The 44,513-nt window shown below is 33.7% G+C and carries 32 protein-coding genes and 2 pseudogenes; 21 read left to right on the plus strand and 13 right to left on the minus strand.

The annotated features are described in order from the left end of the window. Positions 1-596 precede the first annotated feature (596 nt). Positions 597-2,060, minus strand: coding sequence for a polynucleotide adenylyltransferase PcnB (gene pcnB, locus BW942_RS17985; protein ID WP_000670773.1), 1,464 nt, complete (start codon positions 2,058-2,060; stop codon positions 597-599). A 53-nt stretch (positions 2,061-2,113) separates the two neighbouring features. On the opposite strand from pcnB, the gene BW942_RS17990 reads away from it, so the two are divergent. Together BW942_RS17990 and BW942_RS17995 are read left to right on the plus strand one after the other, a co-directional pair. After that, positions 2,114-3,130 (plus strand): M23 family metallopeptidase, encoded by a 1,017-nt coding sequence (locus tag BW942_RS17990; RefSeq protein ID WP_000625244.1) that lies wholly within the window; start codon positions 2,114-2,116, stop codon positions 3,128-3,130. A 398-nt stretch (positions 3,131-3,528) separates the two neighbouring features. Beyond that, complete coding sequence (locus tag BW942_RS17995; RefSeq protein WP_000567061.1) at positions 3,529-4,485, plus strand: prolipoprotein diacylglyceryl transferase; 957 nt, start codon at positions 3,529-3,531, stop codon at positions 4,483-4,485. Positions 4,486-5,150: 665 nt separating this feature from the next. On the opposite strand, the gene BW942_RS18000 is transcribed toward BW942_RS17995, so the two are convergent. Further along, a complete protein-coding gene (locus BW942_RS18000; protein ID WP_001283365.1) occupies positions 5,151-5,774 on the minus strand; it encodes a class I SAM-dependent methyltransferase in 624 nt (207 codons plus the stop codon). A gap of 1,618 nt (positions 5,775-7,392) precedes the next feature. Beyond that, positions 7,393-10,239, minus strand: coding sequence for an FtsK/SpoIIIE family DNA translocase (locus BW942_RS18010; RefSeq protein WP_000444199.1), 2,847 nt, complete (start codon positions 10,237-10,239; stop codon positions 7,393-7,395). A 235-nt stretch (positions 10,240-10,474) separates the two neighbouring features. On the opposite strand from BW942_RS18010, the gene BW942_RS18015 reads away from it, so the two are divergent. From BW942_RS18015 to BW942_RS18050, 7 genes are all read left to right on the plus strand, one after another. Further along, positions 10,475-11,845, plus strand: a complete 1,371-nt coding sequence (locus BW942_RS18015; RefSeq protein ID WP_001170205.1) for a DUF389 domain-containing protein — start codon at positions 10,475-10,477, stop codon at positions 11,843-11,845. Between the two features lie 876 nt (positions 11,846-12,721). Further along, positions 12,722-12,859: a hypothetical protein gene (locus BW942_RS18025; RefSeq protein ID WP_001193516.1), complete on the plus strand. Its 138-nt coding sequence runs from the start codon at positions 12,722-12,724 to the stop codon at positions 12,857-12,859. A gap of 23 nt (positions 12,860-12,882) precedes the next feature. Beyond that, positions 12,883-13,155 carry a DUF736 family protein gene (locus BW942_RS18030; protein ID WP_000852854.1) on the plus strand — a complete coding sequence of 91 codons (273 nt, stop codon included), beginning with the start codon at positions 12,883-12,885 and terminating at the stop codon, positions 13,153-13,155. A gap of 66 nt (positions 13,156-13,221) precedes the next feature. Continuing rightward, entirely contained in the window at positions 13,222-13,818 is a 597-nt protein-coding gene (locus BW942_RS18035) for a LemA family protein (RefSeq protein WP_000850110.1), read from the plus strand. A gap of 162 nt (positions 13,819-13,980) precedes the next feature. Further along, positions 13,981-15,351, plus strand: a complete 1,371-nt coding sequence (locus BW942_RS18040) for a TPM domain-containing protein (protein WP_001050495.1) — start codon at positions 13,981-13,983, stop codon at positions 15,349-15,351. A 15-nt stretch (positions 15,352-15,366) separates the two neighbouring features. Then, positions 15,367-15,930 carry a TPM domain-containing protein gene (locus BW942_RS18045; protein ID WP_000610215.1) on the plus strand — a complete coding sequence of 188 codons (564 nt, stop codon included), beginning with the start codon at positions 15,367-15,369 and terminating at the stop codon, positions 15,928-15,930. A gap of 58 nt (positions 15,931-15,988) precedes the next feature. Continuing rightward, on the plus strand, positions 15,989-16,783 hold the full coding sequence (locus BW942_RS18050) for a DUF3592 domain-containing protein (protein ID WP_000959866.1): 795 nt from the start codon (positions 15,989-15,991) through the stop codon (positions 16,781-16,783). Positions 16,784-16,900: 117 nt separating this feature from the next. Here BW942_RS18050 and BW942_RS18055 read toward each other — a convergent pair whose 3' ends face one another. Further along, a complete protein-coding gene (locus tag BW942_RS18055) occupies positions 16,901-17,299 on the minus strand; it encodes a SufE family protein (RefSeq protein WP_001084286.1) in 399 nt (132 codons plus the stop codon). 1,039 nt (positions 17,300-18,338) lie between these two features. Between BW942_RS18055 and BW942_RS18060 the strand changes: the two genes are divergently transcribed. Further along, complete coding sequence (locus BW942_RS18060; RefSeq protein WP_000286748.1) at positions 18,339-19,001, plus strand: hypothetical protein; 663 nt, start codon at positions 18,339-18,341, stop codon at positions 18,999-19,001. Positions 19,002-19,687: 686 nt separating this feature from the next. On the opposite strand, the gene BW942_RS18065 is transcribed toward BW942_RS18060, so the two are convergent. Continuing rightward, positions 19,688-20,785 carry a hypothetical protein gene (locus BW942_RS18065; protein WP_000657732.1) on the minus strand — a complete coding sequence of 366 codons (1,098 nt, stop codon included), beginning with the start codon at positions 20,783-20,785 and terminating at the stop codon, positions 19,688-19,690. 949 nt (positions 20,786-21,734) lie between these two features. Here BW942_RS18065 and BW942_RS18070 point away from each other — a divergent pair. After that, positions 21,735-23,792 carry an LIC_11051 family fibronectin-binding protein gene (locus tag BW942_RS18070; RefSeq protein WP_000683647.1) on the plus strand — a complete coding sequence of 686 codons (2,058 nt, stop codon included), beginning with the start codon at positions 21,735-21,737 and terminating at the stop codon, positions 23,790-23,792. A 179-nt stretch (positions 23,793-23,971) separates the two neighbouring features. Here the strand turns inward: BW942_RS18070 and BW942_RS18075 are convergent, their stop codons facing one another. Beyond that, positions 23,972-25,321, minus strand: a complete 1,350-nt coding sequence (locus tag BW942_RS18075; RefSeq protein WP_000379031.1) for an ankyrin repeat domain-containing protein — start codon at positions 25,319-25,321, stop codon at positions 23,972-23,974. A gap of 678 nt (positions 25,322-25,999) precedes the next feature. Here BW942_RS18075 and BW942_RS18080 point away from each other — a divergent pair. Together BW942_RS18080 and BW942_RS18085 are read left to right on the plus strand one after the other, a co-directional pair. Continuing rightward, positions 26,000-26,956: a hypothetical protein gene (locus tag BW942_RS18080; protein ID WP_000393975.1), complete on the plus strand. Its 957-nt coding sequence runs from the start codon at positions 26,000-26,002 to the stop codon at positions 26,954-26,956. 207 nt (positions 26,957-27,163) lie between these two features. Then, positions 27,164-27,994 (plus strand): WGR domain-containing protein, encoded by an 831-nt coding sequence (locus BW942_RS18085; protein WP_000683633.1) that lies wholly within the window; start codon positions 27,164-27,166, stop codon positions 27,992-27,994. Positions 27,995-28,507: 513 nt separating this feature from the next. On the opposite strand, the gene BW942_RS21590 is transcribed toward BW942_RS18085, so the two are convergent. The 3 genes from BW942_RS21590 to BW942_RS18100 all read right to left on the minus strand — a co-directional run bounded on the left by BW942_RS21590 (position 28,508) and on the right by BW942_RS18100 (position 30,726). Continuing rightward, positions 28,508-29,077: a hypothetical protein gene (locus BW942_RS21590; protein WP_000259100.1), complete on the minus strand. Its 570-nt coding sequence runs from the start codon at positions 29,075-29,077 to the stop codon at positions 28,508-28,510. 209 nt (positions 29,078-29,286) lie between these two features. Further along, a complete protein-coding gene (locus BW942_RS18095; protein ID WP_017861730.1) occupies positions 29,287-30,489 on the minus strand; it encodes an SH3 domain-containing protein in 1,203 nt (400 codons plus the stop codon). Beyond that, positions 30,490-30,726, minus strand: coding sequence for a hypothetical protein (locus BW942_RS18100; protein WP_001037953.1), 237 nt, complete (start codon positions 30,724-30,726; stop codon positions 30,490-30,492). Positions 30,727-31,250: 524 nt separating this feature from the next. Here BW942_RS18100 and BW942_RS18105 point away from each other — a divergent pair. The 5 genes and pseudogenes from BW942_RS18105 to BW942_RS18135 all read left to right on the plus strand — a co-directional run bounded on the left by BW942_RS18105 (position 31,251) and on the right by BW942_RS18135 (position 36,729). Then, complete coding sequence (locus BW942_RS18105) at positions 31,251-32,507, plus strand: adenylate/guanylate cyclase domain-containing protein (protein WP_000449386.1); 1,257 nt, start codon at positions 31,251-31,253, stop codon at positions 32,505-32,507. A 215-nt stretch (positions 32,508-32,722) separates the two neighbouring features. Continuing rightward, entirely contained in the window at positions 32,723-33,238 is a 516-nt protein-coding gene (locus BW942_RS18110; protein ID WP_000007737.1) for a hypothetical protein, read from the plus strand. A 355-nt stretch (positions 33,239-33,593) separates the two neighbouring features. Then, a pseudogene (locus BW942_RS22170) lies at positions 33,594-34,766 on the plus strand (ankyrin repeat domain-containing protein). A 659-nt stretch (positions 34,767-35,425) separates the two neighbouring features. Beyond that, on the plus strand, positions 35,426-35,605 hold the full coding sequence (locus BW942_RS18130) for a hypothetical protein (RefSeq protein ID WP_001072712.1): 180 nt from the start codon (positions 35,426-35,428) through the stop codon (positions 35,603-35,605). A 701-nt stretch (positions 35,606-36,306) separates the two neighbouring features. Continuing rightward, positions 36,307-36,729, plus strand: coding sequence for a hypothetical protein (locus BW942_RS18135; protein WP_000911058.1), 423 nt, complete (start codon positions 36,307-36,309; stop codon positions 36,727-36,729). 102 nt (positions 36,730-36,831) lie between these two features. Here the strand turns inward: BW942_RS18135 and sph are convergent, their stop codons facing one another. The 4 genes from sph to BW942_RS18155 form a co-directional block, all read right to left on the minus strand. After that, entirely contained in the window at positions 36,832-37,551 is a 720-nt protein-coding gene (gene sph / locus BW942_RS18140; protein ID WP_000782164.1) for a sphingomyelinase, read from the minus strand. A gap of 342 nt (positions 37,552-37,893) precedes the next feature. After that, positions 37,894-38,664 carry a glutamate racemase gene (gene murI / locus BW942_RS18145; protein ID WP_000662657.1) on the minus strand — a complete coding sequence of 257 codons (771 nt, stop codon included), beginning with the start codon at positions 38,662-38,664 and terminating at the stop codon, positions 37,894-37,896. 32 nt (positions 38,665-38,696) lie between these two features. Continuing rightward, positions 38,697-40,001: a pyridoxal phosphate-dependent aminotransferase gene (locus BW942_RS18150; RefSeq protein ID WP_001253859.1), complete on the minus strand. Its 1,305-nt coding sequence runs from the start codon at positions 39,999-40,001 to the stop codon at positions 38,697-38,699. A 40-nt stretch (positions 40,002-40,041) separates the two neighbouring features. Then, positions 40,042-41,139, minus strand: a complete 1,098-nt coding sequence (locus tag BW942_RS18155; RefSeq protein ID WP_001976240.1) for a S1C family serine protease — start codon at positions 41,137-41,139, stop codon at positions 40,042-40,044. Here BW942_RS18155 and BW942_RS18160 point away from each other — a divergent pair. The 3 genes and pseudogenes from BW942_RS18160 to BW942_RS18170 form a co-directional block, all read left to right on the plus strand. Next, positions 41,138-42,244: an aminopeptidase gene (locus BW942_RS18160; protein ID WP_000892858.1), complete on the plus strand. Its 1,107-nt coding sequence runs from the start codon at positions 41,138-41,140 to the stop codon at positions 42,242-42,244. The two genes, BW942_RS18155 and BW942_RS18160, sit on opposite strands and share 2 nt — an antisense overlap. A 26-nt stretch (positions 42,245-42,270) precedes the next feature. Beyond that, on the plus strand, positions 42,271-42,648 hold the full coding sequence (locus BW942_RS18165) for a DUF4087 domain-containing protein (RefSeq protein WP_000932549.1): 378 nt from the start codon (positions 42,271-42,273) through the stop codon (positions 42,646-42,648). A gap of 27 nt (positions 42,649-42,675) precedes the next feature. Beyond that, positions 42,676-43,572 (plus strand): annotated as a pseudogene (locus BW942_RS18170) (glycoside hydrolase family protein); the annotation flags it as partial. Positions 43,573-44,513 lie beyond the last annotated feature (941 nt).

A 44,513-nucleotide genomic window follows, 5' to 3' on the forward strand; every position in this document is an offset into this window, starting at 1 on the left:
GATTTGCGGGAGTTCCCACAGTTTCAAAGTTAGTTTGTTAAACTCAGATTTGCGGGAGTTCCCACAATTTAGGAATCGAGATCACAACCTTTTTAGAAAAATGAGCCATGAATTCGTTACGCCAAACTCGCGCTAACTAACGAAAAGAATTTCTATAAAATCCCCAAAACGCCATCCAATCAAATCTTGTATAAACTGCCGTTTTACGACCATTGCAAAAATGAAAAAACTATTTGATTTGAATCTATACCAAAAACTTAAAATGAATCATTTTTGAATCTTCAATCAAATGCGGGAGTTCCCACAAGAACCATTGTATTGCATGATCTATAGTTTTCTAAGATTCTTTTGTTATTATAATTTCTATTAGAGTTCCCACAGTTTTTGGAAACAAAACATCCTGCTTTTTAAACTCAATAAAACGATTCCTGAATACGGATTCTTAGAGAGGTATTCGTTGAGTTTTCCGGATTGCGTTTTAGATCGCTCGAAAAAACTCAACGTCTCGCTTCACTTGTATGGTGAAACGTCTCCTCAATGCATCGCTTCTATGGTCGCTCTGCAGGATTTGGGTGGACTGATTTTATAGAAGTTAACTAAAATTCATTTCCTGAATCTTCAGAAGAAAAATCTTCTTGAGAATTTTCCTTCTGATTTTTGCGATTCTGTTTTTCCGATTCAGAAGAACTTTGAGTTTCTTCCCTTCGATTGGAACGATCTTCTTCCCGATTTTTCTGAAAATTTCGATTTCTACTTTTATTAGGGCGAGCCCCGTTGAATTTTTTTACGGGAGTTGGTCTTTTTCTCACAGAAATTTCCCAGAAAAACGCGCTCTGAATCGCCTTTTCATCGTTTTCCGCGATCGCTCCAATTTTAAATACCATAAAGGCATCGTAAAAATAATCCTTCATCCGAAAGAAATTATTTTGAGAAGACTTTTCGTCTTCTGTACTTAAAAATCTCTGTTGACTTGCAAAAATCTTAATTAAACGATCTTTATCTTTTTTAGGAGTTTCCAGTCGTCTAAAAATCAGTTCCAAACTATTTTTGATCGCTGGAACCAAATGCATATTCTCTTTTTGTAATGCTTCCGAAGCGAGATCTGAAAAAATTAAAGAATAAAATATATGAGGAGTCATCTCCTCCCTTTCAGTCAGTAACTTATCCGCAATCGCGAGTCGTTTTCCGATATTGGTTTCTAAAAATTTCTCACCAAAATTGGAATTCTTTTTTCTTTCCTTATCAAAGGCTTCTTTAAAAAGAACTTCTAAAATTCCGTGTTCCGCCATTCCTTGAAAAATCAAGGAAGTTTTCCAAGTGCGAAAGATCTTATTGTATTCTTCTAACATTCTGGAACTAGAAGCTTTTTCTAATTCTGTCTTATGTTTACGAATCGCCTTGGCGGTTGTCTTTTCAATATTGAGTCCTAAAATTTCTGCAAACTTTACAGCCCGTAACATCCTCACAGGATCTTCTCGAAAAGAAATATCCGGATCTCCGATCACTCTTAATACTTTATTTCGAATATCCTCAAAGCCGCCTACATAGTCTATTATGGAGTCGTTTCTTACGTCATAATATAAAGAATTGATTGTAAAGTCTCTGCGAGCCGCGTCTTCCTGAGGTGTGCCAAATTTATTATCTCTCTTGATTAGATAATCTTGATCCTCTACAGCTTTTCCCAATCTATAATCAGGCAAGGAACGAAAGGTACTGACTTCGATTACTTTCCCACGGAAAAGTATATGCACAATTTTGAATCTTCTTCCGATGATTCTACAATTATTGAAGATCTTTTTGATCTGATTCGGGGTCGCGTTAGTGACAACATCGAAATCCTTCGGTTTTCTTCCGAGAAGAAGATCTCGAACCCCCCCCCCTACGATATAAGCCTTAAAACCAAATTTATTCAGCCTATGGATGATTTTGACCGCGTCCTCATCTATCATGTTTTTACGGATCAGATGAGCATCCCGATAATAACGTTTACCGTCCGGGTGCGAGAGAATATCCTCAACTGATCCTATTTTTTTCTTGAACAGATTGGACAGGAATTTCATATAAAGAATGGGTCTATAATCCCTTCGATCCCCCTACCTGCAAGTAAAAATCTATGATAAGTCCGGCAAAGTATGATCTCAAATTGACCCATTCCGAACGTCTGCAAGTCAAAATTCTCAAATTCAAAAACAGATTTCGGAAATTCAAAGAGTCTGGTTCTAAGAAGATCTCTTTTTTACTCGTTCCTCACAGTCATGAAAACGTGATCACCATCGAACTTAACGTTTTTATGGCTTGGTTTCTCGGAATTCTTTCGGGACTGATTCTGATCTTAGCGTTCCTCTTTCTCTCTTATTTGAATTTTTTCTACCGTCCCGATCAAGACTTGTTTCAAAAAAGCGACGAGAACGTCAGTCAATATCTTTACTACGATATGCTCCTTCAAGACGCTAAAAAGGAAATTCGTGGTTTAGAAAGAAAAACCGAACAGCTCAATCTAGTCGCTTGGGACGAGGTTCCTTGGAAACGGATTCTGACATATGAAGTTATCCCAGAATTTCATCTCAAAAAGGAAATTCCGGATTCTGAAACCAATCTAGAACTTTATAAAAATACGGTAGAAGGTTTTGCGGTTCAGAACATTGAACTATTTCGGATTCGCCAAGCGTTTGAAAACGCATTCGATTATCTCGAAGAAAGAGAATCTATTTTATACGCTCTTCCTAGAGGTCGTCCACTCAAACCGGGAGTAGGTTTCGTATCTTCTACGTTTGGTGGTAGAGTGGATCCTTTTGGTTTGGTCATATTAGGAGAACATCACTCCGGAGTTGATTTTGCTTCTGCAGAAGGAACTCCTATTTATGCGACCGCTCCCGGAGTGGTTGTAGAGTCTGGCCAATCTTCAGGTGGTTTAGGTAGGAATATTAAGATCAATCACTTAAATGGTATTTTTACGGTTTACGGACACTGTTCTCAGATTCTAGTAGAAAAAAATCAGATCGTCAAACGTGGAGATCTGATCGGTCTAGTTGGCTCGACAGGCAAAGCCACAGGTCCACACGTTCATTACGAGGTTCATATCGGTCAAGATCCTCCTTTAGATCCGGCCGAATTTATCAATATAGAATAGAATCTAGCAACAATCTTTTCAAAGAACTATGTCGTGAGCTCCCACAATTTCAAAATTAGTTTGTAAAATCTCAGTTTGTGAGAGTTCCCACAATTTCAAAATTAGTTTATAAAATCTCAGTTTGTGAGAGCTTCTACAGTTACAAAGTTAGTCCGTAAAATCTCAATTCGTAAGAGTTCCTACAGTTACAGAAAGATTAGAATAAATTTTATCTGAAACTTGATTCTACCAGTAAAACGAATCTGGGTTCTTTTCGTTCCGCAAAAGTAAAATCTGGGAACTCATACCTTGAAACCAAACAAACCACTTAAATTTTCTGATTTGAATTGATCATCTATGGTATTCAAAAAAGGATTATGGATTGATCCATTCCAGCAATCGAGAGTATTGGTTACACTATGATTGACAGAATCCCAGTACCGTTTCTCAACCCTTTATTCAAATTCTTATTCAATAGGGAATGGGACGGACCGTCCACATTTAGCATCCTAATGATGATCGGTTTTTTAACCGCATCTTATCTTCTTCCTAAAGAGTTAAAACGTAGGAAGTTAGAACCAGAACATTCTGATTGGTTACTTCTTTTAGGAATCTTAGGCACCTTAGTAGGAGCTAAAATCTTTTTCGTCTTTGAAATTTGGGATCAGATCTTTGTAGAGACACCCGGCTTTGATGGGAAGTATATTTATCCACTCACTCATTGGTATGGTTTTCCTGGAAGAATGTCTCTTTGGGACAATTTGTTTTCAGGAAGTGGACTCGTATTTTACGGAGGATTTTTATTCGGAATTCTCTTTATCACTCTTTATATGAAATACTTTCAACTAGACATTGCATCCTACTTAGACGCTGCGGTTCCAAGTATGGCGATCGGTTACGCAATTGGAAGATTGGGTTGTTGGGTTTCTGGTGACGGATGTTACGGTTTTGCAACCAATGTTGAAATTCCACTTTTAGTTTTTAATTATCATGGAGCTCATCCCTCCGGTGTACCCGTTTGGAATACTCCATTGATCGAATCGATCATTTCATTTTTGTTCTTTTTTTATTTTCAGTTTTGGGCGAGAAATCAAAACTTTAAAAAGTTTTCCATTGGAGCCCAATATTTGGTCTTACACGGTTTTGCAAGATTGCTTGTGGAATTTTTAAGAGTTAATAAAGCAGTATTTCCTTTGATGGACCCACCTGCATTCGTAAACATTCCGAACGCAGAACAAAATCCTGAATTTTTAACTCAGTATTACTGGCATGGTTTTTCCCAATCCCAATTAGTTTCTATTATAATCATTTTAGTAGGTGCATTTTTTATACTAAAATGGAAACTCTGGAAAAAAGAAAATACATCCAACATTTAAAATTTGGATTTAAAACATTAGAAATTTAGAATATTTTAAATCCAAATTGTCAAATTCAAGATTATTCTTTAATATTTTTAAAATTTGTCTCAAAACCCGAAGATGTAGGAATTCATACGAAAATTTGATAACGGAGAACTACTGGGAAATTTACAAACTAAACCGCCAGTTGGAAACCTAATCTGCAGAATTCCTACGTTTATTTTATTAGAAATTTTTAAAGGAGTATAATTTAAGTCGAGTTCGACTTAAAAGGAATCAGAATTTTTTTTAAGTAAGAATTCCTACATTCATTTATAAAAATAATTGATCCTAATTTTTTAGTTTCTAAATACTAAAAACATTGGAGTTCCCACATTTTAAAGTTTTAACGTAAAATATAGATTTGTGAGAGTTCCCACAAATCAAGTTCCATTATAAATTTTTAAACATTCATTTTTGTGATTAGAGTTCAGGGAATTCCAACATTTATTTTTACGAAAAAATCAGGTTTTTATAAAACGAATCTCTTACATCAAGTTCTCGTTCATTTACGTCTTAAAAATTTTAAGACAAGTTCTAAGTTTAAAATGAATTTCTATTTTGAATCGGACTAGTGTGTTTAAATTTTAAAGACGTATTTTTGAAATATAATCCCAAGTTGAACTCGCGTCAAAAATTAGATTTTATCTCTTTCGTCCTACAAATCTGATTACAGAACCATTTCCGTTATGAAACAAACCTTCCTTCAATTCTATTTCCTTTTCCTCTAACTCTATAATTTCATAATTCTCAAAGTCGGATTTTATTTCATCTATTGAAAACAACATTTCTAACTCTCTCGGTCCGCCCACTTTTTCGTTCTTCAAAACGTAATGGATGTGTTTTTTACTAAACGCTTCCAAGATCACCAATCCGTCTTTTCGTAAATATTGGCTCAAAGTCTTATGATAGTATGACTTAATTTCTGCCGGGAAATGCGCATAAATCAATGCGATTGCGTCAAATTGTTCAGAGCGATAATCCAATGTTTGTAACTCACCAACTTGATAATCTATTTTCACTTGATTAGCTTCTGCAAGTCGAAATGCTTTCTTTTTTCCTTCTATACTGATGTCAAACGCAGAAACGTTCCAACCAAGTTTAGCCGCAAAAACTGCGTTACGCCCTTCTCCCTCTGCTGGAAAAAGTATTGTTCCTATTTTTAGTTTTTCTAATTGTTCTTTTAAATATTCATTTGGCTGTTCGCCAAAAGCAAACTCTTCTTTATTATATCTTTCATTCCATCTGTCTGTCCAAGGATCGCTCATAGTCTTGTTCTACTTATAATATAAATTGAATTTTTAATTAGACAATCTTTTCCAAACAACGATTTAGATTGGACAATTTTTTTTAGACTTTATAAAATTTTACTGAGCCTATTTTAACGTAGGTTTGATATAACTACTCATCTTTATCAAATTGAGTACCTAAATGTTTATCCCAAAGTGCCATTTCACGTAAATTTGATAGAATCCAATGCAAAAGCGATTGAAGCGCAGGGGAACTCAGCAAAACGCTTTCTCAAACTCAGTGTCTCGTTTCTATTGGTCGCTCAAAAAACTCAGCGTCTCACTCTCTAAATGATCCTTAAAAGAGACATTCTCTGAGTTTTCTAGGTCGTTCGACAAATCGCGTTCTAAATTGAAACTAAAGATATTATATTAAGTTTCTTTCATACAATTCATTGACTATACGCGGCCCGGCAACGTTAGATTCGATCAGATTTTCTTACTCTGAATATTAGAGTTATTGAAAAATTGAATAGTCGATCTGAACGAATCTGCTTCAATTGCCCACTTCAATGAAACCGAAATAAATGAAAATAGAGTTGTTGAAAAATTTTATAGTGGAGTTTAACAAAACTACTTCAATCTACAGTTTCCATACAACGGAAACCGATGGTGAATTAATTTTTCAACAACTCTATCGGATTAAAGTGTAAACTATTGAATTGAGTGCTTTATTATATACTTCCGAGTAATATAAAAACAATGATTATGTTAACGTGAGTACGGCGTAAAAAATCCGTTTTATCCTAGGTCAATTTTTTCGTAAAAAAAATAGATGCGGGAACTCTCACAAATCGTGAATTTACAGTTAAACTTTGAAAATTGTGGGAACTACTAGGAAATATAAAAAAAATCATCATCCAATCAGATTTTTGCCGTTTTGCGATCATCATCAAAATTGAAATTCTATTTTAACGTGAATTCGGCTTAAGAAAAAAATTTTCTAAAAGTAGTAGTTCCTACAATTTTAGAATTTGTTTGTAAAATCGTGATTTGTATGAGTTCCCACATCATTTTACAGACAAACCTAAGTTTTGTATGAGTTCCCACACTTGAATACTACAGATTCAATTGTTATAAACTTCTATTTTATAAATTGTAGGAACTCCCACAAATTACGTCGCTTAGAAACCGTTTATCTTTTTTAGAATTTGATTTTTGTAATAGTTCTAAGATTGTTTTGGATAATCTATGTAATTTCTCAAACTTAGGCCAGCGAGAATTGTCTAAATTCTAAATGAAAATGAGTGGTAGTTCCCACATTAAAAGAATCGATCTGTAAAGTCCAGATTCCAACTTTTTTCAGAACATGGACCTGCAGAGCGACCATAGAAGCGATGCATTGAGTTTAGGAGGTGTTTGCTTAAGTTTCACAAAATGTGGGAACTCACACAAAAATTTAACAATATTAGAATTACTTGAAAGTTCGCAAATGTGACGGTTTTTGTAGGAACTCACGTTGTTTTATTAAGAATTTCTAAAAAACTACCACACAAATTCTTTGAGGTTTTGGAGCAGGCTCTTAAGTTCAAGCGGCTTTAGGATCATAAAATTCGCATACGATTTGATTGATCCATAGATTCTTTAGAATATCAAGTTATTTTAATATTTCTCTTCCTTTAGATCCAATCTGAGGACTGACGTAACCTCTTTCTTCCATCAACTCCATCAAACGAGCCGCTTTATTATAACCAATTCGCATTCTTCTTTGTAAATAACTCGCAGAAGCCTTTCGATCGGTTCTAACGATTTCCCAAGCCTGCTCAAAAAGTTCCTCGTCTCCTTCGTCTACTACAGAACTTTCGGTTTCTTCATCTAAATTGAAATCTACGTAAGAAGGTTTGCCAAATTTACGCGCTTCTTCTACAATTTTTTCGATCTCTTCTTCTGATACATAAGGAGATTGAATTCGAATTAGATCCGCTGCAGTCGGAGACTTATAAAGAAAATCACCTTTTCCTAATAGAGATTCCGCCCCGTTTTGATCTAATATAATTTTAGAATCCGTTTTCTGAGCCACGTGAAACGCCATACGAGCAGGACAATTCGCCTTGATCAAACCTGTAATCACATCCACAGAAGGACGTTGTGTTGCCATAATCAAATGAATTCCAACCGCTCTTGACTTTTGAGTAATCCGAGTGATCGCGTCCTCTAAATCCTTACCAGAAACCATCATCAGATCTGCAAGCTCGTCTATAAAAATGACTATATAAGGCATCTTTTTATATCCGTCTCTGTGAGCACCCTGCTCCACCTTTTCGTTATACGTTTTAAAATCTCTACACTTGAGTTTGGAAACAGAATGATACCTTGCTTCCATTTCTTGAATGGCCCAAGCTAATGCGCGAGTCGCCTTTTTAGGATCGGTGATCACGGGCATTAACAAATGAGGAATGTCTTCGTATAACGTGAGTTCCACCATTTTAGGATCGATCATGATAAAACGAACTTCTTCGGGAGAAAGATGTACCACCAAAGAAGAAATCATAGAATTTAAACAAACCGATTTACCTGAACCAGTAGTTCCCGCGACAAGCAAATGAGGGAGTTTATTCAAATCGATTCCGACTAACTTACCGGATATATCTTTTCCGATTAAAATGGATAAATCTTTTTTAGGACGAAGACTTAGGTTTTGATGAAGAATATCTCCTAAGAATACGTCTTCTCTGATACTGTTGGGAACTTCAATTCCAATCGTAGACTTACCCGGAATTGGCGCTACGATTCGAATATTTTTTACCGCTAGATATAAACGAAGTTCATCCGAAAGAGAAGTAATCCTTCCCAATTTGACTCCTAAAGGTGGAGTGAGCTCGTAACGAGTAATGATCGGTCCTCTTTCCATAGAAACGACTTGAGATTCATAACCATATTGACGAATGATCTCTTCTATCTTACGAGCTACTTTGTCTGCTTCAATTTTAAACAAAGGATCTTGAATTTTTGTTGTAGTCGTTTTTAAACTTTTAAGAGGAACGTGATAGATAGAACGTTTTGATTTTACCTCTGGAACCAATGTAGTTGGAGGAAAAGGTAAACCCAATTCTAACTTCTCTTCGGATTTTTCTAAAGAGTGTATAGAAGAATTAGAAGTATGGTTTGGAGAAACTTCTTTAGAATTTGAAATTGTAGAAGTTTTAAAATTTTCAGAAATATCTTTTTCAGTAGAAGTTTCAGAACTTAAAGTTTCTTCTTCCGAGAGGTTCTCTTCAGAATCCACACTTTCTTCCTCATAACATTCGTTTTCGAGTCCAGAATCTGTTTGCTCGACCTTTTCTTTTTCTTCGAACAAAAACTTATCCGGTATTTCTTCTGATTGTAATATAGGATTAGTCTGATTCCATTCTTTTTTTATTTCCGATTCAGAAGGAACGACTAACGTAACTGAAGGCTCTTTTTCAGAAATAATATTAGAAAAACTAGAAGTTCTAAAATCTAGAATCTCCCAACGAGAAGGCGTTTTTTGAAAATTTTTTTCTTCTCTAATTTTTTCAGAAAGGGAAGAAGAAACCGATTCAAAACGAAATACCTTTCCTTGTTCCTCAAAGTTTCCGGAAAAAGCACCGTGATTTTGAAAACGAATCCGAGAGTTTTTAGAAGTTACCGTCGGACCGGTGTCCACTTTAGACAAAAAGTCCGAAAGTTTTCCTTCCTTTCCAAAAGTAGAATGGAGAGTGTTTTGTAACTCAGAAGGTTGTTTGTTTCCAAGGTTTCGTTCGTAAGAATGTGTGTGTGGATTGGACAAACTGTAGGATTGATTTAAAGAATTTTTTTCATTTGTGTTCGTGGAAATCCAAGGTGGAACGGATTCTTTTTTTTGAAATTTTTCCACTGCAGATTGAAAAAGTGAACCTAAGCTTTCTCCCCGTTTTCCAAATCCAGATTTAAATCCTTCTTTATATTTTGCACCAGCGGTTCCAAGAATCCTTCCGATAAAATGAAGCGGAGATTCGTTTAACAATAATATTAAACCGTAAAAATAAAATACTAGATGAATTAAAATTTTTCCGGTGGAGCCGAATACAAATTCTAAACCAGAAGATAATAATTGTCCTACAAAACCTCCTTGAGAAGCAAAGGGAATAGTTGAAACGTGTCCCGTTACTTGAAGGGTTACCGTATAACATAATAAAAAAACAGGAATAGAAAATAGTCTGTTCGTAAGTTCAAATTCTTCTTTAACAAGTCGAAGAGATCCTAAACCAATTGTAAAAAGTCCAGGCAAGAACGACGCTGCTCCGAACATAAAAAACATTCCATAAGAAATATAATATCCAAGTCTTCCGAAAAAATTATATTCTACGCCGCGTTCTCCAGCGTCGAAAGAACCCAAAGAAAGAGTTAATATGATTCCCGCAAAAAGAAGTACATAAGGGAGAATCATCTTTCCGTTTTGCAAATTCCAGGTTGGTTTAAATTCTTTGGGTTTAGATTCCATGTTCTTACTATCGGAACACGGTTAAAAAAAGAAAAGAGACTTAATTTTTGAGTTTGATCAGTGTAATTTTCTTATAAAAAAATTGGATGTAAAACTATTACAAATCTAGGATTTTACAGACTAAAACATTTTAGACTTTGTAGATCCGATTCCATTCTAAAAAATCTTGTGTGAAATCAAAATAAGATCTAACATCTGTCAAATGTCTTCGTCAGTTTTATAGGAGAAAAATTTTATGCAAAAAAAATCTTCTCATAATCCAGAGCCTAACTTTTGGGATTTATTGGCTCCCTTGTTTGAATTTATAAATCCTTTGCTTCATATCAGAAACGATACGGACGAAACAGGAACTATAGAATCGATTAAACGAGGAGTCAATTTTTCTGGCTCTGCTTTATGGACTTTGATTTTTGCGATTTTTATCGCTTCTATCGGTCTCAATATTAATTCCACCGCAGTTATCATTGGTGCGATGCTTATTTCTCCTTTGATGGGTCCGATTATGGGCGCAGGACTTGCTTTAGGAATTTATGATTTTGAACTTTTGAAAAAATCACTTCGCAATCTTGCGGTAATGACATTCTTAAGTCTTTTTACATCTGCTCTTTACTTTTTGATTTCACCTCTTTCTGACGCTCAATCAGAGCTTCTGGCCAGAACTTCTCCTACCATCTACGACGTGTTAATTGCTTTTATAGGTGGGGCCACCGGAATTGTAGCCGGTTCCAGAAAAGACAAAATCTCAAACGCAATTCCAGGAGTGGCGATCGCGACCGCTTTGATGCCACCTCTTTGTACTGCTGGTTATGGATTGGCCAATTGGAATTTTAAATTTTTCTTAGGTGCTTTTTATCTCTATTTGATCAACAGCGTTTTTATAGGTATCAGTACTTTGATTTTCGTACGTTATCTGAAATTTCAGCGTACCGTTTATACGGACCCGGCCGTTGATAAAAAGATTTATCGTTATGTGTATTTATTGTCCGTTTGTTTAATTCTTCCTAGCATTTACTTTGCCTACGACATCGTAGTCGATTCTGCTTTTAAACGAAACGCCAAAAGTTATCTCGAAAATCAATTCACATTCGAAAAAAGTAAAATTCTATCTGCTAATATTGTTAGGAAAGGTGGTGAAAAAAAGATAGAAGTTACTATGATCGGAGAAACCTTGTCCGAAGACGTTCTTTCCCAGTTAAAAACGATTCTTCCTAAATACGGCCTGGAAGATACGGAATTAAAAGTCATTCAATCCTATAGAGACAGCTCTCAATTAAATCAACAGTCAGGTTTTTCTTTTCAAAACGAAGCCGGTTCTAAAATTCAGGAAGAAAAAATTCATCTTTTAGAAAACGAACTTAGAATTTTAAAAGATAAGGATCATCTGGCTCAATCCGTTGCCAAGGAAATCAACGTTTTGTTTCCTTCTGTTGATTCGTTTTCCTTGGGAGATTTTTTAGTCCAAAACGTTCAAGATTTTTCTTCTTCGAAAGAAGTAACAGTACTAGTCAAATGGAAACATCAGGTTGGAAGTGTTGAAAGAAAACGATTGGAACTTTTTTTAAAACTCAGATTGGGTTTAGAAAATTTACAAGTCCTGGATCTTTAATTCAAAAAAACTAAATGTATCTGCGAGAATTCCCAAGTTTAGACTAGATTTTTTCGAACTCGAAAAAGTAGTAGTTCCCACAGTTTCAAAGTTAATCTGTTAAACCCAGATTTGTGGGAGTTCCCACATTTAAAGTTTTTCTGCATAAAGGATACAACTATAATTCAAATTGAACACAATGACCTATAGAACAACGCTCCTTGAGTAATTAGCAATCATTACTATTGGTCCGGTCTTACGACCTAATTTTAAAATTTCGAAAAATTTCCGAATCCTATATAGAATTCAGGTTTTATCTTAAAATCTTAGAATGTGGGAACTCATACAAGAGTGTTTCAGAAGTAAAAATTCATAAACTGATAAGAATTTAATTAAACGGCAATTTTTTTAAAATTTTTAAAACTTGTCCCAAAACCTTAAAGAATTTACATGATAGTTCTTTAGAAATTTTTAATAAAACACAATAGTTCCTACAAAAACCGTCACATTTGCTAATTTGCGAACTTTCAAGTAATTCTAATATTGTTAAATTTTTGTGTGAGTCCCACATCTTGAAGTTTTGGGACAAGTTCTTAATAAAATACAGTAGTTCCTACACAAACGTCGTATTTGGTAATTTACGAGTTTACAAGCAGTTTCTAATATCGTTAAATTTTCGTAGTAGTAGTTCCCACAGTTTCAAAGTTAGTCTGTAAAACCCAGACTTGTGGGAGTTCCCACATTTAAAAAATCGATCTATAAAGTTCAGATTCCAATTTTTTTTCAGAATCATGAATTCTTTACGCCCAACTCACGTTATTAAAAAAAAATACTCTCACTTATGTTTTTTGTCCGGGGTAAGCAGTATTCTCAAACTCAGATTGAGAGGTAAATAACATGCAAACCATAACTACAGAATGGATGAACGAAAGAATCGAAATACTAGCGGAGATACTCGCTGATCAACTGATCGAAGAAATCCGCAAAAGAGCCTTAGAAAAAGAAAAACTTCCAAACCAAACAGAAGCGGCCTAAACAAACAATAGGAGGATAAAAAAATGGCAGAATACACACTCAAAGAAAAAAAAGGAAGTCTCTTTAGCAACGCAGCTAAAGAAAAAGAAACTCAACCAGATTACACCGGTAAGGTGCTTCTCGAAGGCAAAACGTATCGACTTGCCGGATGGATTCGCAAGTCAGCAACTGGAAAGAATTATCTTTCTCTAAGTCTTTCTGAACCAAATCTTGAAAAAAAATCAGAAGGAAGTTCAGTCATAACAGTAACAGACGGAAACGATTTTACGGATATAGAAGAAGATTTTCCGTTTTAAAAAATTTGATTTACGTCTTAGTATAAAAATAAAAAAAATCCATCCTGATTAGGAGAAAGAAATTTTTTGAAAACTAAAATTGATTTCAAATTGTTTTTGATAACGACTCTGACTCTTTTGGTTTTCTCCAATTGCGGTTATAATACAATTCAAGAAGAAGATGAGGCGATCAACGCATCTTGGGCGGAAATACTCAATCAATACCAGAGGAGATCGGATCTAATTCCAAATCTGGTTAACACAGTAAAAGGTTATGCAACCCAAGAAGAAAAAGTATTGATCGCAGTAACAAAAGCCAGAGCGGGAGTAGGTTCCATTCAAGCAGATGAAAAAACTTTAAATAATCCCGAACTTTTTAAAAAATATTCACAAGCGCAAGCACAGATGACTTCCGCACTTTCTAAACTACTTGTAATTGCAGAAAATTATCCCGAATTAAAATCCAACGAAAACTTTAGAGATCTACAAGCTCAACTAGAAGGAACCGAAAACAGAATTACCGTAGCCAGAAACAGATATATTCAAGCGGTACAAAAATACAACGTTACAATTCGAAAATTTCCAAATAATTTAACTGCAAAGTTTTTCGGATTCGAAACCAAACCTTCTTTTAGTGTAGAAAACGAAAAAGAAATTTCTAAACCGCCTGAAGTTAAATTTTAAAAAAATTGAATATTCTTAAGCACTTACCTACTTTCACTTTCTACTTTTTTAAAACACAAGAAAATTTAAATTCTATTTTATCTCAAATAGAATGTTTAATAAAACCTATCATCAAAATTGAATCTAGATGATTCATCTCAATCAAATATAACAGCATAAAAAATGAATCTTTTAAAAGCTCGAATGATCCAATCGGTAACTATAAAAATTTTATTCTCTGTATGTCTTTTAGTATGTACAGCAGGAATTCATTTAAAAATTGGAAATTCACATTCCACTTTTATCATAGAAGAATGGAAAGCAGAAGATCAAATCATTCCCCTACTACACTCTCCGGTTACGGATGCGACTTTCACTCTAACAAAAGAACAAAAGGTTCAACTCACAAACAGATTAATTTCATTTGAAACAAAAAAAGGAAGTCAAATCGCAGTATTGATCGTAGGTTCTACGGGTGAATGGAGCATAGAAGAATACGCACTCAAAGTATTCGAAAAAACTAAATTAGGTCGTAAAGGAATCGACGATGGAATACTAATCGTAGTAGCAATCCAAGACCATAAAACGAAAATAGAAGTTGGTTACGGACTGGAAGGAACTATACCCGACGCAATTGCAAAAAGAATCATAGAAGAATTTATGATTCCTCATTTTAAAAACGGAGATTACTTCCAAGGAGTTTCAGACGGAATCGACACGCTCATTTTGAAAATCGACGGAGAGGAATTACCGGAAACAAATAAAATTCCAAAATTTTTTGAAGTAATCAATAAATATTCAATGTATATCTTTCCCTCTCTTATATTGGTCATTCTTATAATCACCATCTTTATTACATCTGGAATCTTTGGTACAATTGTATTGATAGGTGGCGGATTTTTTTTAATACTAATGTTAGAATCCATAATATTGTTAGTTATCATTTTCTTTCCATTGATCTTTTTCTTTTTAATGGCATCGCATTTAAGAAAGAAAATACGAATACGACGAAAATCTTTTATAACGCCCACAAATTGGGATTATATTATAATCGCCGTTTTTATTATATTAGGAATCGTTAGTACAATTGGATTGATAGGATTCGGAATTTTTAGAGGACTCATATCAGAATCTACAATATTAGGAATTAGTATTTTAATTTTATTGATCTTTTTCTTTTTAATGACAGGGTATCTAAGAAAAAAAATACAACGGAAATCTTTTTGGGATTATATTATAATCGCCGTCTTTATTATATTGGGAATCGTTAGCACAATTGGATTAGTAGGATTCGGAATTTTTAGAGGACTTATATCAGAATCTATGATATTAGGAATCCCATTAATTCTTTTCTTTTTAATCATGGGATATCTAAGAGATAAAATACGACGGAAATCTTTTTGGGATTACATTCTATTCGGCACCGGAACTTCATCCTCCGGTTCTTCTTCCCGTTCCTCTTGGGGAAGTAGCGGTTCAAGTTCAAGCGGAGGAAGTTCCTGGAGTGGTGGTGGAGGTAGTTCGGGGGGCGGAGGGGCTTCGGGAAGTTGGTAAAGAATATTTAATATTATGATAAATCAATATACAAACAAAAAAGCCACCATTCTAAGAATTTGGAATCATACCTTAGAATCCGTTCTGTCCTTTTTCTATTTTTCACAAAGTAAACCCAAGTCCTATCGTTTTAAAAAATATTTTAGCACAGAAGATTTAGAAAAAATAGAATCTGCGGTTTCCAAATCGGAAATTCTCCATAAAGGTGAAATCAAAGTCATTTTAGAAAGTGGTCTTTCGATTTTCAGAATAATCGAAGGACTTACTACAAAACAAAGAGCCGAAGAATTATTTTCACAAAAAAGAATTTGGGACACGGAAGAAAATACAGGAATTTTAATATATATTCAATTGATAGACCGTAAGATCGAACTACTAGCGGATCGAGGAATTTATAAAAAAATAGGTCAAGGAAAGTTAGACGAAATTTGTCAACGAATGGAAGCCGGATTCAGAGAGGGGCATTACCTAGAAAGTATTCTTTTTGCAATTGAGGAATTTACACTTCTCCTTCAAAAATATTTTCCTTCTGTAGAACAAAATCCAAACGAATTATCAGACAAACCAGAAGTAATTTAAACTTTTAAGCTGATAATTTTTTGATTTGATTCTAAAAAATTCGGAGGAACTATAACATATGCTCGTTTTTATATGTCTATTCGTTTTGTTTGGAATTCTCACAGGTTTGATCGTGGGCAAGTTTAAAGGTTTAGAATGGGGAATGGGAATCGGTGGTTTCATCCTCAGTATCGGCGGATTGATTCTAACGATCCAGATCGGAATAAATCGATACAACGAACTAAAAGATGCCGTCACAGCGAAAGGAATTCTGATCGATTATACAGAAGAAAGAGAAGTAAAGTCCCACCGAATAAACTATTCTCCATTAGTTCGATTTTCTACTCCCGATGGAAAAAAATATACCATTCGAGGTTTAGGCAGCAATAGAAAAAAATGGCAAATCCATGATGCCATCGACGTCACCTACAAACCATCGGATCCGAATCAAGGATTTATAACAGATTTTCAGAATACATGGGGCCTAACGTGGGCGCTTTCGCTGATTACTCTTTTCCTGCTTTCTATCGGAATCTTTTTTATCGGCGGTAAAATCCGGGGAACAAAAGATGATACGATAAAAATTCAAACGATTCTTGCTTCTTATACGCGTATAACGATGGAGCGACATTTTACTAAGAGCGGCAATATCGTTATGCTCTCTTCGTTCGTATTATTTTTTATCTTCTTTTTTATATCCGGAACGATCGTAAAACCGATCGGCACTGTGTTTATTGGAATCGGACTGGGAAGTTTTATTCTAGGCATTGGACAATGGCTATCGCCGGTGAACGATTGGGAACTCAGAACGATTCCCTTTGTGATTGGCGTATTCTTCTTTATGATAGGACTGGGAGCAGTTCTTTTAGGTTGAACTTAAACATCAATCTTCGGACTTAGACGGTCCGAAATTTGTTAAGCGAATACAGAAACTTGCAACACCTCGACGATCGCGAAAGTTTTAAATTGTTAAGCAAAGTTCTTCTTCTGTTCAACTATTCCTCAAAATATTTACCATAGAATAAAGACCGTTTCTCCTGGACATAGATAGATGTTTGTCTAAACCAATCTCTTTTAAAAACTCAAGAGAAGCGTTTTTAATTTCATCTCGTGTGCGTCCTGAAAATACTCGAATCAGAAGAGCAATCATCCCACGTGTAATTGCAGAATCACTATCTGCTTGAAAATTTATCTTACCGTTCTTTTCTTCGGATACGATCCAAACTCTAGACTGACAACCTGGAACTAAACGTTCTATAGTTTTTTCAGAATCGGAAATCGATCCAAGTTGATCCCCCATTTCAATTAGGAGCTGATACCTTTCTTGCCAATCTGTACATTCCGAAAATTCGGATATAATTTCTTTCTGAACTTCCGCAATGCTGTTCATACCTCTTTCCAACTTTTATTCAATTCTTAGACAAGCAATCAGAAAAACCTCAAAGTAAACCACGCTATAATCATAACTTTACTCATTCCAACAAAATTGAATACCTAAATGTTTATCACAAAGTGGCGTTTGATACTTTATTAGATAGCTCTGAATAAAAGACACAAACCTCGAGGATGAAATTTAAAAAATTATCCTGAAATTTTAAAATCCGAAATAAACTCTCAAAAACCCACTCTTACCCAAAACGAAAGCATCTAAAACAAATCCATCTTTTACAAAGTTCTTGAAATTAAAAGATTGATGTTTCCAAAATTTTAATTTTATCCAAAATGAAAGTCCGATAAAACAGAAAACCTCAAATGATTATTTTTTCATTCAAGTTATTAAAAAATTAATTTTCTCCCGTTTCTTTTTCATTAAAAAAACAGATAATTCTGTTTTCCTACTCATAACTATATAATAAAGTACCTAATATTTTGCATGGAATCAGTGTTTTGTGATAAAATTAACGGTACTCCATTTTATAGAGATCAGCAATAGTAGATAAGGAATTTCTCAATAACTCTATTGTATCAATTTCAATCTGTTTTTTCTTTTTTTGAAATAGGATTTTATTATTCAAACTATATAATTAAGTACTCAAATATTTGTGTTGAAATAGAACTTTACAATAAAAATTTACATTGTTTAATTTTATAGAAATCAAAAAATAAAAAATCTATCCGGTAATACGAATATAAAAAATGAATCCCTTAAAAACAACAGATCGTTCCAATACAATATACGTTATCCGTAATTAAAAACGAAACAATCAATCAAAACAAATTACACCAAGTAGGAATCGGTCATTCTAAGTTAGAAAATAATAGATTTGTTGAAAACTCTATAATAGATATTAGCAAAACTGTTTCAATGATCCATTTCAATGCAACGGACACAAATGGAGAATTAATTTTTCAACAACTCTATTATATTAACTCCGAAGTTTCTACTATATTCTCCTTAAAACAATCAGTTAAATAATTTATAATATTAGATGTATTCTGAGAAATTATACCGCTTTACAGAACCGTTTAATGATCTTTATGCGAAAGCAAGCAGAATTAACTATGAATACCCGGAACCACAAGATTCTAAACGAATTAAACCTCTTGTCTTTATTTGGCAGCCTGGCTCCGATTTGATTGGGGATTTTACTTGGCCGGGGTTCGACGATAATATTATCATCACCGAAAGAGTCTGTGATTTTTTTTATTCGGAAAAAATCCTAGGTTTTGGACCGGCACCCGTGGAGATTTTGGAAAACAACTTAAAACGCAAAAGGATCAAATATGTCAATATGCCCTACCGAGGACCTAGATTGTTCGATCTTTGGGTTACTACTTGGGTTCATTTTAACATACAATATTCTACGGTAGATCAGATTCAAGATGAAGATGGGTTTTATTATAAAGTCAATGGAATAGAAAAAAATGAATCATTACGGGATTCACAAACAATAGAATTAAAAAAAGTTAAAATTTCACGAATTCCAAGAAAAGGAATTTTCGTACATAAGAATGATCTACATGGATCAAACATCTTCGGAATTTTAGAATTTCCCGGGTGGATATTTTGTACGGAAAAAATGAAACGACTCATCGAACTCAATTCATTTACAAATGTTTCTTTCCTAGAAATGGGAAATTTACTAGATTAACGTGAATTCGATATAACAAATGCGAAAGCGATTATTATGCTGCGATCCATAGAAAGCCCGTTCTGTTGAGTTCATTTTGATTCTAAAATCCTATTCAACTTGTGGGGTTGGTGATGATAGAGAGCAACATTGAGTTTGAGAAATTCCGAAGGAATTTTCGCGAAAAGCGCAGTCGCGAGCCATTTTAGCTATGAAATCTGCGAGCGATTGCCCAAATTTTCTTACGCCGAACTCACGTTAGATTAACAAATTTTTCTTAAAATCGAACGAAAGAATAATCTTACAGATTATGCTTAGAGAAAAATATACGATGAGACTTCATGCGTAATCTATAAAATTTTGCAGCCAAACTGGAAAGTATAAGGCTGATTCGTATCGAACTTTATTATAAAATGGCTATAATTTTATTGAGCATTTAAGAAAACAATAATTTACGTTTAAAGACAATCAACCGGATCCATTTTGGCAAATAGTAGTTTCACCCCGACAGCCCAAGCTATTACCATCCTATTTTAAAAACACTAAAAATTAGCGAAGGACACTCAACTGCCGTTTGTTTTCTTTAGTACTTAAAATTTTTAGAATATATTTATTTTCTAATTTACGAGTGAAGATTTATTTCCGCCGGGCTGTAACCAGCCCGACGAAGAGGATATTTCAAATTCAATTTTTCAAAGGGTTAAATATCAATCAGAATGACTTTTACAATAACCTTCTGGAATCGTAAGTTCTAATGGTTTTCTAGTATATGCGTTGTTTTGCACATTCGATTCTGGCAGCCAATTTCCACGATTTAATCTCAGGTCAAATGTATGTTTCTTTTCAACCAAAGAAGTATCCACTTCGAGAGATTCGTTAATTGGAAAATAAATTGGAAATGTAACCGTGACGGTTTCTCCAGGTTGGATTACAGATTCGTATCCAATTCCATTTCCACGAATTCCATCCGGTTCTAATGCGTTGATGATACCTACATTTGACATCACCGGGCTTGGACCTTGTCCTATATTCTTGATTTCAGCAGTGATAAACATCATCGGTTTATGAGCTCTACATTTCATTCCACTAGGATAAACAGAAGCGCGTGGGATAATTAAATCAGGAAGAGCCTCTTCCATTTGAATCGAAATTGGAAAACAATTTGTATTATTACTTTCATTCGATTCTGCAATTTTAGATCCTATATCGACTCTCGCACAAAGATAATAATCTCCAGTTGGTATGTTTTTAGGAAGAATATTAGATCCTTCGCTTACATATTTGAGAGCACCTGAAACCAGGTCCGGAGTATTACTAATTCTTCCACCGCCTAACAAAACGTCTTCTTGAAAATCGGAAGAATAAGAAGCATAACCTTCGGGCACCTCTTTATCTTTAGAAAGAATCAAATCTACCATATAACCTTCCTGATCGGGACGATTTCCAGCCACCAAACTTCCACCAAAATTAGCAACTTGAAGGCTTAGTTTGCGAGAGATGTCTTCTCCCGGTTTCATTTGTCTTGAGCCAGGGAAATAAACATAAACCATAAGATCGGGTTCCGAAGAATTACTGTAACCGACTACTTCTTCAGATCCAGGATTGAGTTCTGGTTGATTTTGATTTACACCTATATTTTGGCCTGAAGTCATAGAATAAGTCTCAGTCTGCAAAGACTGCTCAGGTCCCAAAAGCATTAACAAAGAGGAAGAATCATTTTGTTTTTCTCCTCCACAATTCCAAATCACATACATTATCAGGAGAACGCTCGCCCCTCTCTTCGTCTTTTGTAAGAATTCTTTCATTTGAATCTCCTCAAAAATACCTCAGGCATTTTTGTTATCTAAATAAACGAATCCTGATCACAAACTGGGACAACCAAAACAATTCAAGTTATAATATAAAACAAAAACGAATCAAAAAACTAATTTTAAAGAGAAGTATCGAACTTTTGGGGCTAAAAAACGTGAACAAGACGTAAGAATCCGTTTTATCCTAGGTCAATTTTTTCATAAAAAATAGATGTGGGAACTCTCACAAATCGTGGATTTATCAGTTAAACGTTGAAAATTGTGGGAACTATTATAAATACAAAAAGAATCATCGCCCAATCAAATTTTTACACAAAACCGCCGTTTTGCGACCATCATCAAAATTCAAATCCCGTTTTGACTTGAGTTCGTGCGGGTAAAAATTTCCTAAAGGTATGAGTTCCTACAATTTTAAAATTTGTTCGTAAAATCGTGATTTGTGAGAGTTCCCACATTTAAATCAATCTGTAAAGTTCAGATTCCAACTTTTTTCAGAATCATGGGTTCTTTACTTAGAACTCACGTAAAATTAAATTCTAAAAAGTACAAAATGAAGGGTGAATATTTGGTTACCTTATAAAAAACGACTGAAATATGAAAACCAGTCAAAAATGTGGGAACTACCACGAAATTTAATGAGATTAAGAACTACTCAAAAGTTCGCAAATTGCCAAATACAACCTAACTTGTAGGAACGAGTGCGTTTGATTAAAAACTTTTAAAGAATGATCGCGTAAAATTTTTTGAGGTTTTGAAATAAGCTCAAATACGAACAATAAGTTGATCTAAGAAGCTTAATCCTATTAAAAAAATTTATTCTAAAAATGTCCCAATTATATTGCATTCTATATATAACAATAATCTGAAAAATATTTTATTTACTAAAGTCGTTTTAAAATACTGAATCATTTTTGAGATAATCTCCTACCCAACCAGGAAAAATATGAAACACTACCTAACCTTCCAAGACGATAAGTCAGATAAATTCTGGCAAATAGAAGTTTCCGAAAATTCATTTACAGTAACCTACGGAAAAACTGGCACTTCTGGACAAACACAGATTAAAACCTTTGACGATAAGGAAATCTGTCTTAAAGAAGCAAAAAAACTTCTCTCTGAAAAATTAAAAAAAGGTTATGTAGAAACAGATCCACCTATTTCTTCTACAAGTTCCGATTCTTCTAAGAAAAAAAACTCAACTTCCACAGAAACTTCTGTTTCTCAAACAAAATCAAAAATAGACAAACCAGCCTCTTTGACTTCGGAAACATTTCATCAATTTTTAAAAGTTAGAATCCAAGATATTTCTTCTTCAAAATATTCTAAAATACTTAAAAATACAGATTGGGAAAATCTAGCGGGAGACATTTTCGATTCCGTTTATAAATATTGGGAAGAACTAAATCAAAAAGAAAAATCTCCAATAGGAATTTTTGATATAAGATGGGACGACGCAAGTACGGATTATTGTATAGAATTTGACTATGATTTAGAAAGTAACGATCCTAAAAATTCTATGGAAGAAGGTGCAATTCGAAACGTCCCTGTAGTCGATTTTTCTAATTTTATTAAAAATCAACTCAAACAGAAACCAGAAAAAATCCGGGAAGTATTGGAAGACGAAGACTTTTCTCTGATAAAAGACATACTGTGTAAACTAACGCAGGAAGTAATTATACAAACTTTAAAAGCAGAAGTTTTTAAACAAATCCCAAAACAACAACCGTATTTTCTAATGTTCTCCTATTACCACGATGAAGACGCTTCTGTATTTTTCGATTCGAACGCAAAGGAACAAAAAAATTTATACTCCATACTCAAAATCTCAAAATCTTCTCTATTTAAATATTTTTTAAGCGGGGAGCAATCTTTAATCATTTCTAATGTTTCAGAAATAGATCTTACCGATATAAATCTTTTTGAAAATTTAAAAAATTTCAATATTTCCAATTGCGAAAATATAATTTCTCTCCAAAGTTTAAGTGAATTAAAAAATATCCAAAGTATTTCCATAAAAGGTGCAAAATTATCCGAGTTCCCCGATTTTTTACTAAATCTTCCGTCTCTTAAATCTTTGTATCTCACAAATAGCAACCTATCTATAGAAAATAAAATTAGTATATTCAATTCTTCGCAATTAGAACTACTTTGCCTAAACGCTAACTCCTTAACCACAATTCCAGAATTCGTATTCCAACTTCCGCAATTAAAAAAGCTACTCTTTATGGACAACCAATTGACAGAGTTACCAGATCGATTAGCAGATCTAAAATTTCTTCGAAATTTAAATTTATCCGGCAACAAAATCACTCAAATTTCCAATTTAACTAAGGAATTCAGCGAAATCATAGAACTTGGTCTTTTTGATAATCGACTCACTTCTTTGGATGGAATTTGTCGTTTTCCTAAATTGAATGAACTTTTAATTTGGGGCAACGAATTAGAAACAATTTCACCGGAAATTTTTAATTTAAAAAATCTAACTCGGATAGATACGACTAAAAATAAAATTTCAAGTTTTCCTAATATAGGAATTACACTCGAATCAGTAACCAATTTGAGTCTGAGCAATAACCAATTGACTCAAATACCAGAAGGACTAACTCAATTTCCAAATCTAAAATCTTTGGGTTTAGATGACAATTTACTTAAAGAACTACCTGACGATCTATTTAAAAACTTTCAAAAATTGGAAACTCTTGCATTAAGCAACAATCGGCTATCTAATCTTCCTAAATCCATTTCGCAATTAGAATCTTTAAAAAACATATATTTAAAAAATAATCAGTTTATTCAAATTCCTGAGATTTTAAAGGAGCTGAAAAAACTTAAAGACGTATCTTTGAGCGGAAACCAGATTTCAGAATTACCCGAATTTCTTTCGGAAATGACAGCATTGAGAGAATTAAAAATCGGAAACAATCCAATTGCACAAAACCCAGAAAGTGTAGAAACCAAGATGAAAGAAATCAATTCAAAAGTAGTACTTTATCTTTCTTGAATATTCTACTTTTTTGAAGTTTTTGCTCGTTTCTTTTTGGGAAAACTTACCGGTTTATGGATTTGACACAAATCTTATTCGGGGAATAATTTTTTTTTGTAATATGTAGATCGAACGATAAAACGAAAAACCGTTCGGTACACATACTACAAGTCAGATCCTACAAAATTAAAAACGAGCTAACGAGCCAACCCTAATTCATCCAATGTGTTTTCTATCGGAGCGAGTTGTTCCTGAGAATATTTAGAGCGTGCTACATCCATAAGTTCGTGCAAATGAACCGTATGATCAATATCAATCGAAAGAATGCATTTCTTAAGTAATTCCAAATATTCCACTTCCCCGGTCGAAACGAGCGCCTGCATGGCATATCCTCCCGCCTCTAACTCTTCATGCACATAAATCGTGTCTCCTTCTTTTTCATTCGCGATCAGTATCTGTGACACATAACGCGCAACAAGTAGGCGTAATTCCGGTTTGTTTATACATTTTAAAAAGAAGTCCGCTTCGTCTATTTCTTCTCCAGGCAATTCCCATTCAAGCCAGTGATCCGGACTTTCGTAATCGGGATGCGAAAATACGTTTTCTTGCAGGTTTTTTGTTATCTCCAACATATTTTCTAAAATCGTTCTACGATCCTTACCTTTCAGTCGTATTACATTATCCTCTATTTCTAAATCCATAGTCGGCTTCTTACTTGCTCCGTTCTTTTTCAGTTCCGCGAGAATGGCTTTACGCTTGGAGCCGTATTTCGTTACAGAATCAAGCGGACTCATACCCGCTTCAAAACCAGATCCGTCTTGAGTTATGACTGCATTTATATCCGCTCCAAGAGAGACTAACGTCCTAACCATATCCAAATCTCCGGATTTACACGCATAATGGAGCGCAGTACATCCGGCATGACTTACGTGCAAAGGATCCATCCCCTGTTCGATCAACCAATAAGCAATCTGATTTTTGTTTCTATATGGAGTATCTTCTATCGTTTTCATCAATAGAGTTTCTCCATAGGAGTCCGGTTTTTCATCAGAAACTCTTAAACCTAACTCTACAAGTTTAGTCAGCATTTTCATTCCGTCTTCTTGACTAAAAGATGCAGTTGCTAAAGCTATTTTATTGAGTAAAGTTTTTCCTTCTTTATCTCTACCTTCTACAAAAGCGCCTTGTTCTATGAGGGAGATAAAAGGTTCCCATTTAGACGCAAGCCAAATTGGAGTCCAGTTAGATTGATCGGCTGCGTGAATGTCCGATCCAGCTTCCAAAAGAAGTTCTACAGAACGTTTATCGTATTGCCAAACCGCATTATGCAAGGCAATACGTTCTCCTTTAGTTCTATCGTTAACACGAGCTCCTTTTTGAATAAGATACTCTACCATTTCTGGTTGTCTCATATAAGCGGCAAGACTCAGAGCATTGTTATATACATCTTTTTGGTAACAAGAAGGATCACAACCTTCGTCTAAAAGTTTTTTTACTACAGCTAAATTTTTCTCTCGAATCGCTTTGAATAATGCGGCTGTATCCATATTTCTGTTTTATTTTCTTTTTAATCTAAATTCTTTTTTAGATCGGTTGTTTTTACTACATTTCATAAATCCATTTATGAAATTACTTCTGTTTCTTTTTGAAGACCATTGATTCTTAAATAAAATTTAAAAGAAAGTAAAATTCCGCAGTTTTATTTTTTATCAGTCCGAAATGTTTATTGAACTGGTGGAGATTTGATATAAAACAAAAAAGAAATATATTTCTCCTTGATAATTTTAAAACGAACTAAAAACCATTTCATTGAAATGAACATAGGTTCGGTCTAAGAAAATCGTTTTATAAAATCTGATTTTTCCATAGAAAATAAATTTGGAACTTCCGAACTCAAATTATAAAAAATGAATGTTTTAAAATTTATAATACGACTTAATCTGTGGGAACTCTCACAAATTTATATTTTAAGGTGAATTCTACTATGGTTCACTTTTTTGAAAAAAGTTGGAATCTAAACTTTACAGATCGATTCCTAAAATGTGGAAACTCTCACAAATCAAGACTTCACGAACAAATCCTAAAATTGTAAGAACTCATACTTTTAGAAAATTCTTTCTCATACCGAACTTACGTTAAATTAGGAAACAGATCCCCCATCCGTTTTTCTTAAAGAAAAACGAATTGCAGAATTCGAAGATCGTTTAAAGTATGCAAACATTCTAATGGAATTCGAAATTAACTTGTTCATTCAAATCCGAACAAAACAACCCCTATCACTTTGTAAAAAATGGAAATCAAATCGTTTAAAAACTGAGTTGCTTATGAAAAAAAGAATCACCTTCGTTGCCGTCATTTTACTTTTGAACTACTGCGTTTCGATCCCGAATTACCAGTTATCCTCAAACGTGCCGCAAATTGAGAAAAATCGCGAAGCAAAATTGATTTCGGCTTTTTTCGGTTTAGATAACTCTTTACCATGGCGCTCGTTTTTACTGTGGAGAAACGCACCCGGAAAGGATGGAATGCCACTCGTTTTCTCGCACGAGATCGATCCTACGACGGTAGACCTTTCTGACTTTCAGATCACTACTAAAAAAGGAGAAATTTTTTATCCCCTATTCGCCACATTCGTACCTTCGTTAGAGCAGTTCGAATTGCGTACCATTTTGTTGATCGGTCAATTTGGCGATCACCCAGATAACGAACCTAACGAAGTAGTCATCGTAGGGGAACTCAAAAGCCGAGATGGGCAAAATTTAATCGGACAAAAAATCCAAGTCACTCCTTTAACCGCTGGGCCTTTTATCAGTTATGCAGAATATTTTAGATTCGAAGATTCATATCCTTATAACACTTCTGTACACGGTGCAGATTGCCCACTACTTGAAACAACGGTAGTAGTAAGAACCGTGTGGGCCGGAGGTGTTCGAGCAATCGATGGTCAAGAGTTAGGTGATAGAGAGCTGAAAAAATTCAAAATCGAAATGATCTCCGGAAGTGAAACCTTTACAGTATCTCCGTTTAAAATCGCAGACATAGACGACAATGATAATAATATCGATCTGTGTATCGCCGAACAAGGAATTCCAAAGTCAGTAGAAGTGGATGCGGATACAGTTATCGATCCCAGAGGAGATCGAAATCCTATTACAAAAATGGAAATTTTGAGCCGTTGGTAATATTTTACCTCGATTACTTTTCGGATCGATCTATGGAATTCAATTTAGAATACGAACCCATAGGTTTAGAAAATTCAGTTCAAATAAAAAATCTTTGTGAGAAATTTGGAAAGAACAAATCATGATTCATTTTTTTTAGATTAAAATAAGTCTCACTTAAAAGATAACAAGTATATAAATATTCGTTCATCTTTAATAGGAAAAATCATGAAACACTACTTAACCTTCCAAGACGATAAATCAGATAAATTCTGGCAGATAGAAGTTTCCGAAGATTCATTTACAGTAACCTACGGAAAAACCGGTTCTTCTGGTCAAGTACAAACTAAAACCTTTGACGACGAAGAAACCTGTCTTAAAGAAGCAAAAAAACTTCTCTCTGAAAAATTAAAAAAAGGTTATATAGAAGCAAACGCTCCCGCTCCACCAAAAGGTAGAGCCAGAGAAGAAATTGAAGAAACCGTAGAAGAATTAAAAACTGCAGTTTCTCAGTTACCTGAATTAGCTCCGTTTTTAGAAAAATTATCCGCACTTCCTTGGGACGAATACGAAAAACAATTATTTCATAATGTTGTGGAAGCGTTTGAAAGCGCAAAAGAAGAAATGGAAGACGAAGAAGAAAGACTAATCGGTTTTGTAGCGGAATGTAGTAATCAAAACTTTAGAGAATATGGAATCGATTGCAGCGAATTTTATTTTGGCGTCGGAGATGAAGACGAATACTTCGAAGAAGGACCAACCTTAGGAGGATTTTCTTTACACGAGCCTGGAAAAATTATGGCCGACGCCTACGACTCGTTAGGTTATCAAGACAAAGGATATAGGCTACTTAAAAATTATATTTGGAATTTAGTGGCTAGAACGATGGGACGTGCCGTTTCTCTTGCAGTAAAAGATAAGTCTTTTAAAAAATTAAAAACCGTAAAAAACTTTAAAGTGTATGTATGTGAACACGACGGTTGGGCTTGTTCTATGGACCCAGAAGGTCTAGTTTTTGGCAAACTCGAGGAAGAAAATGAAGAAGAAGACGAAGATTAAATCGTTCATCGTATCCAAGATGAGAAGGCTTTTATAACTTTACTAGAGGCTGTCTCAAAAATAGATTAGAATAGAGTTGTTGAAAAATTAATTCGCCATCGATTTCCGTTGTATGGAAACTGTCGATTGAAGTAGTTTTGTTAAACTCCACTATAGAATTTTTCAACAACTCTAATAATCTTTAAAAAATATAAGAACCTGTCCCCAAAAAAAACTCAATGCCCACTGCTCTCTATGGTCGCAGCGCAGGAACAGGTTCTTGCAACTTGGTCTTTCCGATAAAGTAGAAAACACAACGCTCTTTATGAATCGCTCGGCAGATTTTGGGACACACTGTAAAGTATTTTTGAAATGGCTTTAAGCGAAAATTAGCTTAAAACCAAAAATTACGCTTAAATTCAATATACTTTATAGAGTAAGTAAGTCTCACGAGTTCGTCTAAAAAACAATTTTTTACTAAAATTCACAGCACTACATTATCATGATAAAATAAAAATTGTATAAAGACGTGACCTACATATTTAGATAGAACTCCATACAATTACCGTCCAACCAAACATATTGATAACTTCTACGGAAAAGAACACTTGATTCCTTCAAAAACTTTTCTATCTCCTGAATCGGAAAGTGTTTCCAGCGTAAGTATTCACTTCGAGTCAAAACCGTTTCGAACAATTTTTCGTTTTCAGCCCACCATTCATACCAATTCCGAATCCATTTTTCTCCTTCGATCAAAGATTTAAAATAAGGAATATAAAGTTGAAATAGTTTTTTTACTTGGGACAAATCCAATTGACTTAGATCGATCGGTGGGATCGAATTTGGCGCGGGCCTTTCCCATCCACCTACTCGTTTAAAAAACGTAATGGGCTCTTTTTGAATTTGATTTATAGAAATCCGGCAAGCGTGTAATTTATCATTTTCAGCATGATAAAAAAAAAGTTCATAACCTGCAATCGTTCTATCATCGTAAAAACTTATAAATCCGACATAGGTATATCTTCTATGTTGTTGAAATGTATCAAATGGTTTTATTACCTCGTATTCAGCCCCGGTATCTAATGGAACATTTACGGTTACCATATGGTTATAGTTAACCTAATTGATTCTTAAACCAATGTATATCTTTTCTAAAATAGATTCTGAAAATACTGGTTCATTAATATATTTTGTAGAACTTTTATAAAATAAATTTTTCATTGAATGATAGTAGTCAAACGAAGGTTTCATACAAAAATTTATTAAGAAGATTATCATATTTAGATTTTATCAACGTTCCCTTTACACAAAATCTAACAAGCATCCCCGCCCGTTAAAAACATAGGTTCAACCTTATCATTTTTAACTTTAGAGAACTCGTTTACAAAACCATCATATCCATTGTGATGCCAAATCAAAATCGGAGCTCCGTCTTCGTCCAAGTCAAAAGCATCTATAAAATGATACTTCCCACCATAAAAGGCCTGCCCGTTGTGCAACACTTCAAATTTTTCGAATATCTTTTTTCCCAGACTTTCGTTTTCTAATTCGTAAATAGAAGTATGATATGATTTTTCTTCCGCTTTGATTTGGATAGAATATCGAACTACAACGTATTCTTTTTTTGGAGAAACGATCCTATACAAATTCCCTTGTTTCAAAAACTTCAACTCTTCCGACTTAGGATGTTGTTTTTTAAAAAACGAATTTTCCGTCGATTCCAGAACTTTAGAAATTTTTTCAGAAGGAATAAATTTTTCCGAACGGACCTGATCGCTTATTTTAGAACCAAATATTCCAAATATAGAATATTTTAAAGTATTAATTTTTTTATAGGAATTTAAATTCCCTTTTAATACATCATATCCTTCAGCACAACCGGCTTTATCGTTTTTTTCAGGGATAAATTCTCCAGCGACGTTTATTTGTTCGTATACGATACCCTTCTCCTTTGTTTTAAGAATCTTTTTTTCTAAATAGAGGGTTTCCGCTTCGTATTCTCCGTATTCTCCCGGCCCTGCGGGAACCCATCCGTCATTCGTCCGAATCGCCAAAGATCGAAATCTAGAACCTTGTGTATCCGTATGAACCGAGCCAAAAAGTTTTGCATTTTCCAATTCTTCCGGAGATTTTTTACTTAAAAATTCCGTAGATACAAACCCCTTCGTTCCTGATTTTGTAAGTATTTCTACCCAACCATCAGAACTTGAATTTTCTTTTACAAAAACGGATTCCCCTTTTTCCAGTTGAAACAAGACTTTTCCATCTTTTGGCTTTTCTCTTACATTCAACTTGCCTTCTGAGATAAGAACGTATTTTTTAATTTGTTTCTCTTCTGCTATCCCCGAGCTAAAAAAAATAGAAAAAAACAATACGAATATTATAATTTTGTAAACATTTGAGCTCGCTTTATTTATTTTATATTTTGACGTATTCATCTCGTTTCCATTACGAATATTTTCTATTGTTTTTACTCTAAAATCCATGTAAACTTTTGACTTTCCTATAAATTTCATTCAACGTAATTTTAAATAAAAAAAAAGAAAGAACTTTTTCAAGCTCAGTGTTTCCAAAGATAATTTTACATTTTGCAAAAAAAAGAACTCACAATAAACAATACTCACTTTGAAACGTAAATTATACGTAAGAAAAATTGGGCGAATCCGGCGCTGCCGGACCGCGCTTTCAGCTCCGATGAACAAATTAAAAAATCGATTGAAAACAAAATCTTTTCCTAAATTCAATTTGTTCATCCCGCCTCAATCGCTTTCGCATTGAACTTGCATTAACCGATACTTAGTCACGATATTTATGAGTATTTGATTTTGAAGGTTTATTTCCAAGAAAGATCAATTTTTTTGTGTTTAGAGTTTAGAAGCGCATTCTGCAAGATACAAATTAATTAGATTTTGATCAATATACTGAAAATATAAAAATTACTGATCTCTATAAAATTGAATATCGTTAATTTTAATCACAAAGGACTGTTTTAATATTCAAATATTAGTATTTTATGTAGTAAAACTGAAATTGTCATCTGATTCCACAAACTAAAGTGAGTAAAATTACGTATATAGAAATGATTTATTTAAACACATAGTAATTCTATTCTCAAAAAATCAAAACAGCACTGTAACGAAAATCACCCTGACATCTAAAATTTTTTCTAAACACTGAAACAAAATCTATAAATACAATGACCGAAATCGATTTAAAGTTTTTTCGTAAAATTAAAAAGCTGGAAGTCTAAAAGGAAATTATTTACTCAGTAAAACAAATGGAAACGTTACGTAATTTAATCTCATACGAACTGGCTCGTTACTTTTATCATCATCTAATGGAAGAACTTTCCAAACCGGAACCACTTCAAATACAGATCGGTTACGACGGTAAAACTTCGAGAGAAGCCAATCGTGACATCTTATCCAGACTTTCTACTGAATTTCCAAAAATAGAACAAACCGAAGGACCACCTTTTAATTTAATTCGAGAATGGGCAAAAAGAAATCGATTCTTCTTTCACTACGACGAATATAATTTTGACCGTTATAATAGACTTTATATAGAACGTTTATTAGCACTTCGTAATAATACACTCGAAACCAATTCTCGTTTTAAAGAAGCAACTTTAAATAATTTTAGGCAATTTGATTATAATAGAACCGGGTTTTCCATTTCCTTTTTGATCCGAGTAGAAAATAATATGCGAGAATTAATGCGAGAAATCATTTTCACAATTCCTAATATAGATTACAACGAAGCCTGGCAAATCATATTCGAACAAAGCAAAGACTATCAAGAAAATGTAAATGAAATTTTTGAAAAGAGACTTCAAGACGCTAGAGATGAATCCGATCGATTATTACACAATATTCTTCCAGTTTCCATTGCAGCCGAACTTAAAAAAAACAATCGAGTGAGTCCCGTCTACATAAATTCAGCTACGGTTTTATTTACCGATTTTAAGGGATTTACACAAATCTCAGAAAGTATGTCTCCCGAAGAATTGATTTCCAATCTAGACGAATGTTTTTCGTTATTTGATCAGATTTGTGCAGATCACGGTCTCGAAAAAATCAAAACAATTGGAGACAGCTTTATGTGCGTTGGCGGAGTTCCAGAAGTAAATCGTACTCACGTTTTTGACGTGGCTCTTGCAGCTCTCAAGATGTGCGACGCAATTCAAAAACTCAAAGAGGAAAAAAATAAAAACGGAATTTCCTATTGGGATGTTCGGATTGGATTTCATACAGGTCCAGTTGCAGCGGGGGTAATTGGTAAAAATAAATTTAGTTACGATATTTGGGGAGATACGGTAAATATTGCAAGTCGAATGGAATCATCCGGAGAGCCAGGTAAAATTAATGTTTCAGAAGAAAGCTACAAACTTCTAAGTCCATTTTTTACTTTCACATCCAGAGGTAAAATTGCCGCAAAAAATAAAGGAGAGATCTCAATGTATTTCTTAGAAGGATTAAAACCTGAATTCGGAACCGCCCAATCACATAACATCGATTTTGTGTTATTAAATTAAGATAATAGAGTTGTTGAAAAATTAATTTTTGATTTGTTTCTGTTGAATTGAAATGGACAATTGAAGCAATTTTGCGAATCTTCATTATAAAATTTTTCAACAACTCTAATAAATAAGAATATTAAAATTAGAATTTACTAAAGTTTTTTTATAATTTTTATACAACTATGGTTTATACTTCAAACCTCTAAAATGATTTATCAATTTAATATTCTATGTCTTTTTTTCGGTGTATTACTGGTATCATTATCATGAATATCGAAAAATTCAAAAGTGATAACTTATCCAAATATCTGATTGGGAAATTATCCGAAGAAAAACCAGACTGGCTTTCAGAAATTAATTTTAAAAAAAATGAGGGGGAAGACTCGTATTTTATAGACATAGATTTAAAATTTCTATCGAAAGGTTTCCAAACATTTTTATTAACTACCGAAAGAGATGAATTATCCGTTTTTATGGACTTTTTCCATACACATTTTTACGGAGATTACGACGAAATGTATCAAGAAGCGATCCGTTTTATACAAGATATAACTGAAGAAAAACTCATAACCGTAAGCGCATCCGTAAACGATGAGAAATGGTTTTATTCCACTTGTATAAAACCAATCGAAATTGAAAAAGAAATAAACGATATACTTTTAAAAAAATCACATTCAAAAATAATAATTCAATCTTGTCTAAACACGTTCAATCGAACTATCCATGAAATCAGTGAAAAATCATAAAAAGTGCTTTTTTAGCGTCATGAACGAAATAGGAAAATTTGGATAAAAATGGTTCTTGAAATTAGATTTCAAAAATAAAAAATGTAAGCACTCAGTTAGTATATTATAAACTTTGAAAAAACGAGGATTTTCAAAAACATGAACTTACTACTCGGACGCATGAAAATAGTACCAAGTTATTAACGGCCTGCCTAATTTACGAAAAAATAGTGGTATTTAAAAAATATCGCAAATTCGGAATTTACGTCATTTTAAAGCAAGACCAAAATATTCAAATTTTTGAAACAATTTAACACAAGTATTCTATTCATGCGTCCAAGTAGTAAAAAGATCTAAAAACCATTTTCCAGAACAAATTTTAGCAATCAGTTACGATGAAATTCAAAATTCTTTAGGACGAGAGTTCTCGATCCTTTCGAGTTGGTGTAAAAAAGAATACGGTAAATTTACACAATTTCTAAATTCTGGAAATTTGAAAAAAGCAAAAGAGACTGGAAGTTTTTATTTCTCGCAAAGACGATTTTATCAAAGTATTAAAGGCGGGAAAAAAAGATACAAAAGCCGAAGAATTTGTTGGAGATTCGTTTTCGTTGGCCATTCTTTTAAAAGATTATAATTGCATAAATTCTAATATATTTTTTCAGAAAGCACGTTATTACGGAGCAACCGATCATAAAGAGGAAATGTTAAATTCAATCCGAGATTGTTTAATCATGGGTTTATCAAAAAATCGCTTTTTACAAGATAAGGATTTCCAACATTTTATTCAAGATTCTAATTTTATACAAACTCTGAAGAAATATCATACAATCAATAACGAGGTTCAAAAAGTGATAGAAACCATAGACATTCAAACTTTTGAAAATATTCTCTCTTCGATCCCTTCTTTTTTATCCATGCAAATCTTAACTCCCAAAGGTTTTGGCGCCTTTGTTCCGCAAGGCCGCGGCTTGGTATTTGTGTCAAAAATCAGATCGATATGATGCAAAAAATTATCCAAAGAACACCTAACGTAATTATAGGCGAATGTCTTGTAAATTTGGCTTCCGAAAACGAATATTTAGAACCGTTCTCTTTTATTTTAGAATGTGGTGCTAATCCCAATACTCAAGATAAAGAAGGATACACCGCTTTAGGTAGAGCGAAAGGAAACGGTTGTGGACAAATTATAGCTTATTTGACAAAAAGCGACAAAAAACTTCCATCAAAACTTGTGAAGGCAATCGAAGAAGGAATTCAAAAATTCTCCATCGAACACGGAAATAAACCCGTAGCCGTTTTCGCAATTGAAGACGGAATTTTATCTTTTGGATTAGAAGGAGAAGATCCAAACAATTCAAGTTCTTGGAAATATCAAGGGTTTTATGAACTTCCAGAAGAAGCTTTTGATTTAGACGTTTACGAAGCGGGTGAGATAAATCCAGATTCATTCAATCAAATATTAGATAATTTGAATCAAAAAGATATCTTTAATAAACTCAATAAAACTGAAAATTTTAAATATCTTTTTTTAAGACACATTCATTAAGTTTTGGTGTTTTACCAATTCCTATATAATGAAACATCATAAATTTTAAACGCTTTATTATATAATAGCCCAATTTTATTTTAGAGCTTGCTTCAAAATGTGGAACTCATACGATATTTTAAACTGCTTGAAAGTTTGTAAATGTGAGGGTTTTTGTAGGAATTAATACATTTTATTAAAAATTTCCAAAGAATTATCACGTAAATTCTTTGAGGTTTTGGGACAAGATTTTAATTATTTTACTCGAGAATTCTTAAGAAATAGAATAGAGTTGTTGAAAAATTCCATAGCAACAATTAACAAAACGCTTCAATCGACCGTTTCCATACAACGAAAACCCCTAGAGAATTAATTTTTCAACAATTCTAATGATTTTAACACTGATTGATTGTCTTCTTAAATGAAATTTAAAACTTTTCACAAACATTTTTAAAGATTCAAATTCTATAAGCTCAATTTTATTACAAAGAAATAAAGTAAACTTTTTAAGTGTCAGTGATTTATATAATAAAATTCGCAAGTATATTTTTTTATAGAAAAAAAATCTAAGTACTTTTCAAAATTTATAGACTTCTATAATGTATTCAACAGAATAACTTTATTAATTCTCTTAACAATCATACCTATAATTCAATAAAACTATATAATTTAACTTTAATATGAACCAACTGCCCTTTCCAGGAAATGAAGTAAACTCAGAACATATACTTTATAAAAAAATAGATTTTATAATAGAAAACATTAAAAAAATACATATAGAACAGAAATCAACCGGGAACTCGCAATTCAATTTCTGGAAAAACCAAGGTATTATCTTTTATCAGTACATCCAATTTTAACTTTTAAAAATAAAATATTCGATGTTCATCAAAAAGAAATTCAAAGTTTTATAATGGAAAATTTTAATATAGATCAAATGGAAGGAAAGGATATAATTATCCTAGACAAAAAACTAACACCAATTTTAGTCGGAAACCACGACGGCCAAATCTTTTTGATAAATTGACATTTATACCTCAAGAACTGAATTTTGTAAGATAAAAATATTTAAATCCGTCACAATATAAATCAAAAGGATCATTTTTGATCTTATAAAATTTATATTTAAATAATACCTTAAATTATAAAATTCTAATTAAGTATTTTTTAACACAGTATAAATTTTTATTTTTAAAATCAATTCTCTATAAAATACAAAACCAATTACTTTTACATTCTATATCTGTAGAATGTAAATGCTCTCAAAGGTTTTTCTATAGTTTATAAGAGGATACAGCTTCAGTCAAACTATAAAATTTTCGTTAGATTTGTCTTAAAAAACGAATGTTTTAATTTATGAAACAGTAAGCAATGCTCACTTTATTAAGTCTTAATAAATATAAGTGAGCACTACTTTTATACTTTATAATTAGAATCAACTGAAGCTTTTATAAAAGTAGATTAAAAGTTTTGACAGTAAGCGAATCTAAGTGTTTTTTTTAAAAAAAGTAATGGTCACTTACCTTTCTTAAAAAATGAGTGATCAACTACGAGGAAATCTATGTTAAAATTTCACGCCGAAAAATCTCTTCCACTTTTGTTTACGATGGGTTTTACACTTCATTTAATTAACCTGGCTCATTATCTACGCGATGGAAAAGCCGATCCGGGCCAAGTTATGACTCCGATTGTTGATATAGGATTGTCTGTAGTAATGCTCTACAGTGCATTCGCTCTCATTTGGGAACATAAGATATTTTTTAAAGTATACGGATTTACAAATAAATTAGGTCATAAAATTGGTTATTGGTTTATAACAACTTATGTAACGGCAAGTATTCCTGGTCACGTATATTATATCATAACCGCGGATGGTTCCTATTTTGAAAGTTTCGGTTGGTGGTTTAGCCCAATCATCATGACAGTTTATGTATCTATGATTGGATTTCTCTATAGTTTAAAACCTGTGGACTCAAAAAACTAAATACATTCCCTCTTTCGCCAATATATTAAAATAGAAAATAAAGAAGAGATGAAAATATTCAACTCTTCTTTATTTCATAATATTCTAAAATTATTATTCTTTTTATTCCTCAGGGCCTTCATTCAATTGAACATAAAAATATCCTCTCTGAACCTTAGGAAATTTATACCAAAGAAAAAGATACTCATTCCAGCTGCCTCCATCCCAATCTATGACAAAATAATCATCCTGAGTTATAGTATCATAATCCGAAAATAAGACTCTATCTCCTGATTCCAAACAGCCGCTGACTTTTAAAACGTAAATTTGAAGTTTGTTAGAACCATCTTTATATTTAGGATAATAGGCGTAATTACCCGCACCTCCTCCAAGCCACCAATTCCAATAATAATTTCGATACGCAGTAGGCTCAACCCGGATAGGGCCGCCTTTGATACAATCTGGATCTTTTCCATCCTGATATAAAGTGAACGTCGTAAAATCCGTGTTACTCGAAGCATTCACTCTTAACCATCCGTCAGGTCGTTCAGGATCTGCTTGGATTTTTTTTCCGGTTACTTGAGATGTAAAAGTAACCCAGCCGTATTTTCGTGTCGTTTTAGACTTTGCAATAGATTTATCGTTTCTTAATATTATACCTTGATTTTTTGGAAGAGAAAGCAAAGATAAAAATAAATTATTTTCAGAAGACTGTGAATCAGGTAAACAATCGAAAAAAAATAAAATAATAAACAGACAACAACATCTGAAAAATTTAGAGCCTTTCAATTGATTCCATGTTTTAACTTTTTCTTTTCGCAAAATATTTTGTATCATTTTCATATATCTCTATTCAAAATTTTTATATATCTTAGTATATAATTTGAAAAAGAGATTAGAGTCAAGTTAGGACAAAATACCCTATCTAAACAAAAATTTAATATAATAAATCTTAGCCAAAAATTAGAAACGATAGTTTCAAAACGAACTCTAATAAAAATTAGGAAATATAAAATTAAAATATAATTCAAATAAAAGTTAAAAATAATAATAGAACTTTGAGGCTAAATTTCTCTTTTTATTATAGAGCGATTTTTTTTATTAGAATTGTTTTGAAAAATTCATTCTACGTCTATTTCTATTTTATGGGAACGATAGTTTTGTTAATCTGAACTTTCAATAACTTTATTCTTTCAAAGATAAAAGCTTGGAAGCCAGCCTAAAATGAAACTCTTTCTCGCTATTCAAAATCAATTTATAGATAGACCGATTGTTTTGACTTCCATTTAAAATAACTCTTGGAACTTGCAAAGAATTTAATAAATGTTTGATAGTCCCTGAATTTCCGTCATAAATTTTTACATTAGGAAAGTTTTTTAGAATAATCTGTTTTAGAAAAACATAATGTGTACAACCTAATACTAAATTCTCCACATCCTGCTCTTGCAGATTTGCTAAAATAGGTCGGAGATATTTTTCGGCTTTGTCAAAATCCCCCTGATCCACAAGTCCAGCCAAGCCGGGACAAGAAATAGAAAGCACCAACTCCTCCGCCTTTAGTTCGGATTTTAACCTCTGTAATTTTTCTTCTCTTTGTGTAACCGGAGTGGCAAGTAGTGCCACCTTCTTTCCTGGGTTTTGTAAAATTGCAGGTTTGATTGCAGGTTCCATTCCAAAAATAGGAATCGAAAATTCCTTTCTAAGAGTTTGTGCGGCTGCGGAAGTTGCAGTATTACAAGCGAGCAAAATCGCACTTACGTTTTCCTTTTGTAAAAAATTACAAACGCTTCTGACGAGTTCTAAAACTTCAGAGGCGTCCTTTTCTCCGTAAGGACTGTTCTTTAGATCTCCGTAATATACAATTTCTAATTCCGAATCGTATTTTAAAAGTTCTTTCAGGACGGACAAACCGCCCATTCCAGAATCCATTAGACCGATCTTGAGCGGCTCTTTCAAATTCGAGTCCCCATTTTGATTTCAATTATACGTTAGGCGGAAGCGATATACTCGCCAATCTTATCCCGAAGCGTTTTGTAAATCCAATTGAATTTTTCCTCGTCTTCCTCTAACAACGTTACGCGAAATCCGTCTTTTAAAGTACAAAACGCTGATAAAGGAACCACACAAATACCGGTGGACGCAAGCAAATAATATACAAACCTTCTGTCGTTTGCCGCGGAAGCCAATAGAGGTTGGATAAATTCGTCCGCCTTTTTATTTTCAATTTCCAATTTCATGGAAGAATTTAAAACGTCGTCGTCAAAAGCGACCGTAAGATAAAAAGCCCCTTTTGGTTCTACTACCTTAACCCCTCTTAATTCTGCAAAATATTCCGTTGCTACGTGTGCGCGTTTTTTGAATTTTTCGTTTCTTCTTTTTAGATGAGGAATAAAATCAGGATGAGAATACACTTCCGGAATTGCCATCTGTGGCAAAGTAGTAGAACATACTTCGAGCATCTTTGCGTCTAACAACGATTTTACGTAACGACTAAAAACCGGATCTTTCTCTTTGTTAAATATTTCCAACCATCCACAACGTCCTCCAGGCCAGGGAAATTCTTTAGAAATAGATCTAAGCGCCATTCCGGGAACCTTATCCCCGATTACTTCCGAAAGATGAAGCGGACCGTGATCGGAATAATTTACGTGTGCATAAGTTTCGTCGCAAATTAACATCAGATCGTATTTTTCGCAGATCGCCACTATCTTCTTCATTAAGTTTTTATCATATACTGCACCGGTGGGATTATCTGGGTTAATCAGTAATATTCCAGCTATAGAATCATTGTATTTCACCTTGTTTTCCATATCTTCTAGATCCGGCATCCAATTGTGTTCCGGAAGTAAGTTATACGTTAGGTGTTCATAGCCGCTATGCGCCGCTTCCGCAGAAGAAATCGTAGAATACGCTGGACTTGGTCCTAATACTCTAGCTTCCCTTCTCATAAAACCGAAAATTTTTGCGACCGCGTCTCCCAGTCCGTTAAAAAATAAAAGATCGTCCGCTGAGATCTGAGCGCCTCCCCTTTCGTTCACTTTTTCTGCTAAGAACTTACGAGTTGGTTCATATCCTTGTGTGGCCGTATAAGCCCAGGACTTATCTTTTAAGATCAAATTGGAAACTATTTCTTTCATCCAATCTGGAATCGATTCTCCTTTTAAGATAGGATCTCCTATGTTTTCGTAAGTAATCTGAAGTCCCAGTGCCTCTAACTTTTTTGCGACGGCTACGATCTGTCTGATTTCATAAATTAGGGCGTCCGCTCCGCTGTGAACGATGTTTCTTCTCATCCGGTTTTCTCTTTTTCCTCTAAAAAATTCTTATCCATTTCTATTTCTGAATCAACTTTATCGAAAGTTCCTGCATCGATTTTTCCCGGTAGATACGTAGCTTGATCTTGCCCCCAAGTCCCACTATTCCAACCTGTTCGCGTAAATCATTAATATTTTTGATCGGAGTTCCATTCGCTTCCAGAATAAAATCGTAACGTCTTATTCCACCTAATTCCGCAGAAGACTGAGGATCCATATCATAAACGAGAACTCCATTCCAAGACTCCGGAATTCCCAAAGCAATTCTATGATCCGGAAGTGGGACAGTTGCCATCACCCCTAAAATCGCGGAACGAATATGTCTGCCTTGATTGGATTCTATCATTCGTATAATCTTCAAAGCATAGTTACTTGGAATCGCAAAACTAATGCCGGAGTTACGACCAGTTTCACTTCGAATCAATCGGTTAATTCCTATGACTTCTCCGTAGATGTTTAAAAGAGGTCCACCACTACTGCCTGGATTGATCATACTATCGGTTTGAATATGAGCTTGTCCCGTCTCATCTAAATCTTCTCTATATTTGGCAGAAACAACTCCTACACTAAAAGAACGTTCTAAACCAAAAGGAGAACCAATCGCTATCGCCCAGTCACCCACTTCGATCCGATCCGAATCTCCAAATACAACCGCACGCAATCCAGAACCTTCTCTGATTTTTAAAAGTGCAATATCGGCCCTTTCGTGACTTCCGATATATTTTGCGGGATGAATACTTCCGTTGGAAGTAATCACCTCTATACTTTCCGCGTCTTCGATCACGTGATAGTTCGTAACTATATAACCTTTTTCGTGAACAAAAAATCCGCTCCCAAAAGAAGCGAGTCTTTCGTTTCTAAAATCAAAATAGTGATAAGGACTTGTAATCGATTCACTTTTTTTTGTTCGAATGGAAACTACTGAATCCTTTGCAAGACGATAAACATTTCTAAAAGAATTTTGAATTTCGATCGCGTTCTTCTGTTCTCTAGGGCTGATTGGTTTTTTACCATAGAAAATAGAAGACAAGGAACAATCCTTCGGAAAGATTAGAATCAAAATTAAGACGGCTAAAAGAATTCCGTTAAAGACGGGGAGAGAACGTATCCATTCCATGTTAGAACCTAAATTCAATTTTTTTACTTCTATAAACAAACGTAAATCTAAAACCGCAATTCGATTCTATAACATTCTACTCTTAACCTTACTTTGTTTCACGTTCGAAAATTGTGTAAGCTATCTCTGGCATCTAGGAACGGGGCAACTAGACATTTTATTAAAGAGAAAATCAATTCAGTCCGTTCTACAAGACCCCAACACAAAAGAAGAACTAAAAATCAAATTACAAGAAGTCGAAACATTCCGAGAATACGGTATCAGAGAATTAGCGCTAAATCCTTCCGCGGGTTTTAAATCTTTTGTTCCATTGGATCGAAAAGAAATCGGTTGGCACGTAACCGCTTGTTATCCTCTCAAGTTGGAATCTTATACTTGGTGGTTTCCAATCGCCGGAACCGTTCCTTATAAAGGTTATTTTGATTTGGACAAGGCAAAGGAAGAAGAAAAAAAACTCAAAGAAAAAGGATTGGATACTAGAATTCGAATTACCGCGGGTTACTCCACTTTAGGTTGGTTTGAAGATCCTATTTTTTCTTCTCAGATAGAAGATACAAAACCTTATGAAGTCGCCTCTCTTGTATTTCACGAAATGGCGCACGCCACCGTTTATTTTCCGGGAGATTCTATCTTTAACGAAAGTTATGCGAGTTTTGTAGAAGAAGAAGGAACCTTTCATTTTTTAGAATCCATAGAAGGTAAAGATAGTCCGATCAAAAAAGAAATTCTTTTAAAAAAAGAAGAATCTCAAAAATTAAAAAAACTTTTGGTTTTCACTGCGGGCAAACTACGCGTGTTATACGATTCAGATCTAAACGACGAAAGAAAATTAGAAGATAAAAAAAGAATCCTGGAAGAATTTAAAAACTCTCTACTTGTTTCCAAAAAAGAATTCAAAACAATTCGTATAGAAAAATTGGCATCTAAAAATTGGAACAACGAAGATTTTGTAGGTTATCTTAGGTATCATTCTGGTTCGAGTTTTTTTTATAAAGAATTTGACAAAGCAGATCGTAATTTTTCAAAGTTTCAGGAAAGGATGAAAAGTCTTATTGATCTTTCAAATGAAGAACGTAAAAAATTACTTTTGTCCAATCACGAATAATAAAACTATAAGTTAATAAAGGTAGTATGTTAAACAAATTTTTAATCTTATTCATTTCAATTTTCATCTCTCCACTTTTTTCAAAACAAGATTCATTAGAAACACGCTGTGGATGGTTTCACAATCCATCGCCAGCTAACATTACTTTATATGATCGTGACGGCGAATGGATACTTGGCGTTCAAGGTGGCTACCAGTTAAAAGACGATTGGGAATGGCCAAAATTCAAACCCTCAGAATGGGTCAGTACAAATATACATTACGGCTATGGATGTATTTGTATGGATGCGGTCGTAAATCACAAAGATCATAAAGTTATTACAATCCAGACTTTAAGAACAAAACCATTGAAGTCCTGTAAAAAAGATCCTGCATTAAAAAAGTGGAAATCCGTTCTTCAGTAGAGTTGTTGAAAATCAAAACTCTACTTTATGAAAATATCAGACTTCAAAAAAATTAAATGGAAATTATATCCCCAAAATCCGATTCTCAAAAGTCCGTGTTTTACTCCTTTAATCGCAGATCCTTCGTTAATTTTAAACACCGAATCTCCGGATGGAAAGTTTCATCTTTTTTGTCATACCCTTTTTGGAATACATAGATACGAATCCAATAACGGGTTTAAATGGAATTCCGGTAAACTTTTATTTCGACACGGAATGAGGCCTTTTGTATATAAAGAAAATAATATATTCTATTTATTGTATGAACGATATACTCCGTTCCAGATCGTATTCTCTTGGTTTTCATCTTGGAAATGGAACTCACATATCGAAATACGCGCTTCAAAGGACCTAAAAACTTGGTCCTTTCCAAAAAAGATTTTAGAACCTTCTTTAAATTGGCACGTACATACAAGTTATGGTAAATCAATCGGAAACCCTTGTCTTGTAAAAATAGAGAATAATAAATATAGACTTTATTACAGCGCGTCTCTTAGTTTGATTCCAGACTGTGGATTTTGCGAACCTACGTACATCGGCGCCGCTGAGTCAGATGAAATTTTTGGACCCTACACATCCTTAAAAAATCCTTTAATCTTTCCCGATAATCCCAATCGTAACTTAGCCGCCGGATCCATCAAAGTTTTGAAGACCGAAAATGGTTTTGTAGGTTTTGAAAATTGTATCTATCAAAATTCTGATGGTCGTTCCGGTTCTTCGATTTATCTTTTAAATTCTACCGATGGAATTAAATGGGATTTTCTTTCTAAAGAACCGATCCTTTCTCCTTCAACCGGTTGGATGAAAAGTCATATTTACGCTATGGATGTTAAGTTTCATCCAATAGAAAAAAAATGGTTTCTCTACTTCAATGCTAGAAACGACTGACACTGGACCAAAGGAAAAGAAAAAATCGGACTATTAATCGGAGAACTTGAATCAAACATTTAAAACGTTAGTTGATATTTACACAAAAATCGTATTTTGATCTTAACCAAATCAATCCTCGTTTGATATATAATAAAAATTATATATACCCTCTTCAAATGATAAACCATTTAAATATCTTTTTTATTTACAAAAAATTTTATAAAATATTCCAAAAACTTCTCAAAACATAAAAACGTAGGAATTCTTACAAAGTAGGTCTTATACTCGTATAAAATAATACTAGAAATAAACGGGCGATTTTATCAAAGATTTAGAAGTTTTTAAAAATTACGTATGATCCGAAATTTTTGGCTTTTAAAGGAAATCCTAAATCTTTAAACAAGCTTGGCCTAGTATTAGAATTGTTGAAAAATTAATTCTCCATTTGTTTCTATTTTATGGGAATGGGCAATTGAAGCAGTTTTGTTAATCGGAACTAGGGAATTTTTCAACAACTCTATTATTTTCATGAGTTCAAGTAGTAACTACAGATTAAAAAAAATGTGAGAACTCTAGTTTTTTTAGAATCATTTTTTCTACACCGAATTCAGAGCTTATCCCAAATCTTAAACATCGACCTACAGAGCAACCCAGAAGAATCATAACCTTACCCACAAGTTAATAGGATTTTAGAATGAGAAGGATTAAAAACGTACATTTTTGAAGTGTTCCGACAAGAATGAGTCTTTTTACTTGCAAAAAGTATGTTTTTCTAATAAAGAAAACTTTTCCACCTCCTCCCCCACCCAAAAATAGGGAAAACTCAACACAACGGCTCTCTATGAATCGCGTTGACGAACTCAACACAACGCTCTCTCCTATGTTTCTTGTGTCAAGCCCTCCCGTTATTTTTTTTACATAAGACCATATTGAGTTAATTTTCGATTTAATATATT

The sequence above is a fragment of the Leptospira interrogans genome (assembly GCF_900156205.1).
Lineage (GTDB): Bacteria > Spirochaetota > Leptospiria > Leptospirales > Leptospiraceae > Leptospira > Leptospira interrogans.

Excerpts from the sequence above, each read along its gene's own strand:
- pcnB (WP_000670773.1), bottom strand. The coding sequence starts at position 2,060 with ATGAAATTCCTGTCCAATCTGTTCAAGAAAAAAATAGGATCAGTTGAG.
- BW942_RS17990 (WP_000625244.1), top strand. The coding sequence starts at position 2,114 with ATGATAAGTCCGGCAAAGTATGATCTCAAATTGACCCATTCCGAACGT.
- BW942_RS17995 (WP_000567061.1), top strand. The coding sequence starts at position 3,529 with ATGATTGACAGAATCCCAGTACCGTTTCTCAACCCTTTATTCAAATTC.
- BW942_RS18000 (WP_001283365.1), bottom strand. The coding sequence starts at position 5,774 with ATGAGCGATCCTTGGACAGACAGATGGAATGAAAGATATAATAAAGAA.
- BW942_RS18010 (WP_000444199.1), bottom strand. The coding sequence starts at position 10,239 with ATGGAATCTAAACCCAAAGAATTTAAACCAACCTGGAATTTGCAAAAC.
- BW942_RS18015 (WP_001170205.1), top strand. The coding sequence starts at position 10,475 with ATGCAAAAAAAATCTTCTCATAATCCAGAGCCTAACTTTTGGGATTTA.
- BW942_RS18025 (WP_001193516.1), top strand. The coding sequence starts at position 12,722 with ATGCAAACCATAACTACAGAATGGATGAACGAAAGAATCGAAATACTA.
- BW942_RS18030 (WP_000852854.1), top strand. The coding sequence starts at position 12,883 with ATGGCAGAATACACACTCAAAGAAAAAAAAGGAAGTCTCTTTAGCAAC.
- BW942_RS18040 (WP_001050495.1), top strand. The coding sequence starts at position 13,981 with ATGAATCTTTTAAAAGCTCGAATGATCCAATCGGTAACTATAAAAATT.
- BW942_RS18045 (WP_000610215.1), top strand. The coding sequence starts at position 15,367 with ATGATAAATCAATATACAAACAAAAAAGCCACCATTCTAAGAATTTGG.
- BW942_RS18050 (WP_000959866.1), top strand. The coding sequence starts at position 15,989 with ATGCTCGTTTTTATATGTCTATTCGTTTTGTTTGGAATTCTCACAGGT.
- BW942_RS18055 (WP_001084286.1), bottom strand. The coding sequence starts at position 17,299 with ATGAACAGCATTGCGGAAGTTCAGAAAGAAATTATATCCGAATTTTCG.
- BW942_RS18060 (WP_000286748.1), top strand. The coding sequence starts at position 18,339 with ATGTATTCTGAGAAATTATACCGCTTTACAGAACCGTTTAATGATCTT.
- BW942_RS18065 (WP_000657732.1), bottom strand. The coding sequence starts at position 20,785 with ATGAAAGAATTCTTACAAAAGACGAAGAGAGGGGCGAGCGTTCTCCTG.
- BW942_RS18070 (WP_000683647.1), top strand. The coding sequence starts at position 21,735 with ATGAAACACTACCTAACCTTCCAAGACGATAAGTCAGATAAATTCTGG.
- BW942_RS18075 (WP_000379031.1), bottom strand. The coding sequence starts at position 25,321 with ATGGATACAGCCGCATTATTCAAAGCGATTCGAGAGAAAAATTTAGCT.
- BW942_RS18080 (WP_000393975.1), top strand. The coding sequence starts at position 26,000 with ATGGAATTCGAAATTAACTTGTTCATTCAAATCCGAACAAAACAACCC.
- BW942_RS18085 (WP_000683633.1), top strand. The coding sequence starts at position 27,164 with ATGAAACACTACTTAACCTTCCAAGACGATAAATCAGATAAATTCTGG.
- BW942_RS21590 (WP_000259100.1), bottom strand. The coding sequence starts at position 29,077 with ATGGTAACCGTAAATGTTCCATTAGATACCGGGGCTGAATACGAGGTA.
- BW942_RS18095 (WP_017861730.1), bottom strand. The coding sequence starts at position 30,489 with ATGAAATTTATAGGAAAGTCAAAAGTTTACATGGATTTTAGAGTAAAA.
- BW942_RS18100 (WP_001037953.1), bottom strand. The coding sequence starts at position 30,726 with ATGAACAAATTGAATTTAGGAAAAGATTTTGTTTTCAATCGATTTTTT.
- BW942_RS18105 (WP_000449386.1), top strand. The coding sequence starts at position 31,251 with ATGGAAACGTTACGTAATTTAATCTCATACGAACTGGCTCGTTACTTT.
- BW942_RS18110 (WP_000007737.1), top strand. The coding sequence starts at position 32,723 with ATGTCTTTTTTTCGGTGTATTACTGGTATCATTATCATGAATATCGAA.
- BW942_RS18130 (WP_001072712.1), top strand. The coding sequence starts at position 35,426 with ATGAACCAACTGCCCTTTCCAGGAAATGAAGTAAACTCAGAACATATA.
- BW942_RS18135 (WP_000911058.1), top strand. The coding sequence starts at position 36,307 with ATGTTAAAATTTCACGCCGAAAAATCTCTTCCACTTTTGTTTACGATG.
- sph (WP_000782164.1), bottom strand. The coding sequence starts at position 37,551 with ATGAAAATGATACAAAATATTTTGCGAAAAGAAAAAGTTAAAACATGG.
- BW942_RS18150 (WP_001253859.1), bottom strand. The coding sequence starts at position 40,001 with ATGAGAAGAAACATCGTTCACAGCGGAGCGGACGCCCTAATTTATGAA.
- BW942_RS18160 (WP_000892858.1), top strand. The coding sequence starts at position 41,138 with ATGTTAGAACCTAAATTCAATTTTTTTACTTCTATAAACAAACGTAAA.
- BW942_RS18155 (WP_001976240.1), bottom strand. The coding sequence starts at position 41,139 with ATGGAATGGATACGTTCTCTCCCCGTCTTTAACGGAATTCTTTTAGCC.
- BW942_RS18165 (WP_000932549.1), top strand. The coding sequence starts at position 42,271 with ATGTTAAACAAATTTTTAATCTTATTCATTTCAATTTTCATCTCTCCA.